The sequence below is a fragment of the Acinetobacter sp. DMC2 genome, assembly GCF_056314305.1.
Genome location: NZ_JBQUYP010000002.1, coordinates 322,770 through 380,440, shown reverse-complemented (window position 1 = coordinate 380,440; position 57,671 = coordinate 322,770). Strand labels below are relative to the sequence as shown.

Annotated in this window: 50 protein-coding genes and 1 other RNA gene (2 of these 51 cut by a window edge); 34 read left to right on the top strand and 17 right to left on the bottom strand. The window is 39.4% G+C overall.

What is annotated here, in order from left to right; genetic code table 11:
- From fusA to rimI, 5 genes are all read left to right on the top strand, one after another.
- Positions 1 to 1,981, top strand: partial view of an elongation factor G gene (gene fusA, locus ACT53H_RS06100; protein WP_005303124.1) — the 3' portion only. It extends 158 nt beyond the left edge of the window; the window shows 1,981 of its 2,139 coding nt (coding positions 159–2,139); its start codon lies off the left edge, out of view; the stop codon is at positions 1,979 to 1,981.
- Between the two features lie 94 nt (positions 1,982 to 2,075).
- A complete protein-coding gene (gene tuf / locus ACT53H_RS06095) occupies positions 2,076 to 3,266 on the top strand; it encodes an elongation factor Tu (RefSeq protein ID WP_004794160.1) in 1,191 nt (396 codons plus the stop codon).
- A 204-nt stretch (positions 3,267 to 3,470) separates the two neighbouring features.
- On the top strand, positions 3,471 to 4,352 hold the full coding sequence (locus ACT53H_RS06090) for a metal-dependent hydrolase (RefSeq protein WP_174741565.1): 882 nt from the start codon (positions 3,471 to 3,473) through the stop codon (positions 4,350 to 4,352).
- Between the two features lie 239 nt (positions 4,353 to 4,591).
- Positions 4,592 to 5,467 carry a metal-dependent hydrolase gene (locus ACT53H_RS06085; protein ID WP_004794157.1) on the top strand — a complete coding sequence of 292 codons (876 nt, stop codon included), beginning with the start codon at positions 4,592 to 4,594 and terminating at the stop codon, positions 5,465 to 5,467.
- A gap of 107 nt (positions 5,468 to 5,574) precedes the next feature.
- A complete protein-coding gene (gene rimI, locus ACT53H_RS06080; protein ID WP_004794154.1) occupies positions 5,575 to 6,036 on the top strand; it encodes a ribosomal protein S18-alanine N-acetyltransferase in 462 nt (153 codons plus the stop codon).
- On the opposite strand, the gene ACT53H_RS06075 is transcribed toward rimI, so the two are convergent.
- From ACT53H_RS06075 to trxB, 3 genes are all read right to left on the bottom strand, one after another.
- Positions 6,022 to 6,837, bottom strand: coding sequence for an arginyltransferase (locus ACT53H_RS06075; protein WP_004703325.1), 816 nt, complete (start codon positions 6,835 to 6,837; stop codon positions 6,022 to 6,024). The two genes, rimI and ACT53H_RS06075, sit on opposite strands and share 15 nt — an antisense overlap.
- 18 nt (positions 6,838 to 6,855) lie before the next feature.
- Entirely contained in the window at positions 6,856 to 7,587 is a 732-nt protein-coding gene (gene aat / locus ACT53H_RS06070; protein WP_476008862.1) for a leucyl/phenylalanyl-tRNA--protein transferase, read from the bottom strand.
- Positions 7,588 to 7,708: 121 nt separating this feature from the next.
- Complete coding sequence (gene trxB / locus ACT53H_RS06065; RefSeq protein WP_174759393.1) at positions 7,709 to 8,656, bottom strand: thioredoxin-disulfide reductase; 948 nt, start codon at positions 8,654 to 8,656, stop codon at positions 7,709 to 7,711.
- 269 nt (positions 8,657 to 8,925) lie between these two features.
- Here trxB and ACT53H_RS06060 point away from each other — a divergent pair, with 269 nt between their 5' ends.
- Both ACT53H_RS06060 and rhtC read left to right on the top strand, forming a co-directional pair.
- Positions 8,926 to 11,967: a DNA translocase FtsK gene (locus ACT53H_RS06060; protein WP_004794147.1), complete on the top strand. Its 3,042-nt coding sequence runs from the start codon at positions 8,926 to 8,928 to the stop codon at positions 11,965 to 11,967.
- A 156-nt stretch (positions 11,968 to 12,123) separates the two neighbouring features.
- A complete protein-coding gene (gene rhtC, locus ACT53H_RS06055; RefSeq protein WP_111856004.1) occupies positions 12,124 to 12,744 on the top strand; it encodes a threonine export protein RhtC in 621 nt (206 codons plus the stop codon).
- Positions 12,745 to 12,784: 40 nt separating this feature from the next.
- Here the strand turns inward: rhtC and ACT53H_RS06050 are convergent, their stop codons facing one another.
- The 6 genes from ACT53H_RS06050 to ACT53H_RS06025 form a co-directional block, all read right to left on the bottom strand.
- A complete protein-coding gene (locus tag ACT53H_RS06050; RefSeq protein ID WP_003653274.1) occupies positions 12,785 to 13,072 on the bottom strand; it encodes a PA4642 family protein in 288 nt (95 codons plus the stop codon).
- An 84-nt stretch (positions 13,073 to 13,156) separates the two neighbouring features.
- On the bottom strand, positions 13,157 to 13,429 hold the full coding sequence (minE, locus tag ACT53H_RS06045; RefSeq protein WP_000896934.1) for a cell division topological specificity factor MinE: 273 nt from the start codon (positions 13,427 to 13,429) through the stop codon (positions 13,157 to 13,159).
- A gap of 2 nt (positions 13,430 to 13,431) precedes the next feature.
- Entirely contained in the window at positions 13,432 to 14,244 is an 813-nt protein-coding gene (minD, locus tag ACT53H_RS06040) for a septum site-determining protein MinD (protein ID WP_004794144.1), read from the bottom strand.
- A gap of 66 nt (positions 14,245 to 14,310) precedes the next feature.
- The gene (gene minC, locus ACT53H_RS06035) at positions 14,311 to 15,039 is read right to left on the bottom strand and encodes a septum site-determining protein MinC (protein ID WP_004794142.1); all 729 of its coding nucleotides are present in this window, start codon (positions 15,037 to 15,039) and stop codon (positions 14,311 to 14,313) included.
- Positions 15,040 to 15,160: 121 nt separating this feature from the next.
- A complete protein-coding gene (locus ACT53H_RS06030) occupies positions 15,161 to 16,207 on the bottom strand; it encodes a hypothetical protein (RefSeq protein WP_004794140.1) in 1,047 nt (348 codons plus the stop codon).
- A gap of 16 nt (positions 16,208 to 16,223) precedes the next feature.
- Entirely contained in the window at positions 16,224 to 17,150 is a 927-nt protein-coding gene (locus tag ACT53H_RS06025; protein WP_174759417.1) for an acyltransferase, read from the bottom strand.
- Between the two features lie 245 nt (positions 17,151 to 17,395).
- Here ACT53H_RS06025 and ACT53H_RS06020 point away from each other — a divergent pair, with 245 nt between their 5' ends.
- The 10 genes from ACT53H_RS06020 (at position 17,396) to ACT53H_RS05975 (ending at position 27,401) form a co-directional block, all read left to right on the top strand.
- Complete coding sequence (locus ACT53H_RS06020) at positions 17,396 to 18,049, top strand: YiaD family glycine zipper/OmpA-like lipoprotein (protein ID WP_151767738.1); 654 nt, start codon at positions 17,396 to 17,398, stop codon at positions 18,047 to 18,049.
- Positions 18,050 to 18,242: 193 nt separating this feature from the next.
- Entirely contained in the window at positions 18,243 to 20,282 is a 2,040-nt protein-coding gene (locus ACT53H_RS06015; RefSeq protein WP_476008861.1) for a UvrD-helicase domain-containing protein, read from the top strand.
- Positions 20,283 to 20,306: 24 nt separating this feature from the next.
- A complete protein-coding gene (gene dut, locus ACT53H_RS06010) occupies positions 20,307 to 20,759 on the top strand; it encodes a dUTP diphosphatase (RefSeq protein ID WP_003653255.1) in 453 nt (150 codons plus the stop codon).
- A gap of 197 nt (positions 20,760 to 20,956) precedes the next feature.
- Positions 20,957 to 22,375 (top strand): phosphomannomutase/phosphoglucomutase, encoded by a 1,419-nt coding sequence (locus ACT53H_RS06005; RefSeq protein WP_474772113.1) that lies wholly within the window; start codon positions 20,957 to 20,959, stop codon positions 22,373 to 22,375.
- 19 nt (positions 22,376 to 22,394) lie between these two features.
- The gene (argB, locus tag ACT53H_RS06000) at positions 22,395 to 23,300 is read left to right on the top strand and encodes an acetylglutamate kinase (RefSeq protein ID WP_004794131.1); all 906 of its coding nucleotides are present in this window, start codon (positions 22,395 to 22,397) and stop codon (positions 23,298 to 23,300) included.
- Positions 23,301 to 23,422: 122 nt separating this feature from the next.
- Positions 23,423 to 24,205 (top strand): GNAT family N-acetyltransferase, encoded by a 783-nt coding sequence (locus tag ACT53H_RS05995; RefSeq protein WP_004794129.1) that lies wholly within the window; start codon positions 23,423 to 23,425, stop codon positions 24,203 to 24,205.
- A 107-nt stretch (positions 24,206 to 24,312) separates the two neighbouring features.
- Positions 24,313 to 25,161, top strand: a complete 849-nt coding sequence (locus tag ACT53H_RS05990; protein WP_476008860.1) for a class II glutamine amidotransferase — start codon at positions 24,313 to 24,315, stop codon at positions 25,159 to 25,161.
- A gap of 251 nt (positions 25,162 to 25,412) precedes the next feature.
- The gene (locus ACT53H_RS05985) at positions 25,413 to 25,868 is read left to right on the top strand and encodes a bacteriohemerythrin (RefSeq protein WP_034596359.1); all 456 of its coding nucleotides are present in this window, start codon (positions 25,413 to 25,415) and stop codon (positions 25,866 to 25,868) included.
- A gap of 151 nt (positions 25,869 to 26,019) precedes the next feature.
- Positions 26,020 to 27,087, top strand: coding sequence for a hypothetical protein (locus ACT53H_RS05980; RefSeq protein ID WP_476008859.1), 1,068 nt, complete (start codon positions 26,020 to 26,022; stop codon positions 27,085 to 27,087).
- Positions 27,087 to 27,401: an RnfH family protein gene (locus ACT53H_RS05975; protein WP_476008858.1), complete on the top strand. Its 315-nt coding sequence runs from the start codon at positions 27,087 to 27,089 to the stop codon at positions 27,399 to 27,401. Before ACT53H_RS05980 ends, ACT53H_RS05975 begins: the two co-directional genes overlap by 1 nt.
- 64 nt (positions 27,402 to 27,465) lie before the next feature.
- Here ACT53H_RS05975 and ACT53H_RS05970 read toward each other — a convergent pair whose 3' ends face one another.
- The gene (locus tag ACT53H_RS05970; RefSeq protein ID WP_003653245.1) at positions 27,466 to 27,864 is read right to left on the bottom strand and encodes an outer membrane protein assembly factor BamE; all 399 of its coding nucleotides are present in this window, start codon (positions 27,862 to 27,864) and stop codon (positions 27,466 to 27,468) included.
- Positions 27,865 to 27,975: 111 nt separating this feature from the next.
- Here ACT53H_RS05970 and fur point away from each other — a divergent pair, with 111 nt between their 5' ends.
- Complete coding sequence (fur, locus tag ACT53H_RS05965; RefSeq protein WP_004794120.1) at positions 27,976 to 28,413, top strand: ferric iron uptake transcriptional regulator; 438 nt, start codon at positions 27,976 to 27,978, stop codon at positions 28,411 to 28,413.
- 69 nt (positions 28,414 to 28,482) lie between these two features.
- Here the strand turns inward: fur and ACT53H_RS05960 are convergent, their stop codons facing one another.
- Together ACT53H_RS05960 and ACT53H_RS05955 are read right to left on the bottom strand one after the other, a co-directional pair.
- Positions 28,483 to 29,601 carry a PilT/PilU family type 4a pilus ATPase gene (locus ACT53H_RS05960; protein WP_476008857.1) on the bottom strand — a complete coding sequence of 373 codons (1,119 nt, stop codon included), beginning with the start codon at positions 29,599 to 29,601 and terminating at the stop codon, positions 28,483 to 28,485.
- A 19-nt stretch (positions 29,602 to 29,620) separates the two neighbouring features.
- Positions 29,621 to 30,658, bottom strand: coding sequence for a type IV pilus twitching motility protein PilT (locus ACT53H_RS05955; protein ID WP_003653239.1), 1,038 nt, complete (start codon positions 30,656 to 30,658; stop codon positions 29,621 to 29,623).
- A gap of 126 nt (positions 30,659 to 30,784) precedes the next feature.
- Between ACT53H_RS05955 and ACT53H_RS05950 the strand changes: the two genes are divergently transcribed.
- Entirely contained in the window at positions 30,785 to 31,477 is a 693-nt protein-coding gene (locus ACT53H_RS05950) for a YggS family pyridoxal phosphate-dependent enzyme (RefSeq protein WP_474772108.1), read from the top strand.
- A 107-nt stretch (positions 31,478 to 31,584) separates the two neighbouring features.
- Complete coding sequence (locus tag ACT53H_RS05945) at positions 31,585 to 32,427, top strand: undecaprenyl-diphosphate phosphatase (RefSeq protein ID WP_443271493.1); 843 nt, start codon at positions 31,585 to 31,587, stop codon at positions 32,425 to 32,427.
- Between the two features lie 120 nt (positions 32,428 to 32,547).
- Here the strand turns inward: ACT53H_RS05945 and ACT53H_RS05940 are convergent, their stop codons facing one another.
- Positions 32,548 to 36,144 carry an AAA family ATPase gene (locus ACT53H_RS05940; RefSeq protein WP_476008856.1) on the bottom strand — a complete coding sequence of 1,199 codons (3,597 nt, stop codon included), beginning with the start codon at positions 36,142 to 36,144 and terminating at the stop codon, positions 32,548 to 32,550.
- Positions 36,145 to 36,153: 9 nt separating this feature from the next.
- The gene (locus ACT53H_RS05935; protein ID WP_476008906.1) at positions 36,154 to 37,422 is read right to left on the bottom strand and encodes an exonuclease SbcCD subunit D; all 1,269 of its coding nucleotides are present in this window, start codon (positions 37,420 to 37,422) and stop codon (positions 36,154 to 36,156) included.
- 164 nt (positions 37,423 to 37,586) lie between these two features.
- Here ACT53H_RS05935 and ACT53H_RS05930 point away from each other — a divergent pair, with 164 nt between their 5' ends.
- Positions 37,587 to 38,060: an OsmC family protein gene (locus ACT53H_RS05930; RefSeq protein ID WP_216069870.1), complete on the top strand. Its 474-nt coding sequence runs from the start codon at positions 37,587 to 37,589 to the stop codon at positions 38,058 to 38,060.
- Positions 38,061 to 38,127: 67 nt separating this feature from the next.
- Here the strand turns inward: ACT53H_RS05930 and ACT53H_RS05925 are convergent, their stop codons facing one another.
- On the bottom strand, positions 38,128 to 38,505 hold the full coding sequence (locus ACT53H_RS05925) for a VOC family protein (RefSeq protein ID WP_476008855.1): 378 nt from the start codon (positions 38,503 to 38,505) through the stop codon (positions 38,128 to 38,130).
- 380 nt (positions 38,506 to 38,885) lie between these two features.
- On the opposite strand from ACT53H_RS05925, the gene ACT53H_RS05920 reads away from it, so the two are divergent.
- A complete protein-coding gene (locus ACT53H_RS05920) occupies positions 38,886 to 39,338 on the top strand; it encodes an ABZJ_00895 family protein (protein WP_039756915.1) in 453 nt (150 codons plus the stop codon).
- A gap of 83 nt (positions 39,339 to 39,421) precedes the next feature.
- Positions 39,422 to 40,327, top strand: a complete 906-nt coding sequence (locus tag ACT53H_RS05915) for a TIGR01777 family oxidoreductase (RefSeq protein ID WP_474772103.1) — start codon at positions 39,422 to 39,424, stop codon at positions 40,325 to 40,327.
- Here ACT53H_RS05915 and ACT53H_RS05910 read toward each other — a convergent pair.
- Entirely contained in the window at positions 40,319 to 41,434 is a 1,116-nt protein-coding gene (locus tag ACT53H_RS05910) for an NAD(P)/FAD-dependent oxidoreductase (protein WP_474772102.1), read from the bottom strand. The genes ACT53H_RS05915 and ACT53H_RS05910 overlap by 9 nt on opposite strands.
- A 25-nt stretch (positions 41,435 to 41,459) precedes the next feature.
- Positions 41,460 to 42,473: a porphobilinogen synthase gene (hemB, locus tag ACT53H_RS05905; RefSeq protein ID WP_474772122.1), complete on the bottom strand. Its 1,014-nt coding sequence runs from the start codon at positions 42,471 to 42,473 to the stop codon at positions 41,460 to 41,462.
- Between the two features lie 142 nt (positions 42,474 to 42,615).
- Between hemB and ACT53H_RS05900 the strand changes: the two genes are divergently transcribed.
- The 11 genes from ACT53H_RS05900 to ACT53H_RS05850 form a co-directional block, all read left to right on the top strand.
- The gene (locus tag ACT53H_RS05900) at positions 42,616 to 43,113 is read left to right on the top strand and encodes a thioesterase family protein (protein ID WP_004641674.1); all 498 of its coding nucleotides are present in this window, start codon (positions 42,616 to 42,618) and stop codon (positions 43,111 to 43,113) included.
- A 268-nt stretch (positions 43,114 to 43,381) separates the two neighbouring features.
- Positions 43,382 to 44,533, top strand: coding sequence for an EmrA/EmrK family multidrug efflux transporter periplasmic adaptor subunit (locus ACT53H_RS05895; protein WP_474772101.1), 1,152 nt, complete (start codon positions 43,382 to 43,384; stop codon positions 44,531 to 44,533).
- Positions 44,534 to 44,539: 6 nt separating this feature from the next.
- The gene (locus ACT53H_RS05890; protein WP_474772100.1) at positions 44,540 to 46,066 is read left to right on the top strand and encodes a DHA2 family efflux MFS transporter permease subunit; all 1,527 of its coding nucleotides are present in this window, start codon (positions 44,540 to 44,542) and stop codon (positions 46,064 to 46,066) included.
- 303 nt (positions 46,067 to 46,369) lie between these two features.
- Positions 46,370 to 48,352 (top strand): gamma-glutamyltransferase, encoded by a 1,983-nt coding sequence (gene ggt, locus ACT53H_RS05885; RefSeq protein WP_476008854.1) that lies wholly within the window; start codon positions 46,370 to 46,372, stop codon positions 48,350 to 48,352.
- Between the two features lie 160 nt (positions 48,353 to 48,512).
- Positions 48,513 to 48,871, top strand: a transfer-messenger RNA (tmRNA) gene (gene ssrA, locus ACT53H_RS05880).
- 96 nt (positions 48,872 to 48,967) lie between these two features.
- Positions 48,968 to 50,698, top strand: a complete 1,731-nt coding sequence (locus ACT53H_RS05875; protein WP_476008853.1) for a class I SAM-dependent DNA methyltransferase — start codon at positions 48,968 to 48,970, stop codon at positions 50,696 to 50,698.
- Positions 50,699 to 50,836: 138 nt separating this feature from the next.
- On the top strand, positions 50,837 to 52,138 hold the full coding sequence (locus ACT53H_RS05870; protein ID WP_476008852.1) for a restriction endonuclease subunit S: 1,302 nt from the start codon (positions 50,837 to 50,839) through the stop codon (positions 52,136 to 52,138).
- Complete coding sequence (locus ACT53H_RS05865) at positions 52,119 to 53,156, top strand: SIR2 family protein (RefSeq protein ID WP_476008851.1); 1,038 nt, start codon at positions 52,119 to 52,121, stop codon at positions 53,154 to 53,156. Before ACT53H_RS05870 ends, ACT53H_RS05865 begins: the two co-directional genes overlap by 20 nt.
- Before the next feature lie 4 nt (positions 53,157 to 53,160).
- A complete protein-coding gene (locus tag ACT53H_RS05860; RefSeq protein WP_476008850.1) occupies positions 53,161 to 56,262 on the top strand; it encodes a type I restriction endonuclease subunit R in 3,102 nt (1,033 codons plus the stop codon).
- Positions 56,263 to 56,689: 427 nt separating this feature from the next.
- Positions 56,690 to 57,121: a hypothetical protein gene (locus ACT53H_RS05855; RefSeq protein ID WP_476008849.1), complete on the top strand. Its 432-nt coding sequence runs from the start codon at positions 56,690 to 56,692 to the stop codon at positions 57,119 to 57,121.
- A gap of 252 nt (positions 57,122 to 57,373) precedes the next feature.
- Positions 57,374 to 57,671: the 5' portion of a hypothetical protein gene (locus ACT53H_RS05850; RefSeq protein WP_476008848.1), read on the top strand. It continues 290 nt past the right edge of the window; 298 of the gene's 588 nt are visible here — the first part of the coding sequence; the start codon lies at positions 57,374 to 57,376; the stop codon falls past the right edge of the window.

Here is a 57,671-nt window from a genome sequence, read left to right as displayed (position 1 = left end):
GGAACAAGAGCAAGAGCGTGGTATTACAATTACCTCTGCTGCTACAACTTGTTTCTGGTCTGGTATGGGTAACCAATTCGAACAACACCGTATCAACGTAATTGACACCCCGGGACATGTAGACTTCACAATCGAAGTTGAACGTTCTATGCGTGTTCTTGACGGTGCGTGCATGGTTTACTGTGCTGTAGGTGGTGTACAACCTCAGTCTGAAACTGTATGGCGTCAAGCGAACAAATATAAAGTGCCTCGTTTAGCATTCGTGAACAAGATGGACCGTACTGGTGCAAACTTCTTCCGTGCTGTTGAGCAAGTTAAAACTCGTTTAGGTGGTAATCCTGTTCCTATCGTTGTGCCAATTGGTGCTGAAGATACATTCCAGGGTGTTGTTGACCTTATCGAAATGAAAGCGATTATCTGGGATGAAGCATCTCAAGGTATGAAGTTTGAATATGCTGACATCCCAGCTGACCTAGTTGATACGTCTAACGAATGGCGTACAAAAATGGTTGAAGCTGCGGCTGAAGCTTCTGAAGAATTAATGGACAAGTACCTTGAAGAAGGTGATCTTTCTAAAGAAGAGATCATTGCAGGTTTACGTGCTCGTACATTAGCTTCTGAAATTCAAGTAATGCTTTGTGGTTCAGCGTTCAAAAACAAAGGTGTTCAACGTATGTTGGATGCTGTAATTGAATTCTTACCATCACCTACAGAAGTTAAAGCGATCGAAGGTATCCTTGACGACAAAGACGAAACTAAAGCGTCTCGTGAAGCATCTGACGAAGCTCCGTTCTCTGCGCTTGCGTTCAAAATCATGAACGACAAATTCGTAGGTAACTTAACATTCGTACGTGTTTACTCTGGTGTTCTTAAACAAGGTGATCCGGTTTATAACCCAGTTAAATCTAAGCGTGAACGTATCGGTCGTATCGTGCAAATGCATGCGAACGAACGTCAAGATCTTGATGAAATCCGTGCAGGTGATATCGCAGCGTGTGTAGGTCTTAAAGACGTTACTACTGGTGATACATTATGTGATGAGAAAAACATCATTACTCTTGAACGTATGGAATTCCCAGAGCCAGTAATTTCATTGGCTGTTGAACCAAAAACTAAAGCAGACCAAGAAAAAATGTCTATCGCTTTAGGTCGTTTGGCTAAAGAAGATCCATCGTTCCGCGTTCGTACAGACGAAGAATCTGGTCAAACAATTATTGCTGGTATGGGTGAGCTTCACCTTGACATCATCGTTGACCGTATGAAGCGTGAATTCGGTGTTGAAGCGAACATTGGTAAACCAATGGTTGCTTACCGTGAAACGATCAAAAAGTCTGTTGAACAAGAAGGTAAGTTCGTACGTCAAACTGGTGGTAAAGGTAAGTTTGGTCACGTATATGTACGTCTTGAACCGCTTGATGTTGAAGAAGCTGGTAAAGAATACCAATTCGTTGAAGAAGTTGTTGGTGGTGTAGTACCTAAAGAATTCTTTGGCGCGGTTGACAAAGGTATTCAAGAACGTATGAAGAATGGTGTATTGGCTGGTTACCCTGTTGTGGGTATCAAAGCGACATTATTCGATGGTTCTTACCATGATGTCGACTCTGATGAATTGTCGTTCAAAATGGCTGGTTCATACGCTTTCCGTGACGGTTTCATGAAAGCTGATCCTATCCTTCTTGAACCAATCATGAAAGTTGAAGTAGAAACTCCAGAAGACTACATGGGCGATATCATGGGTGACTTAAACCGTCGTCGTGGTATGGTTCAAGGTATGGATGATCTTCCTGGTGGAACTAAAGCAATTAAAGCAGAAGTTCCATTGGCTGAGATGTTTGGTTACGCGACTCAAATGCGTTCTATGTCTCAAGGTCGTGCGACTTATTCTATGGAATTCGCTAAATACGCTGAAACTCCACGTAACGTGGCTGAAGGCATCATCGCTAAGTTCCAGACTGGCGGTAAAAAAGGTGACGACGAGTAATCTTTCGATTACTATAAGCCCAAACTAATTCTTAGTTAAAAACCAAGCGCTCGTGCAGTGACCCTGCATGAGCAGTTTATAAAGGAAGATCATCATGGCTAAAGCCAAGTTTGAACGTAATAAGCCACACGTAAACGTGGGCACAATTGGTCACGTTGACCATGGTAAAACAACTTTAACTGCTGCGATTGCAACTATTTGTGCAAAAACTTACGGCGGTGAAGCGAAAGATTACTCACAAATCGACTCAGCACCTGAAGAAAAAGCACGTGGTATTACAATTAATACTTCACACGTAGAATACGATTCTCCAATCCGTCACTACGCTCACGTAGACTGCCCGGGCCACGCCGATTATGTTAAAAACATGATTACTGGTGCTGCTCAGATGGACGGCGCGATCCTTGTATGTGCTGCGACTGATGGTCCAATGCCACAAACTCGTGAACACATCCTTCTTTCTCGTCAGGTTGGTGTACCTTACATCATCGTATTCTTGAACAAGTGTGACCTTGTTGATGATGAAGAATTACTTGAATTAGTAGAAATGGAAGTTCGTGAACTTCTTTCTACTTATGACTTCCCAGGTGATGACACTCCTGTTATCCGTGGTTCAGCTCTTGCTGCTCTTAACGGTGATGCTGGTCAATATGGCGAGTCTTCAGTTCTTGCTCTTGTTGAAGCGCTTGACTCTTACATTCCAGAACCAGAACGTGCTATCGACAAAGCATTCTTAATGCCAATCGAAGACGTATTCTCAATTTCTGGTCGTGGTACTGTAGTAACAGGCCGTGTAGAAGCTGGTATCGTTAAAGTTGGTGAAGAAGTAGAGATCGTTGGTATTAAAGATACAGTTAAAACAACTGTAACTGGCGTAGAAATGTTCCGTAAACTTCTTGACGAAGGTCGTGCGGGCGAGAACTGTGGTGTTCTTTTACGTGGTACTAAGCGTGAAGACGTACAACGTGGTCAAGTACTTGCTAAACCAGGTACAATCAAGCCGCACACTAAATTCGATGCAGAAGTATACGTACTTTCTAAAGAAGAAGGTGGTCGTCATACTCCATTCCTTAACGGTTACCGTCCACAGTTCTACTTCCGTACAACTGACGTAACTGGCGCAATCCAATTACAAGACGGCGTTGAAATGGTTATGCCAGGTGACAACGTTGAAATGTCAGTAGAATTAATCCACCCAATCGCAATGGACCCAGGTCTACGTTTTGCGATCCGTGAAGGTGGTCGTACTGTAGGTGCTGGTGTTGTTGCGAAAGTAACTGCATAATCACTTTCAGTGAAAAAAAGCGCTCTTTTTAGAGCGCTTTTTTTATATTTAATTGTCTAACAATCACTATTAAAGCTGGCCTTAACTGATATTTCAATGTCCTTATTTACCCTTAATCCTTTTTATGAAATTTGTATGATAAGAATCAAGAAAACGAACAATAAAGTTTGAGTAATTTGGATTACTTAATAAGGAGCTTTGGGTATGAATGCTAAAGTGAATATTACTAATCGTGCAGGGGCGAGCTTTCCTGTACGTCGTATGAACTTTGACTTTAATGATGTACCAGAATATTGGATGAATGGTTCTGCTGGACTAACACACTTTATGACAGCATTGTCGGCCTTGTTTCCGGCAGGTGAAAAATTCTTCATAGATAGTGTACGTGCTGTACGTTATCACCCATCAATTAAAGATGATGAAGCATTGCAAAAAGAGATTAGTGCCTTCATTGGGCAAGAAGCAATGCATACTCAAGAGCATGTAAATTTTAATGCTTCTGCTCAAAAGTTTGGTCACGATGTAGAAACACTAGAGAAGTTTACCGACACGGCGATTCAAACAGCAATTAAAACTTTTGTAAAAATTGTTAAACCTTTCGGTATGACCAAAGAAATGGTTGATCTGACAGCTACAACAGCACTTGAACATTTTACGGCTACTATAGCTTCACAGTTATTAGTTAATAAACACATTCAAGAGTTGATGACAGATGAGACAATGTCAACCATGTGGTATTGGCATGCTATCGAAGAAAATGAGCATAAAGCTGTAGCTTTTGACGTATACGAAGGTGTATTTGGTAAAGGTGTAAAAGCTTATGCTTTACGTACGAGTTCACTAGTATTTGCTATGACTTTAATCTTTTTGATTCAATCATCTTTTGTACTTCGTTTATTAAAGCAAGACAATAAGTTGAATTTAACTGAACTATCAGTAATTTATAAATACGGATATAGCCCATCTAAAGGCATTATTAGTGGTATGGCTAAAGAAATGTTAGCTTACTTTAAACCCGGTTTTCACCCAAATGACCTAGATACAGTTAGTCTATTGAAAACATGGAAAGCAAAATTAGGTTTGTAATTTAAATCTATGTTGATTTGAAAGGGCTCATGAGTAGCCCTTTTTCTTTTTAAGTATTATTTGCTAACCATAACTATCAGTAAGTCTATGCACCTTTATGGGGTTATTAATGACCTCATCTGATATTTCTCTGTCCTCATCTGCACTTAATTGGTACACCGAAAGACGTATGATTATAAATATTAAGAAAATAAATAAAGTTATATGTGAATTAGCTATTCACTTAAAAGGAGTCTGAGATGAATGCTAAGGTAAATATTTCCAATCGTGCTGGTGCTAGTTTCCCTGTGCGTCGTATGGACTTTGAATTTACTCAGGTCCCACGCTATTGGGCGAATTATGATGCGGCATTAACACATTTTATGACAGCATTATCGGCCCTTTTCCCAGAAGGTGAGCAGTTCTTTGTAAATAGTACTCGTGCTGTTCGAAATGATCCAAAGCTTGCTGATCCAGATCTTCAAAAAGAAATTAGCGCTTTTATTGGTCAAGAAGCGATGCATTCGAAAGAGCATTTAGCATTTAATGCTTCAGCGCAAGCTTATGGTTATGATGTTCGCCATATGGAAAAGCAAACAGGAAAAGTCATTAAGATGGGTACGGCTGTTGTAACCAAATTAATGAAACCTTTTGGCTACACTAAAGAAATGATTGATTTAACAGGGACATGTGCGCTAGAACATTTTACCTCTACCATTGCAGCTGAACTTTTACAGAACCCTGAAATTCAGGCGATGTTCCAAGATGACACAATGTATCATTTATGGATGTGGCATGCAGTTGAAGAAAATGAACATAAAGCTGTGGCATTTGATGTGTACACAAGCATGTATGGGCAAGGTCCGAAAGCTTATTTCATGCGTTCAACAGCTTTAATTATTGCAATGGCATTAATTTTTGCAACTCAGACACATTTTACCGCCAAGCTATTAAAAACCGATGGAAAGTTAACTTGGAAAGACACGAAGTACATGCTTAAGTTTATGTATGGTCGTAAAGGTTTTATGACACGTCAAATTCCAGAGTTACTTGATTTCTTAAGACCAAAATTTCATCCAAATGATTCTGATACTACAGCGCTGTTAGCAACTTGGCGTGAAAAACTAGGTCTCTAAAAAGGATAGTAAAAAAGGGCAATTTAATTGTCCTTTTTTTTACTCGTTTTTTCTTGTGAAGTTTTTATAATACGCATTACTTTAGAACTTTGATTGTGCTGAACCCCATGATTCGTATTATGCAAAACACTGATGTTGATATTGTTGTACAAATCGAAAAATCAGTGCAAACACACCCATGGTCAAAACAGCAATTTATTGAATCTTTGAATTCTTATCAATGTACAGTGATTGAGTCACAAAACAGAGTGGTGGGTTTTTGTATTTTACAGCCTGTTTTAGATGAAGCGAATTTATTGCTCATGGCAATTGATCCTAAAATGCAAGGGCAGGGCTTAGGATATGAATTATTAAATGCATCAATTGATCAATTAAAAAATCACCCAGTGCAAATCTTTTTAGAAGTTCGTGAAAGTAATAAAGCTGCTATCGGTTTATACGAAAAAACAGGCTTTCACCAAATTGACCTGCGCCGCAATTATTATCCTACTCAAGAAGGCGGGCGGGAACACGCAGTCATTATGGTAAAAACCTGCACAGATGATTTCGCATCTTTATTTAATGATTAAATTGTTCCATTCAGAAGGTAACGTTGTCATAAGCGACGTACCTAACTGTTGAATTTCTTCTGGTGACAATGATCGGTTTAAACGGCGCCATTGTCCATCGAGTAGAAGTTCTAAAGGAGTGTATTGCGACTTATAATTCATTTTGGCTGAGTGCGGCACCCAATATCCTAAATAAAGGTACTCTAAACCGAGCGATTTCACATATTCGATTTGGTTCAAAATAGAGTACACACCAAGTGATCTACGATGTTCATCTGGATCAAAGAAAGTATAGACTGCAGACAGTCCATCATCCATTAGATCGCAGGTAGACACACTGATTAAACGGTTATCTTTCCAAAGCTCTAAAAAGAAACTATCTGTACAACTATGGACTAAAAATTTTTCAAACTGATCTAAGCTAGGTGGAAACATATCGCCATCTGCATGGCGTTCATTAATATAGCGTTCGTATAAATCATAATGGATTTGTGCTGCCTGCCGCGTAGGCAGAACAGTCATGGTGAGATCTTGATTTCGTTTCCATGCTTTTTTTTGCATGCTGTTCATTTGGAAATCGGCCACTGGAACACGACAAGACAAACATTGTCGACATAAGTGACATTCAGGGCGATAAACAAAGTCACCACTACGGCGAAAGCCTAAACGAGAAAGTTCTGAAAGCGTGACCACATCAATTCGATGGATGGGGTCTAAAAACACCATGCGTGCAGATTTATTTTCTAAGTAGCTGCAATCATGAGGTGGAGTAATATAATACTGCAGATCATTTAAAAGGGACTTCGGGTGATATGATTTCATGATTGGTCCCTCCTGTTATCATTCCATTAATTTTGCATCTAATGCTATTGTTTTACTTGAAAATACACGTTCTTGATACTTTTTCCAATTGATAGAGGGGTGAATAATTACATCTTGTAACGATTTTAAGTAGTCTTGACGAGAAAGTGTACTGGCTCCCAGACTAATTAAGTGACTGTTTACGAGTTGGCAGTCTATCCATGGTAGCTGATTTTCTTGTCCAATCAGCATTAATGTATAAAAAGCCATTTTTGAAACATCAGTTTCATTACTAAACATTGATTCGCCGAAGCATCCTTTGCCAATCGTAATGCCGTATAGACCTCCTACAAGATCCTCTTGTTGCCAGACTTCAATACTGTAACCGTAGCCCGCGTTAAACATCTCGCAGTAACCTTGGATAATATCTTCGCTAATCCATGTTTCATCTGCATAACTTCTTGGTAGAGAGCAAGAGCGAATAACTTGTTCAAAGGCATGATTTACCGTAATGGTGTAATCGTACTTTTTCATGTTCCGAATGAGTGATTTACTTGGTTTATAGTTTTGAGGGTAGATCACGCAACGAGGTTCTGGGCTCCACCAGCAAATTGGCTCATCTTCATTAAACCATGGGAAAAGACCATGCGTATAAGCTTCATATAGCGTAGAAGGGGAGAGATCGGCTCCAATACAAATTAAACCATGCCCATCTGGATCGGCTTCAATAGGGTCAGGAAAAATGAATTGGGAAAGTGGAAGTGTATTCATAAAAACAAAATAAGATCAGCTTTAAGGTTATGCTATAAAAATTAATATATGTCAGCTAGTCATTATTCTAAAAAACAGCCGTTATAGGAACGGCTGTTTTTAAATTCTAGAAATCTATTAATTAAAGATTATCTAGATATTTTTCAGCATCTAGAGCCGCCATACAGCCAGACCCAGCAGAAGTAATCGCTTGGCGATAAATGCTGTCAGCGACATCACCAGCAGCAAAAACACCAGCTACAGAAGTCGCTGTTGCATTACCAGAGGTACCGCTTTGCACTTGGATGTAGCCATCACGTAGGTTTAATTGACCATCAAACATTCCAGTATTTGGTTTGTGGCCAATTGCAACGAATAGACCATGAACCTCTACGTCTTGCTTAGAGTCATCTTGAGTTGATTTAAGGCGAACACTTGTTACGCCAGTATTGTCACCCAATACTTCTTCAACTTCGTGATTCCAGATGATGCTGATTTTGCCTTCTTTTTCTTTGGCAAATAAGTGATCTTGCAAAATCTTTTCAGAACGTAAGCTATCACGGCGGTGTACTAGCGTTACATGTGAAGCAATATTTGATAAATAAAGCGCTTCTTCAACAGCAGTGTTACCACCACCTACAACCATTACTTTTTGGTTTTTGTAGAAGAAACCATCACATGTTGCACATGCGCTTACGCCTTGTCCCATAAAGTTTTGTTCAGACTCTAGGCCAAGATATTGAGCTGTAGCACCAGTTGCAATAATCAAAGCATCACATGTGTACTCTTCCATATCACCTTTTAGAAGAAAAGGACGTACGTTTAAATCCACTTCGTTAATATGGTCATAGACGAGTTCTGTACCAAAGCGTTCAGCATGTGCTTGCATACGATCCATTAATGCAGGACCTGTTAAACCTTCAGGATCGCCCGGCCAGTTGTCAACTTCGGTTGTTGTTGTAAGTTGCCCACCTAGTTGTAAACCTGCAATCAAAGTAGGTTTAAGGTTTGCACGTGCTGCATAGACAGCTGCACTATAGCCCGCAGGGCCAGAACCGAGAATAATTAACCGAGAATGACGAGCACTCATTGAGGGTATCCTTCTTTATTTCGAGAATTTTGAAAATTATACGTGAATTTGCCGATCAATAGCGTTAAATCAATGTGGATAATATTGATCAGGTCAATCGAATTAAGTTATATAACAATATAGAAGTGCCTCATGTTAACAACAACTGTAAAGAATCATGCACCTTTTTTGTAAGAACAGGTGCATAATATAAAGTTCATTCGTTGAAGATCTAGAATGTAGTTCTTCACATCTCTAAACCAATAATTAAATGGGTTACAGGACAGTATATGACTGCGGTGTCGAGTGTTTATGCACAGCGCTTATTGATGACATTATTCTTGGTTTCTTTTGGGATTTATATGTTTCTGGCAACAGTAACATATACACCATTTGATCCGGGCTGGATGCATATTTCCAGTGATACTCAGCAAGTATCCAATGCAAGTGGTATTGCTGGCGCATGGATTGCAGATTTGCTGTTTGGTTTTTTAGGATGGGCAAGTTTGCTTATTCCAATTTTCCTTTTTATTGAAGCAATACAAGTGTGGTGGCCACGTAGTTTTTTAAACCGCCCATTTCGTTATGCTGCACAATTTTTTTTAATTTTGGTTGTGTCTAGCCTGCTTTATTTACATTGGAATGTGCCGGCAGATACTTTAGATAATGCGGCTGGGGGAATTATTGGTTATGAGTTAGGTCAAAGCCTATCTCAATTGCTAACAATTTACGGTGCGACTTTATTCTTACTCGTTTTCGGAGTAGTTTTGTTTACTCTTGCATTTGGGGTGCAATGGAGCAAAACATGGGTTACGCTCAAAGCGACACCAAGCTATTTACAAGATTTATTTTATAAAAACGTATCACCAAACGAATCTGATTATGACTTAACAACTCAGCCTGCTAACAAAGCAGCGGCAGTTAAAGTTGCACAAAACACTGAAGCCAATGCTTCAGGTGAAAAAGAAGTGCCAGTTCAATCTGAAGCTACTCAGTCACAACTTACAGCAACACGACATGATGCGGTTGCTGAAAGATTATTTGCTGATGTATTAGCGAAAGAGCAGAGTCGTCCTGAACCTGTAGCAGTTGAGCCAGTTGCAAATACTCAAAACTTTGAACATACGCTTGAGCAAGCCCATAAGCTTGAAAAAGATAGCCAACGTTTAGTGGCTACGGGTGAAGTATGGCGTGCTTTACAACGTGATGATGCGAGCCATAAGCAAGAAATTGATGCACTTTTAAGAGCAGCTGATGATTCAACAGACCAAGCTCCTGCTCATGATCAATTCCAGCAAACTATTTCACAAGTTCATCAAACTCAACCTACAGTTAAACAAGACCTACATGGTCTTGACTGGAATGATGATGAAATTTTTGATGAGTTGCTTGCTGCGGTTCCAAACAGTAAAACTGCAACAGATGTGCATACACCATTTGTTCAAGATCAACATGTAGAAGTAGAACCAACTTCGCAATCTGTGAATATTGCGAATGAAACATCTTCACCTTTATCAAATTTAAATCAGTCACCTAAAAATTTAGCAAATGAACAAGTTTTTGAAGACTTTGATGATTTATTAATAGATGAAGATATTGCACCTGCTGAACCTGTCAGAGCAAGTAGTTATGCGCAATCTTCAGCATTTGTAAAAGCTCCAATTCAAACCACTATTCAAGCCGATAAACTTTCAAAAGAAGAGTTTATTGAGGCATGGCAGGAAACTGCTGGGAAACCTCAAGAAAATCTTGATATTGATGAAGATGATTTCGATTTAGATGCGCCATTAACAGATGCAGCTGGTCGACCAATGTCTCGTGCAATGCAGGTTGCTAAGAAGCGTTTGGATTTGCCAACTTTGCCAGGTCTGGATCTACTTGATAAGGTTGATCCAAATAAGAAAGTTAACTTCACTGAAGAGCAGCTTTCGCGCTTATCTGAATTACTTGAAATTAAGTTACAAGAATTTAATGTTAAGGCTCAAGTGGTTGAAGCTCAACCAGGACCGGTAGTTACCCGTTTTGAGTTAGATTTGGCACCAGGTGTTAAAGCATCTAAGGTAACCAATATTTCGCGTGACTTAGCCCGTTCAATGTCGATGGCATCTGTTCGTGTAGTGGAAGTCATTCCTGGTAAACCATATATTGGTATTGAAGTACCAAACAGTGCCCGTGAAATGGTGCGTTTGATTGAGCTATTGGAAACGCCAACATATCGCGATCCAAGTGCATTAATCAGTATGGCGATGGGTAAAGATATTTCAGGTAATCCAGTATTAACTGATTTAGCCAAAGCTCCACACATGCTAGTTGCTGGTACAACGGGTTCTGGTAAATCGGTTGCGGTAAACTCGATGATTTTATCGATGTTGCTTAAATATACACCTGACCAGTTGCGATTGATTTTAATCGATCCAAAACAACTTGAACTTGCCAACTATAATGATATTCCGCATTTATTAACTCCAGTTGTTACTGACATGAAAGATGCAGTAAGCGCATTGAACTGGTGTGTGAATGAAATGGAACGTCGTTATAAGCTGATGTCATTTCTTAAAATTCGTAAATTAAGTGACTACAACCGTAAAGTTGAAGAAGCAATTGCGAATGGGGAAGATCTAATTGACCCAACTTGGAAACCAAGTGATTCGGCGACACAAGAACGTGCACCTCGTTTAACACCATTACCATCTATTGTGATTGTGGCGGATGAGTTTGCCGACATGATTATGCAGGTGGGTAAAAAAGCAGAAGAAATGATTACGCGTTTAGCGCAAAAATCTCGTGCTGCGGGTATTCACCTATTGCTTGCAACTCAACGTCCATCTGTTGATGTCATTACCGGTTTGATTAAAGCCAATATTCCAACGCGTGTCGCATTACGTGTAAACAGTAAAATTGACTCGCGTACTATTTTGGATGCAGGTGGGGCAGAAGATTTGCTCGGTCATGGTGATATGCTGTTCTTGGGGCCGGGTAAAATTGAGCCTGAGCGTGTGCATGGTGCATTCATTAGTGATGATGAAGTCAACCGTATTTGTGATGCTTGGCGTGAACGTGGTGAGCCAGATTATGTCGACGAAATCTTGACTCCATTTGATGAAGAACCAACTTCACGTGGTTTTGAAGAGGGTGAGGGAGGTTCTGACCGTGATGCACTTTATGATCAATGTGTGTCATTTGTTTTAGAAACTCGTAAAGCTTCTACATCGTCACTACAGCGTAAATTTAGCCTTGGTTATAACCGTGCTGCCCGTATCATTGATCAAATGGAAGAGAACGGCATTGTGAGCGCAATGGGGCCTAATGGTAAGCGAGATATTTTAGTTTAAGAACTTATCCCTAAAAAAAGCCTCTCTGGAGGCTTTTTTTATAATTTGAATAAACTGAATCTATTTATAAAATGACTTAAAGATTTTAACGTATAGTAAAAAATGCTAATGTATTTTTCCTAAATAAATAACAACGAATTAAATCTGGAGGAAAACATGTTACTTGCTCTAATTACTTTAGCTTTTATCCATTTTTGTGCACTTATTACTCCAGGACCTGATTTTTTTCTTGTATCTCAAACAGCGATTAGTCGATCACGTAAAGACGCTATGTTAGTGGTGGGTGGTATCACAGCAGGGGTTATGTTTTGGGCTTGTTTGGCACTGATGGGATTAAATCTTATTTTTGAAAAAATGGCTTGGTTAAAGCAAGGTTTACTCATCGCCGGTGGCTTATATTTATGTTGGTTAGGCTATCAGATGTTGCGTTCGGCATTTTCAAAAAATCAGCAAGAAGATAATGTTGCTGTAGAGCTACCAAAAGCACCTTACCTATTTTTTATTAAAGGCTTGATAACCAATCTATCAAATCCTAAAGCTGTTATTTATTTTGGTAGTGTTTTCTCATTATTTTTAGCTAACCCCCAACTTGATCAGGTTCACTGGCTGCTCTTTATTATTGTCACAGTCGAAACAATTTTATGGTTCTGCTTTGTGACTTTTATTTTTTCATTACCAAGTTTTAGATCAGCTTATCGTAATTTTTCAAAATGGATTGATGGTATTTCAGGTGGTATTTTTACCGTATTTGGTATTTTCCTCATTGGTAATCGGTAAATTTAGATAAGAAAAAAGCCTCTTGAAGAGGCTTTTTATTTTAAGCAAACTTTGCTAGAACTTCTAAAAATGGTGCCGATTGACGCGGAAATTTGGCAATCACATCATGGATGCGTTGGCCTTCAGGGTCTTTGGCATTAATATCGCGTCCGTCCGCAATAAATTGAGTCAAAAGACGTTCATAGTCTGTTGGACGCATATGTTTGAATGCATGGTAGAGCACATGAAAATCTGCGTTCACACCCGCTGGCGGAAGTTGGTTGAGGTAGGCAAAAACACGCTCATCGGACCATTCTTCATTGAAAGTTGCTGGCTGTGATAATGCCATGACAATCTCCTCAGTTTTAAAAAAGGCAAAATAACTTGCGTTATTTTGCCTTGATTCTGTTTTATTGAATAGTCAGAAATAGAATTATCGTTCTTCAGGTAAATTGATATTCATTTCTAACATTTCGATATTAGCTTCAGAGCGAACCTGCATTTGGATATGCTGTTCACCTACACCGCTGACATAACGACTAACCACTTGCATGATTTCTTTCTTCATCTGATCAATCTTGTCTTGGCTTAAACGGCGGCCTAAACCTTGTTCAGAAGCAACAATAACTTTCAAACGATCTTTGGCAGTTTGAGCACTTGATGGTTTTTCTTCACTGCTAAATAATTTACTCCAGAATCCTGCCATATCTACGCTCCAAATAGTCGTGCTAACCAGCCTTTAGGTTGAGCTGTGATGTGTCTATAAGGACGGTCTTCACCAAGAAAGCGAGCAACCAAATCATCATAACCCTGACCAGCTTTAGTTTCTGAATACAGAATTACTGGCTTACCTTCGTTTGATGCTTGTAATACACTTGGACATTCAGGAATAACGCCTAATGTCGGTACGCGTAAAATATCTTTAGAAATATCATCAATGGTCAGCATTTCCTGACGGTCTGCGCGTTCAGGGTTGAAGCGTGTAATACATAAATGTTTACGTATACGTCCTTCGTTTTGTTCAACTTTTTTGGTTTTGCTATCTAACATACCAATAATACGGTCAGAGTCACGTACTGAAGAGATTTCAGGGTTTGTTACAATGATTGCTTCATCTGCATGATACATGGCTAAAATCGCACCACGTTCAATACCAGCAGGTGAGTCACAAATGATGTAATCAAATTCTTGAGATAGCTCATCAATAACACGAGCAACACCATCGTCGCTCAACGCATCTTTATCACGTGTTTGTGAAGCCGGTAAAATATAAAGGTTTTCGATATCTTTATCGCGAATAAGGGCTTGCTGCAGACGTGCTTCGTTGTTAATAACATTGACAAAATCATAAACAACACGACGCTCACAACCCATAATTAAATCAAGGTTACGTAAGCCTACATCAAAATCAATCACAACAGTTTTATGACCACGAAGGGCTAAACCTGTTGCAAAAGATGCGCTCGTTGTAGTTTTACCTACACCACCTTTGCCTGATGTTACGACAACAATTTTGGCCACCGAATCCACTCCTATTATGGTCATTCACCCTTAAAAGGGCTGTTTTTTGGTGATTTGCTTAATAAACTAAAGTTCAATCGCTTCGAATTCAAGCTCTTGCTTTTCATTTAAATAAATATGTACTGGCTTTTTTACCACATGTTTAGGGATATCATCTGCGACACAATACGTTCCGGCAATGGAAACGAGCTCAGCCTCTAAAGATTGGCAAAAAATGCGTGCAGCTGCGTGCCCGCCCGCACCAGCAATGACTCTACCACGAACTGTGCCATAAATATGTATATTTCCTGAAGCGATCACCTCGGAACCACTATTCATGCCAGCCTTTAAAATAATATCGCCGTTATCTTGTACAAGGGATTGGCCTGTACGCAAAATTTCATCATGATAAGAGGTAATATGAGCAACCGCTATCTTGTTTAGTGGTTTTTTTGTTTCTGCTGAAGACGATACAGGAGCGGTAGCAGGTTTTTCTACAATTGCGACTTGTTCTGTTGTGGCTTTAATACGCTGTAATGGTTGATCTGCTGGTAAAACAGGGAATTGAATAGCGCGAGCTTCATCTCCTAAAATGCCATCGATTACCGCCATAGGTTGTAGACCCAAGCTCACCAGAAGTTGAATTAATGCAATTAACTCTTGCTCAACCGTACTATCAATAATCACTAAAGTTCCTTGATAGGAACCTTCATTTAATATATTTGATAATTGCTGGCGGATCACATCATGATCATTGGTATCGAAGGTTATCCTGCTAAAGTTAACCATTCTGCCGGTAATCCGGATATCAGCCATAAGTCTTCCTTCAAGGCGTTAAAACGAGCTGTAATATCGTTAAGTTTATTGTAAATAGAGCAAATGCTAGAACAAATCGTGCCAATTCTCTAGCGTGTTTAATAAAAAATTAAGTAAATGCTTATTCTTTGATTCGATCATACTCCGCAAGCGTTTGTTGCCATTGTTTGACCTTGACCTGTTTTCGTACAGACTCCAGTGTCTCGAACACGACAGATTCAACCAATTGCTCAAGCTGGCGATTATTAATATTTATTTCACTCACTTTTTGAGAAATTAATTGATAAGTAGGACTCGGAGTGTTTGGTGAACCCTCAATTAAAGGTTCAATTAAACCTGCACTAATATTTTCACCTAATCTTTGGCCAATACTCTGAATTTGCTGTTCAATACGACCACCGACTAAAGGAATTAAGCGTAATAATTGGGTCAGCTCAGGTGTATCTACTATGGCCTGATCTACAATTTTCCCAACACCTTTTGTTATTGCCGGTTTTTGTTCTTTTAAAGCAGTCGCTAAAGACTCTTGTAATAATGCTGTTAGGGTAGCAGTAAATTGCTCACGATGATGATTAACTAAGTCGTGAATAATCTGTTTATGGCTAGAACTGGTTTGAAGTTCATATCTAATGCCATCAATCACGGTAATAACAACACGATCGGAAAGTTCTTCCATGACAACACGATAGTAAAATAATCCAGTCTTTCTCCAGCTTTCTGGAATAACTCGATAGCCCATTTCGTGTAAACGATAAGCAATAATTCCAGCTCGGAACAAACGTAGAAAACGAAGCTGAGGAATAATGGCTAAAATTTCATACCAGTGAATAAAAGGGAAAAAGAACCAGCGTTTATGGTGTTTATTGATGATCGCAATGCTCCAGCGCACGAGCAGCTCAACAATTAAAAAACCAATAAACCAAGCTTCCGATGTGATTACCCATGGATGCAGTGAATTACGGTAAAAGCTCAGTATCTGGGGCAAATGAATGTGTTCAAAGAACCATGCCCCAATACTGCTCATTAAAAAGAAATTTGTAGCAAGACAGAACAGGTTAAAAATAATAATAAACACCATAAAGATGTCATAGATCAAAAACAGCTTAAACGAAAGGCTGTTTGGATCTACATGATGATATTTCGTTTTTTTCCCAGCGCTGTTTTGCATGATAACGGATGCTTTCTTAAATATTTGTAGAGGTATATTGAGATTTCATTTGCTCAATAAGTTGATCTTTTTCGGTCCAGATTTCATCCACCCATTGTTGGAAACGTTCACGGTAAACCGCATCGTCTTCATAGTTTCCACCAAGAACCCAATCTGGAATTTCAATTTTACGCAAATTTACTGCAATTCTTGAAACATCACCGAGCCAGAAATCGCTATATCCTGGAACGCCATTCGGATAGACAATTGTCATATCAACTAAAGCATCAATTTTGTCACCCAAAATATTCAAGGCAAGTGCCAAGCCACCTGCTTTGGGTTTAAGCAAATGCTTATATGGCGATTTTTGCTGGTCATGTTTTTCTTGAGTAAAACGAGTACCTTCTAAATAATTCAATAATGTGAAGGGCTGACTTAAAAGCTGCTCGCAGGCTTTACGTGCTTCCATCATGTCACGGTCTTTGAGCTCAGGATTCTTTGCAACCTGTTCTTTGGTGTGACGTTTCATCATCGGGAAGCCAAGAATTTTAAAAGCTTGTCCAACGAAAGGAATAAAGATGAGTTCCCATTTGGTAAAAAAGCGGGTGAGTGGCATACGGGTTAAACCAAAATATTGATTTACCGTCGTATCAACCCAACTTTGATGGTTACACGTCATGAGATAACGACCTTGCATATTTAGGTCAAGTCCCTCATCAATCGTGATATCCCATTTTAGATTTGGTAAAACATGGTCAATTAACCAATTGTTTACCCCTAACCAGCTGTTTGTAATTTGAATATTGGTTTCATCTATTTTAGATGATTTTTTTAAAAGCTTGGTCAGACCTAATGCAAGAACAGGTGGACCATGAAAAAACGTACTTCCTGTAATGACTGTACCTACAGTGAGTCCACGTGTAATTTTTTTTAGCGCAGATTGCTTATTGGGTGCAGTTGACATATGAATGACCCCGAATGTCTAAAATCCATAGAAAAGTTGTTCAACTATAACTGTCATAATATGAAATACAACGATATCTTAGACAACAATGAAGAAATTGTGATGAGCTAGCATCTTAAAGTGCATCAAAATATTACAAAAACATAACTAAACTGTTTATTATTAACAAAATATCAATGTTTTATACTTCCTTTTTGTTTCATTATTCACTCAACAACAAAACACTCAAAGTGAGGAGGCATGCAATGCGTGCATTAGTTATTTCAACAGTGGTAGGGGCAGCAGTAGTACTTTCTGGTTGTCAAACAACAGGTAACAACCTTGGTGGCGTTGAATACGATAAAGCCGCATTAGGTACATTAATCGGCGCAGCAGCTGGTTACGGTATTTCTAAATCAAGTGCAAACTCTAGCCGTCAAAACAACCGTGCTGCAGCAATTGGTGCAGTTTTAGGTGGTGCTAGTGGTTTATACCTTGACCAAAAAGAGAAAAAATTACGTCAACAAATGGCGGGTACTGGTGTAGACGTTGGCCGTAATCCAGATGGTTCTGTTCAATTAATTATGCCTGGTAGCATTACTTTTGATACAAACAAATCAAACATCAAGCCAAACTTCTACTCAACTTTAAACAAAGTTGCTCAAACTTTGGCTGAAGATAACAAGAGTGCAATTCTTGTAACAGGTTATACTGATAACACTGGTAATGATTCAATTAACATTCCATTATCACAAGCACGTGCTCAATCAGTACGTAGCTATTTAGCTAGCCAAGGCGTATCTGCTAGCCGTATCGACGCGCAAGGTTTTGGTTCATCTAACCCAATCGCAGATAACTCAACTGCATCTGGCCGTGAACAAAACCGTCGTGTAGAAATCAGCATTTATGCTAAACAATAAGATTTAGTTTATTGTTTCAAAAACCACCTTCGGGTGGTTTTTTTATGGGGGTAGTACAAGAAATAATCACGACATTCTGCGGCGCATAAATTGCATTATTAGACATCATTTATACATATCCATAGATTTACTATTGGGATTCTAAAACAGAGATGACTATAATCATGCTCGAAAAATTAAGAGGTAATACACGATGTCATCTGCCAGTCAATTGAACAACAAGCAAGAAGAAGCCATGAAATATACTCAGGGCCCTTTATTGGTGCTTGCTGGTGCTGGTTCAGGTAAAACATCGGTAATTACACGTAAAATTGCCTATTTGGTGCAGCATTGCCGTATTCCAGCGCATCGTATAACCGCGATGACCTTCACAAACAAAGCTGCCCGTGAAATGAAAGAGCGTGTGACCAAGCTTTTGTCACGTGAAGAATCAAAAGGTTTATCTGTTTCGACTTTCCATACTTTTGGTTTAAACCTTTTACGTTTAGAACTTAAAAATTTACCTTTAAAAGCTAATTTTTCGATTTTAGATGCAGACGACTGTAAGCGTATTTTGATGGATTTGATGCATCGCGACAATTTGTCAGGTGCAGAAAGCAAAGAATTAATTGCTAAGGCAATGAAGAAAATTTCGGATTGGAAAAATGATCTGATCTTGCCAGAGCAAGCACATTCAACTTGTGAAACACCTGAAGATGTACAGTTTGCCCATCTTTACCAGCTTTATGAACGTAATTTACGTGCTTACAATGCAGTCGATTTTGATGACTTGATTGTTATGCCAACACGTTTACTGCAAGAAAATGCAGAAGTACGTGATAAATGGCAAAACCGTGTTCGCTATTTATTGGTCGATGAATATCAAGATACCAACACCGCTCAGTATATTTTGGTGAAACTTTTAGTTGGGGTAATGGGTCAGTTCACCGCGGTAGGTGATGATGACCAGTCGATTTACGCATGGCGTGGAGCCAAGCCTGAAAATATGGCTTTGCTTAAGCAGGATTTCCCAAATTTACAAATTATTAAACTTGAACAAAACTATCGTTCAACCAGCCGTATTTTAAAAGCAGCGAACTGTGTGATTCAAAATAACCCGCATATTTTTGATAAGAAATTGTGGAGTGATAAAGGACATGGTGAAGTCATCAGAATTATTACCTGTCGTAATGATGACGATGAAGCAGAGCGCGTAGTCAAAGACTTACTTACTCATAAGCTCATGAACGGTAAAAACTGGAAAGATTATGCTGTTTTATATCGTGGGAACTTTCAGGCGCGTGTATTAGAAACACAGCTTCGCCAAATGCAAATCCCGTATAAACTCTCTGGTGGTACTTCGTTCTTTGCTCGTGCAGAAATTAAAGACGTGATGAGTTATTTACGTCTTATTATTAACCCAGAAGATGACAGTGCTTTCTTGCGTATTATTAATACACCTAAACGTGCGATTGGCCCAGTTACTCTTGAGAAGTTAGGTTTATTCTCACAAGAAAATAATTTGTCTTTACTTGGTGCTTCTGCTGATCAACGTTTAAGCATGGTGCTTCCTAAAAAGGCAGAAACTCAGCTTCATGAATTTGCTGACTTTATCGCGACATTTACGCGTGAATTGTTGGAAGACGATGAACCTGTGCCTAAAGTTCGTCAAATGATGAACGAAGCGGGTTATATGGATTACGTTCGTGAACAGTCTGCAACACCTGCACAAGAGAAAAGTAAGCTCGATAACATTGAGAATTTATTTACCAGTATTCAAAATCTCATTAACCGTGCTGAAGACGTTGATGAAAAGAATATTGAAAGTGTCATTCGAAAACTGGTTCTACTTGATCTGTTAGAACAGCAACAGGAAGAAGAAGATACGGACAAAGTTAACTTACTTACTCTACATGCTGCAAAAGGTTTGGAATTCCCATATGTGTACATTATGGGGCTCGAAGAAGAACTATTACCGCATAAAAACTCGATTGCAGCAGAAACCATTGAGGAAGAACGCCGTCTCATGTACGTGGGAATTACCCGTGCACGCCAAGGTTTAACGTTAACACTGGCAGAACAGCGTAAAAATGGCGGACAGATGAAACAGATGACACCTAGCCGTTTCCTTGATGAACTTCCGCAAGATGAGCTGGAGTGGTTAGGGCGTAAAAAGAAAATTGCGGCTAATGTTGATCCTAAAGAACAGGCTCAACAATATCTGGCAAATTTAAAAGCTTTATTAAAGCGTTAATTTTTTTAATTTTTAGGAAATCCCATGAAAGTTCAAGTGAAATTGCTCGATCCGCGTTTAGGTAAAGAATGGCCTTTACCTTCATATGCAACAGCAGGTTCAGCGGGTTTAGATTTACGTGCCTGCGTCGATGAAGCAATTGATATTGAACCAGGACAAACTGTTTTAGTTAAAACAGGTATGGCAATTTATATTCATGATGTAAATTTTGCTGGTTTAATTTTACCGCGTTCAGGTTTAGGTCATAAACACGGTATTGTGCTTGGCAACTTAGTTGGTTTGATCGATTCAGATTACCAAGGTGAATTGATGGTTTCGGTTTGGAACCGTGGTCAAACAACATTCCGTTTAGAACCAGGTGAGCGCTTGGCACAATATGTTTTAGTGCCAGTCGTACAAGCTGAGTTTGAGCAAGTAGAAGAATTTGAAGAAACTTTACGTGGCGCTGGTGGCTTTGGTCACACAGGTAAACAATAAGTTTTTTAAAATATTAACGAAAAAGAAACGCCTGTTGAACAGGCGTTTCTTTTTATATCTTGAATGTTACAATGGATTATATTACAACACGCTTTACTCATATTCTTTTAACTTTTTTAGCAAACAAACCTTTCAAAATTTTGAATAATCTATGTTTTTGCGATAGATCGGATTGATCTTTAAATAGAAGATACGCTATGAATGTAAGACACTCATTTCCAAAAAGTATTTTTCGTGCTTACGATATTAGAGGCAAACTTTCTTACTTAACCGCGGACGTTGTTCGTTCGATTGCCTACGGATTGGCACAACAATACAAACAAGCAGAACAAACTCAATTAGTGATTGGCTATGATGCCCGTCTCACAAGTCCAGCCTATGCACAATTAATTGAAGAGATTTTAGTAGAACAAGGTTTAAGCGTTACCAACATTGGCTGTTGTTCATCACCAATGATGTATTACATTGCTAGAGATTTTGGTGGCAATGGCATTATGGTGACAGCAAGCCATAATCCAAAATCGGATAATGGTATTAAGTGGATTTTAAAAGGTGAACCGCCGTCTCCTGAAATGATTCAGCAGGTGGGGGAAAAAGCCCAAACGTATGTACCAACTCATTCCATTTCTGTACTTGAGCTAACCCTACCTCAATTTAAAGCTGAGTTTTGTCAAAAATATCAGCAAGCCATTTTTAAAGATATTCAATTAAAACGTCCTTTAAAAGTTATTTTAGATGGTTTACATGGCTCTGCTGGACACTGCTCAAAATTAATCTTGGAAAAAATGGGCTGTGAAGTCATTGCTTTACGAACTCATCCGAATGGGGAGTTTCCAGATCATGCACCAGACCCTTCGCATGCAGCTCATTTAACGAATTTGCGTAAAGCAGTGGTTGAGCAGCAAGCAGATATCGGCATTGCTCTGGATGGTGATGGAGACCGTGTCGTTTTAGTCGATGAAAAAGCCCAGATATTGACAGCAGACCGTTTGTTATCACTTTTTGCGCAAATGTGCTTAGAACAACACCCCGAGCAAGAAATTGTTTTTGACGTGAAATGTTCACGCATGGTTCAAAAAACGGTTGAACAACTCGGCGGAAAAGCAAAAATGATCCGCACGGGAAGTAGCTTCTTAAGAGCTTATCTATCTCAGTCAAATGGACGCGCCATTTTTGGTGGAGAATATGCAGGCCACTACGTTTTTAATGATGGGCGTGGTTTCGGCTACGACGACGGTCTATATGCTGCATTACGTGTAATGGAATATTTTACTCAATCGAGTGCGACAACAATTTCTGAATTATTTGCTCCTTATCCAGAAAGATGTTGTACAGAAGATACTTATATTGGTACATATCAGTCTGATCCAAAGTATGTATTACAAGATATTGAAATTTTAAGTCATCGTTTAGGTGCCCGTATCAGTAAAATCGATGGCGTACGTCTTGATTTTGATGATGGTTTTGGCATTATTCGAGCATCAAATACTGGTGAATATTTTACTGTAAGATTTGATGCGGATAATCCTTTACGATTAAAGGAAATCCAGCAAAAATTTGTAGATATGTTGCAAGAACATTATCCGCAAATTGCACAAGAACTTTCAGAGGCCTAACTAACTAAGGAGAGGCGTAATGCCACAACATCAGCATATCGGTGTCGACAAAGCAAAAATCTTGATTGAAGCTTTGCCGTATATTCAACGTTTTACTGGTAAAACGCTGGTGGTGAAATACGGTGGCAACGCGATGACTGATCCGGAGCTCGAAAGTTCATTTGCCCGAGACATCGTTTTACTTAAAACTGTCGGGTTAAATCCGATTGTTGTTCACGGTGGTGGGCCACAAGTAGACTCATTTTTAAAGCAGTTAGGCCGCGAGTCTGACCGTATTGACGGTATGCGTGTAACTGATGCTGCAACCATGGAAGTGGTTGAAATGGTATTAGGTGGTAGCGTAAATAAATCAATTGTTAACCTGATTAATAAACATGGTGGCCGCGCAATTGGTTTAACAGGTAAAGATGGTAATTTACTTCGTGCCCGTAAATTACTTATGGAAAAGCAAGAAGAAGACGGTTCAATCAAACATATCGACTTGGGTATGGTTGGGGAAGTCACTGGCGTTAAAACCGATGTATTGGAGATGTTCACTCAAAGTGACTTTATTCCAGTGATTGCGCCATTAGGCGTAGATGAAGAAGGCAATACTTATAATATTAATGCTGATTTAGTTGCAGGTAAGGTTGCAGAAGCACTAGGCGCTGAAAAGTTAATTTTGCTTACCAATATTACGGGTGTGCTTGATGAAAATAAAAATCTATTAACTGGCCTTACTACGCAAGAAGTTGATCGCCTCATTGAAACAGGCGTGATCTATGGCGGTATGATTCCTAAAGTAGGCTGTGCACTTGACGCTGTTAAAGGTGGTGTTGTGAGCGCACATATTGTTGATGGTCGCGTACCACATGCAACATTGCTTGAAATCTTCACTGATCATGGGGTTGGAACACTCATTTCTAATCGCACTAAAACAGCTTAAGAAATTCGTTATTCTCAATAAAAAGATCACTCTAGGTGGTCTTTTTTTATACCACTTTAGTTTGGTCATTTTTTTGTCATGAGCTTTGACTAGTGTAAGGGGTGTCACTAGGAGCGTTCATTATGCTGGAAAAATTTAATCAATATCGCCAAACCTGGACTTTACCTTTAAATCGTCATAAAGCAATAAATCAGACACAATTTCGTTTTGAATGGGTTGATAATTTAAAAGAATTACAAGATGTACAGCGGTTTCGTGCACAACAATTTAGCCAACAATTTGGAATTCATTTTGAAGATAACTTAGACCAAGATATTTACGATTTTGGTTGTGAACATGCGGTCTTGCGTGAAAAGTGGACTGGAGAGATTGTCGCATATACGCGTCTAAAACTATTTCAAGGTCATGAGATTGCACAAAGCTACAGCGCACATGAGTTTGATATTGTTCCTCAGTTATCACATCTTCCTAATGTGTTAGAAATAGGGCGTACCTGTGTTCATCCACGCTTTCGTAATGGTAAAGCATTATCGACACTGTGGTTGAACCTTGCACCGAAAGTGTTATGGTCAATGCGCGCTAAATATTTAATGGGATGTGTCAGTATTCATTTGCAAGATAATTTGGCTAGAGCGTACTACACGCATCGCCAGATTCAGCAATTATCTGAAAGTAAAACCATTGATATTCGTTCGAAAAAAATCTACGAACCTGAATATCCTGAGTTTAGCTTTCCACAAGATGAACGTATGCCGAAACTTTTCCAAATGTATTTGAGCATGCAATCAAAACTATCGAAACAGGCGTTTTTTGATGAAGAATTTAACTGTCTAGATTATTTTGTATTTCTGGAAGTGAATAAAGTGGCAACTTCATTTGTCATGAATAAAATGGGTCAGCGTTAATCATATGTTCTATTTTCTAATAGCCAGCACATATTGAGATTTGCAAGCCATTTTACTCTCATGCACAATAGAGCAGATGGGGTAATTAGAAGTAGTTTAAAAGCGATATGTGCCAACTATTAGGAATGAATTGTGCAACACCAACGGATATTACTTTTTCTTTCCGTGGTTTTTCGCAGCGTGCAGGAATTACCTCAGATCATAGTGATGGATTTGGTATCGCATTTTTTGAAGACAAGGCTTGCCGTTTATTTGTCGATAACCAGTCGGCAGTTGAATCTCCAATTGCCGATCTCGTTCGTAATTATCCTATTAAATCACGTAATGTGATCGCGCATATTCGTAAAGCGACTCAAGGTAAAATCACTTTAGAAAACTCTCATCCCTTTATTCGAGAGTTGTGGGGGCGTCATTGGATTTTTGCCCATAATGGTGATTTACATGACTTTGATCCACCACTGAGTGGACGTTTTTCGCCGGTGGGGAATACAGACAGTGAACGCGCATTCTGTTATTTGCTCGATCAACTCGTTGAAGCTTTTGGCTATGAAGAACCCAGCCTTGAGCAAATCTTTGAAGTATTAGAAAAAATTTCGCCACAAATTGCTGAGTACGGCACATTTAATTATTGCTTATCGAATGGCAAGGCATTATTTAGTTATGCGATTACTAAATTACATTGGTTGGTTCGAGAATATCCATTTAATCAGGCTCATTTAATTGATCTAGATATTGAAGTCGATTTTAGTCAGGTAACAACCCCTGAAGATCGTGTAGCGGTAATAACAACTGAACCTTTAACACATAATGAAAACTGGACAGCTTATCAACCCGGTGAAATGATTTTATTTCAACATGGTGAACCAATTAAAAAAGCAATTACTCATGTAGAAAGATTAAAGCGTGAGCTGGAAAATCCTGAACTTAAGCGTATTACTCGCGCAGATCAATATTAATATAAAGTATATTTTAAATGTATAAGTAGAGATATTTATATATATTAGACATTTAATAATAAAGTATTTTGTTTAAAAAATACTTTATTATTTTAGTTGGTTAAATTTATAAAAAATAAATAAAAACAGTAATTTATGTTGATTGTGATTTTTATAAGATAAACCCGACAAAATAGCTTTGTTTTTATTTATATTCTTTAAATATATCATGAGGTTTATGCAACAGTCATTGAACATCATTGGGGAGATGTATGAAAATGAAATGGGCTTCAGTATATAATACGGGTATTGATGTTATTGATGAGCAACATAAACGAATACTTGATTATATTAATGAAATTGATGATGTAAAGGATGATGAAGATAGACGTCGAATTAAAGATGTTTTAGATAATATTATTGATTATACGCAATCACATTTTACTTTTGAAGAAAGTTTACAAGAGGAAGCCGATTATAAATATCGTGTACCACATAAACGTGTACATGACTTGTTTATTAAAAAAATAGAGTTATATCGTGAGCGTTTTGAAATGGGACATACTGTTGAAAAAGAGCTACAAGAAATTTTAGCAAAATGGTTAATTAACCATATTCAACATGATGATGCTGATTATGTCGGGGCAGTAAAAGAAAATATGATGGGGATTATTAGAGAAAAAGAAAAGAAGAAAGGGAAAAACTGGTTTGCTCGGTTTTTCGCATAACTTGAATAACAAAACTTATAATTTTAGTTAGCGCAGCAAACTATCGTTTCGGTAGTTTGCTTTTTTTATTGAGCAAGCTTTGATTTTCAGGCATGAGACGGGCAAAATATCTATAGTCTTTTTCAAGGAATGCATAATGCAGGACATACCTATGTCACGATGGTTATCGCCCCTGATGGCGTTTTGCTTGTCTTTCATCATTATGGCGACATTGGCACCCGCTATGGGGATCCAGATTGATCGTCAAATCGATTTCTGGTTATTGTGGTTGGGCACAATGCTGTTATTGGCTCTGCCAGTTTGTTATTTGGAAATTGCCTTAGCAAAACGGTCGAAGACTACTGCTTTAAATGCTTTATCGAGTTTAACTCGTGAAGCAGATAGTTCACCAAAATGGCGTTTGGCTGGTTGGCTTGCAGTTATTTTTATTCCATTTTTAGCCGGGAATGTACTGAGTACTGCTGGCAATTTACTGACAGTACAGCTCAATAACAGTATTTCTGGGCAAATTATTTTTGCTGGTCTTGCAGTTGCGGCTTTAATTTTATCTTTTATTCCACGTCAGATTTTAATTGTGTTAATGACAGTCGGTGTAATTGCTTCTCTTGTTTTAGCTAATACGATGGGAACGACTTTACAGCCTTGGCATTGGACAAACGTTGAGTTTAAAGAGTGGGGTAATGCAACTGTGCTTGCTCTTGTTGCGAGTGGTTTAGGCTTAGGACTTTACTGGCAAAATAGCTTGTCTGTAATTCACTCTCAAGAAGGCGCTACCCGAACTGTACTTCCAATCTGGTTAGCTCAGTTAATTGCTGTCGTTGCGTTTGGTTTCTTTTCTCTTCAAGCACAGCTTCCTGTTTTTACCTGGATTTTTACGGCGGTAATGACAACAGCTCTGTTTATTCAACTTGCTAAAGAACAGCTTGCTCAACGTCAACTGATGTACGTTTTACAATGGGTGATTATTGTTGTAGCAATTGCAGTTTGGGCTGTGCCTGAACTTCACGGCATCTTTACGCTGATTTTGATGCTTTGGGGATTACTCATTTGCCTGATCTATGCAATTTTTGCTGGCTGGATTATGAAAATTAGCCACTTGCGTAAATCAATGAATTTTAGCAATGAGTTGTTCTATAACTTGTGGCGTATTGCGGTACGTATTGTTTTACCGCTTTCAATTGTAATTGCCATGATTGCGGTAGTTGGACAAATTCTCTGATGGAAAAAGCTCAGCAAGTGTGGGTTGCTTTTGCAACCCCAGAGCAACAGTTTTTAGTTGCTATTCCATTTGAAGCTGGAATGACAGCATTACAAGCAGTTGAAGCGAGTGGATTACAGACGCAAGTAAGTTTGCCTGAGCCATTACAACTTGGCATATTTGGTGCAAAAGTAGAAGCTGATGCAGTACTACAAGCAGGTGATCGGGTAGAGGTCTATCGGCCTTTAACGATTAATCCTAAGGATATACGCCGTAACCGCGCCGAGAAAAATCCTGTGGGGCGATATATTAAAAGTAATCGCTTAAAGCAATAAGCCCCATAAATAAAACCCCTCGAAGTATTTCACTTGAGGGGTTTATTTTTATTAGAAAAAACGATTATAGTGGTGGGGCAGTTAAAATCGCTTCTTTAGAAGCAGGTAAACCTGGTTGCGATTCTGGAATAGTTTCTAAACCTTCAATTTTAGTTACTGTGCCAGTGCCATCAAAGTAAATTTTTAAATGCTGACCATGTGCTGCGGGGATTTTTGCCTTTTTAGCGTAAGTTCCCGGGATATAGTTGTAAATGTAGTCCCAACGCTGAGGATTGAGGGGATCAGTCACAGTTGGACTACCAAGCAAAAAACGCACTTGCTGGAAATTCATGCCGACTTGTACTTGAGAGGCCTGAGCTTTGGTCAAAGGAGTCCCTTGAGGAATATCAACCTTATATACACCAAAGATTGAACAACCAGCAAGGAGTGAAGTGACTAATAACGTCAGCACGAGTTTTTGCATTTTGCTACACTATCCCAATAAATTATGATGCATTTGATCAAAGGATAGATCATACTTCATCTAAATTCTATTGCCTATTCCAACTTGAGATTTGTTGAGAGACCTTTTTTCATGCCTATTTCCAATCAAGATTTGCGCAAAGCTGGACTTAAAGTTACCCTTCCACGAATTAAGATTTTGGAATTATTAGAAAATTCAAAGCAACATCATCTTAGTGCTGAAGATATTTACAAGACTTTGTTAGAACAAGGGGAAGATGTCGGTCTTGCGACAGTTTACCGTGTGTTAACACAATTTGAAGCTGCAGGTATCATTCAGCGTCATCATTTCGAAAATAATCATTCTGTTTTCGAAATTATGCAAGAAGATCATCACGATCATTTGGTTTGCCATAATTGCAACAAAGTTATTGAATTTACTAATGATGTTATCGAGAAGGAACAGCATGCTGTAGCAGACCAACATGGGTTTACCTTAACGGGTCACTCATTAAACCTCTACGGTTACTGTAACGAACCTGAATGTCAGGAAGTTCTGCGCAAGAAATAATCGTTTTCACACAAAGAAAACAAATAAAAAAGGAAGGTTACGTTTAACCTTCCTTTTTTTATGAGGAAATTACTGTCGGTCGAAAGTTAAATGCTGATTTGTGCCTGCAATTTGATCAGGTCCTTCTTCAGTAAGCTTAATCGTCAAACGTAAATCATTTGGTGAGTCGGCATGTTTTAATGCATCTTTATAGGTAATTTGGCCTGCTTTATAGAGATCAAACAATGCTTGGTCAAAGGTTTGCATACCAAGTTCACGTGAGCGTTTCATTAAATCTTTAATTTCATGAATTTCACCTTTACGAATGTAATCTGAAATTAATGGTGAGTTAATTAAAATTTCAATTGCGGCGCGGCGAGATTTGCCATCAGGCGTTGGAATAAGTTGCTGAGCAATCATGGCCTTTAAGTTAAGAGATAAGTCCATGTAGAGCTGACTGTGGCGGTCACTTTCAAAAAAGTGAATGATACGGTCGAGTGCTTGGTTAGCGTTGTTGGCGTGCATTGTGGCCAATACAAGGTGGCCTGTTTCAGCAAAGCCAATCGCGTAGTCCATAACTTCACGAGATCGAATCTCACCAATCAAGATGACATCTGGTGCTTGTCGCAAAGTATTTTTTAAGGCAATTTCAAATGAGTCCGTATCGATTCCGACTTCACGTTGGGTAATGATGCAGCCTGCATGTTCGTGAATAAACTCGATTGGGTCTTCAATGGTAATGATATGACCTTTAGTGTTGTGGTTACGATAGCTAATCATTGAAGCCAAAGACGTCGATTTACCCGTACCTGTCGCACCAACAAAAATAATGATGCCGCGTTTGGTCATTGATAAATCTTTAAGAACAGGTGGTAACTGCAAGTCATCAATTGAAGGAATTTTAGTTTCAATTCGACGTAGTACCATGCCGGGCATGTCACGCTGCTGAAAAGCACTCACACGAAAGCGGGCAGTTTTATCACGGTTCATAATGGCAAAGTTACATTCACGAGTGTCCGCAAATTCTTTGCGTTGCTTTTCGCTCATGATGGAATGTAAGAGTTGACCAATAACATCGCCTGAAAGACTATTTTTTGAAATTGGAACAATTTGTCCGTTAATCTTCATCGATGGCGCAACGCCATCGGTAATAAAAAGATCGGATGATTTTTTTTCAACCATGAGGTTGAGTAAGTCATTAAAATCCATATTTATTCTCTAATTATTTTTATAGGAATGATTCAGGCTGTTTTGCAGCAGTACGAGCCGTTTGTGGACTAATCACTCCACGAGAAACTAAACCTTTTAAGCTTTGGTCGAGTGTCGTCATGCCATGATTTGCCCCAGTCTGAATTGATGAATACATTTGGGCGACTTTGTTTTCACGAATTAAGTTACGAATGGCAGGAATACCAATCATAATTTCATGTGCTGCGACACGCCCTCCGCCGTTCTTTTTAAGCAGGGTTTGCGAAATAACAGCCTGTAAAGATTCTGACAACATGGCACGAACCATGTCTTTTTCTTCGGCAGGGAATACGTCAATCACACGGTCAATGGTTTTTGCAGCAGAAGTCGTATGGAGTGTACCAAACACCAAGTGACCCGTTTCGGCAGCAGTAAGTGCTAAACGGATGGTTTCAAGGTCACGCATCTCACCGACCAAAATAATATCAGGGTCTTCACGCAGTGCCGAGCGTAGTGCTTCGTTAAAGCCATGTGTATCACGATGTACTTCACGCTGGTTAATCAAACATTTCTTCGACTGATGTACAAATTCGATAGGGTCTTCAACCGTTAAAATATGGTCATAACGATTTTCGTTGATATAGTCCATCATCGCTGCAAGCGTCGTAGATTTACCCGAACCTGTTGGGCCAGTGACTAATACAATCCCACGTGGATAGTCGCAAATATCTTTAAAGATTTGACCTAAGCCTAAATCTTCCATAGTAAGTACTTTAGATGGAATGGTACGAAATACTGCACCAGCACCGCGGTTTTGGTTAAATGCGTTAACACGGAAACGAGCAACATTTGGCACTTCAAAAGAAAAGTCGGTTTCAAGCTTTTCTTCGTAGTCTCGGCGTTGTTTATCATTCATGATGTCATAGACCAGACGGTGAACATCTTTATGATCTAGAGCCGGTAAGTTAATGCGACGGACTTCACCATCAACGCGAATCATTGGTGGCATGCCAGCAGATAAATGTAAATCGGACGCGCCATTTTTCACAGAGAAGGCGAGTAGCTCTGTAATATCCATAATTTCCCCAAGTAAATCAAAATATGTCATTATTTTGTAGAATAATATACGGCTTTCACCGAGGCTTACCAACACCTCGCTTTAGGTGAAAAGCAAAAAAGTTTTTTGAAAATGAGAACCTTGTCAATGAATTACCTGCAAGATGCGCGGCAGCACGTATTACAGCAAATCAGAGTTGCTTGTGAACATGCTCAGCGTGCGCCTGAAACTGTGCAACTTTTAGCCGTATCAAAAACACATCCGAGTGAAAGTTTGCGTGAAATGTATGCAGCAGGGCAAAGAGCATTTGGTGAAAACTATTTACAGGAAGCTTTAGAAAAAATCGAAGCTTTACAAGATTTAGAAATTGAATGGCATTTTATTGGTCATGTTCAGCGCAACAAGACTAAACATTTGGCAGAAAAGTTTGATTGGGTGCATGGTGTAGATCGTTTGATTATTGCTGAGCGATTATCTAATCAAAGACTTCAAGATCAATCTGACTTGAATATTTGTTTGCAAGTGAATATTGATGGGCAAGACAGTAAAGATGGCTGTACACCAGATGAGGTTGCCGAGTTGGTTGCTCAAATTAGCCAGTTAGCAAAAATTAAATTACGCGGCTTGATGGTGATTCCAGCACCAGAAAATACTGCTGCTTTTGCAGATGCTAAAGCCTTGTTTAATGCTGTGAAAGCAAAACATGCCCACCCAGAACAATGGGACACATTAAGCATGGGAATGTCAGGTGATTTAGACGCTGCAATTGCTGCAGGTTCAACCATGGTACGTGTAGGAACGGCTTTATTTGGAAAGCGCGATACAGTTGAGAAAAAATGACTTTTACAATTTAGCTCAACGTTTTGTCGGGTAACTGTAATTTGTTAATTTAAATTTAATTTTCCTAGCTTATAACCCAAATATTTTAATATTTGAGTGTGTAATGTATGGATTTATTGCATGTTTTTATTCTGGCGATCATTCAGGGTTTTGCTGAATTATTGCCAGTTTCTAGTTCCGCACACGTTATCTTAGCTGAAAAGTTAATGGGGTATGATCCATCTGCACCTGATATGACTTTCTTACTTGTGATGTTACATACGGGTACGATGTTTGCAGTGATTGTCTACTTTTGGAAATCTTGGAAAAAAACCTATTTTTCTTCTTGGGAAAGTTTTAAAAAACAAGCCTTCTATATTATTTTGGCAACCCTAATTACAGGTGTGCTTGGCTTAGCGCTTCAATCTCTGATTAAACATGTGTTCTTTGGTGGAGCGAGCAGTTTCGAAATTGAGCATTTGTTTAGTAACTCAAAACTTATGGCAGCTGCGTTAATTTCGGCAGGTGTTCTGATTATTTTATCTTCGCGCTTAGACCGCGGACAACAAGGTGAAATCAGTTTGCGTAGTGCTTCTATTATTGGGGCGGTGCAGGCTTTATGTTTACCTTTCCGTGGCTTTTCACGTTCTGGTGCAACGATCTCTACAGGTTTATTTTTAGGTGTATCGCGCCAAAAGGCTGAAGAGTTCAGTTTTGCACTGGCTGTGGTACTAACACCAGCAGTAATTTTAAAAGAGTTATATCGTTTAATTCACGCTCAAGGTTTACAAACCGTGGCGCATGGACAAGTGTTCCATTCGATGGTTCCAAGCTTATTGGGCATGTGCTTTAGCTTTGGTGCTGGTCTTTTAGCGCTAAAATGGTTGTCTTCATGGTTAGAACATGGGCGCTGGCATTTGTTCGGTATGTACTGTATTGGCTTCGCAATCGTCGTACTCTGCGTGAATTAATTTTTTGATGTTTTAAAAATAAAAAATTAGTACAAGACCATACAAGAAAAAGGGGCGTAGAACATACGCCCCTTTGTTATATAAGATTCAATCAAGTCTAAGATATGAAATCCTAATAAATTAGCCTACAACTTCAATCGTACTTGCACCCGCACCAAGAGGTTTCACCTGAATTTGTACAGGAATACGCTCGTGCATTTCTTGAATGTGTGAAATGAGAATGACCTGACGACCCTGATTTTGCAATTGATCTAAAGCATTCATAACCATATGCAAAGATGAGGCATCTAAAGTGCCAAAACCTTCATCAATAAACAGCGATTCAATTTTCATTGAACCCGAGGCCATATTGGCAATGGCTAAAGACAAGGCAAGGGCAGTTAAGAACGACTCACCGCCAGATAAAGATGCAACGGAGCGGGTTTCCCCATCCATATCGTGGTCAATAATCGCAAGGCTTAAAGACTGATCTAGGCGTTTTAGCGTATAGCGTTGAGAAAGCATCGCCAGTTGCTGATTGGCATGTTCAACTAAAATATCTAGGTGATATTGCTGGGCATAGTCACGAAACTCTTTACCTTTAGCATCCCCAATCAGACCTGAAATTTTGCTCCAACGATGCTCTTCTTGCTGAATATTTTGAATTTGCTCAGCGTATTGTTGCTGCTTCGCAAGGTTTTGCTGATGTACTTCAAGCTTAAGCTTCAGTCGATCACGTACTTCAAGCTGTGCTTTGAGCTCTGCAATATTGTCTTGAATGAGACTAACAAGCTTTTCATATTCAATATCTGGCTGAGTTTGTAAGTGCTCGCTTAATTGCTCTTGCATGGTCTTAAGTGCAGAAGAAGCTTCACTTAATAAACGTTCGGCATGATTAAGACGATTACGAATATCTTGCTCTTGAGTTGAATTAATTTGCATGAGCGTCGTAAGATCAGAGGCTTGAAAATCAGCATGCACTTTTAACCAGTTTTGAATTTGCTCATCAACCTGCTGTTGATGTTGCGAGGTGTGTTGATGTTGATGCTTGAGCTGATCGAGCGATTGTTTCTGCTGCTCAAAGTGCTGTCTGGTTTGCTCGAAACGCTGTTTAGCCTCGTGATACGCCGTTTGTTGTTGTTGACGTTTAACGTCATGCTCAATTAGCCATTCGTGCGGTTTAATATCAGAAAGGCCCGTCATTTGCTGAATGAGCGACACCGCTTTTTCATTATTTTGCTGACCTTTAAGCGTAATCTCTTTGAGATTTTGATCGATCTCATCAATTTGCTTGGCCATTTGTTCAAAGTTAGCAGTCAACATTTTAAGTTCTTGTTGCTGCTGCTCGAAACGTTGTGAAAGTTGTTCTTGTTGTTCAAGCTGCTTGGCGCGTGTATCAAGAATAGTCCAAGTCTGCTTAGCCGTTTGGCTACTCGACTGCTGCCATGCATGCTGTTCTGTTTCAGACAAGCACTCAACAATATGTTGAACTTGTTGTTGCCATTGTTGTGCTGTATTAAGCAAACTTTCATTACGTTGAATAGACTGAACGAGCTGATTGTGCTGTTTAATCGCTTGGACTAAACGCAAGTTTTCTGAGTCAAATGAACTTATGGCAGTTTGTGCGGTTTGTCTGAGTTCGTTCAGCGTTTGCAAGATTTGTTCAGGAGTTTGATTAAGCTCAATGTGTAACTGATTGAGGCTAAATTGCTGCTCAAGCTCTTGCTGCAAGCTTGATTGTTTGGTTTTAAGTTGAGTTAAGTACTTCTGAACTTGCTCAAGCTCGGCACTACACTGGGTGAGCGAATGTTGTTGGTTTTGCCATGCGTTAAATTTAGTTTGCTCGAGTGCAATAGCTTGTTGCTCTTGCTGTTGCTGCAAGTCGAATAAAGCTTTAGAGACTGCACTGTTGTCAACACGATAGGGATGGTGTGTGCTTCCACAGACTAAACACGCTTCGCCATCTTTAAGATTGGCTCGTAACTGCTCAATATTTTCAGTATGTAATAAACGCTGCTGTTGCAGGATGTGCTGTAACTTTTCACGCTCAGTTTTTGCTGTTTGGTATTCTTGTTCAGCTAACTGGCAAACGGTTTTAAGTTGCTGTTCTTGGGCTGAGACTTGAGTTTGTTTTTCAGTGAATTGCTGAAGCTCAGCATATAACTCATGATAAATTTTAACTTTCTGTTGAGTCAGATCTAGCTGAGTGATTTGAGCAAGCTTTTGTTCTTTGTCTTTACGTTGCTGTTCAAGCTTTAACTCAATTTGTTCAACTGTGCCGAGTGAAGCTGTCAGTTGTTCAAGTTCACTTTTAGCTTCCGTTACCTTTTGGCGGGCAAGGGTAGGATTGCCAAGCTGTTGTTCAATCGCTTCATAGTTTTGAATAAACTGCCCGAGCTGATGTAGATGTGCTGAGAGGCCTTTGTCTAATACAGCGTATTGCTGAGTCTGGGTAAGCTGCTGTTGTAGATGAACTTGGTCTTGTTGAAGCTGTGCAATATGCTGTTGCACAGTGTTTTGCTGCTGTTGCAATGGACCGAGTTTTTGCTCAAATACATTTTTCTTTTCTTTGCACTTTTTATATTCATCGGCAATAAAGGCACGTTCTTGAATGGACTGTCGAACTTGATTTAAAGCTTGTTGATGCTGTTGCTCAAAATCGAGCGTCTGTTTGAGCTGCTGTTCTGCAAGTTGATATTGTTTTTGACCCGTTTCGAACACTTGCACCAACTCATTAAACTTGGTTTGTGCTTGCTGAATTTGCGGCTCAAGTTGTTGTAGCGTTTGTAAATTTTGAGATTGTTGAAAAACCTGCTGGCGTATTTCAGAGAAAACTTCGAGCCGTTGTAATTGCTCACGTTCAGGAGCAAGTTGCTGATGGTGATTTTGCTGGGTTTGAAACTGTTGCTGTTTAGCTTGAACTTCTTGGGCAAGTTTCGCTTTGCGCTCAAACCATTGTTGCTGTTTGTCTAAGACATTCTTTTGTTGTTCTAACTTTTGATGGTTTTGTTCAGCCTGCTGATATTGTTCAGTAAATGCAGCAATCTCTTCATCAGACAAAATTTCAATATGGCCTAAGAACTCTTCAAGCTGTTTACGCTGCTTTGCAATATCGGCAGTTTTACGAAAAGCGAGTTCACCGATTTTGGCGAAAATGCTGGAGTTGGTCAGGTACTCAAGTAATTCACCGCGTTCGCTGTCGCGTGCTTTTAAAAATGCGGTCACTTCTGACTGAGCAAGTAATACGGCACGAGTAAATTGTTCAAAAGAAAGCTGGGTAATTTGTTTAACTTTTTCATCAACCGCTTTGGCTTTGTCTGCAAGCACGACACCATCAGTCAGGCATTTTAAATGCCGTTGCACGCTTTGTAATTTGCCATTTGGGTTTTCACGCGCACGTTTAATTTCCCAGCGCGCCAAATAGCGTTTTTGATCTTGTGCGATAAAGCAAAGCTCAGCAAAACCATGGCCTGTACCACGGCGTAAGACAGTGAGTGGTGAATTGGTCAGTAACTCTGAACCATCAACATCTTTTAATTTACCATCGCTGTCTTTCAGGCGTGGAACCCGATTAAACAAAGCTAGGCACATGGCATCCAAAATAGTTGATTTACCTGCACCCGTTTTTCCCACAATTGCAATCAGACCTGCATGGGCTAGGGGTGCGCTTTCAAAATCAATAAAGTGTTCATCAGAAAGAGATGCCAGATTTTTTATTCGGATGGATAAAATTTTCATGACATATCCTTAAGGGGTTGCATCATTTTCAAGATTTTTTTGTGCTTCTTGTACCAGACTCAGAAAATCTTTTAAGACCGCATCATCGGCGCTGTAACCTTGTTTTTCCCAAATATTCTGAAATAACTTTTCTGGTGTTGGTGGTTCAAGAGCGATTTGCTGAGTGGTATTTGAGTCGGTAGCGTCTTTATTCACATATTGACGTGAAATACGTACTAAACGATAGCGGTCAGGTGGTAGGGCCGCTTCAAACTGCTGACGTAGATTAGGCTGTGGCGGTGTTAAGCTATAATATTCAATATCGACATATTCACGGTGGTCAATATTTTTAATCACACCATGAGGCAAGGCTTTAAGTTGTTGTAGCACTTCATTTAACTCACCACGAATGCGGTGCAATTGTATGCAACGTGGAATTTCGACAGCTTCAAATTGCAAACGGCTGTCTGCCTCTTGAGTGTGGTCAATTTTGACCTCAACCACTTGGTGCTTATAGTTAATTTCACTAAAAGACAGCGGAATGGGTGAGCCACTATAACGAATGTGCGGCTGGCCTACTTTTTGTGGTTTATGTAAGTGCCCTAAAGCGACATAGTCGACAGCATCTTCAAATAAAGTTGTTGAAAGTGCCTCTTCATTACCAATAATAATTGGGCGTTCAGAGTCAGATGTTTCTCCACCTTGCATGTGTGCATGCGACATCAAAATCAGGGCTTGGTCTGGTGTTTTACGACGTTTTGCTTCAGCAATCAGTTGCTGGTGCAAATAGGCAATCGCATTTTTGCTGTTGGTGGTATGTTCATTAAAGCCCGTAATTTCGACTGAGCGTAAAAAGGGCAGGGCAAGACACCACGCCACAATATCCTGATTTTGATTATAAATAGGTAAAAGTAGTCGATCGAGATCTAGAGTTTTATCTTCATTCCAGCGAACCACGCCCACGGTTTTTGCATTATATTTTTCTAAGAGTGGTTCGACCTGTTCAATACGGTAACCTGAGTCATGGTTACCCGCAATCATGAGCGTTTGCATGTGCGGTGCAAGACGATGTGCATCTGCTAAAAATTGGTAGAGTTGTTTTTGTGCTTGAGAACCTGGGTTAATGACATCAAAAATATCACCAGCAATAAGCAGGGCATGCGGTTGTTTTTCTTGGATTTGAGTCAGTAACCAGCTTAAAAATTGTTGGTGTTCGTAATGTCGTGAATGATTATAAAAAAACTGCCCCAAATGCCAGTCAGAAGTATGTAAAAAATGTACGGACATAGAAACAGATATCAAGCCAAAATAAACATAGATACGTTAGCATAAATTGGCAGGAGATTTTATCAAGACATTTTAAAGTGCTCGTTATTTAAGCCCAAAGTAAAACTTAAATTAAATTTTTTACTTTAAACGCTGCTTTGTTACTATCAGGTCAAATCATAAACTCTGAGAAAAAAATGACCATTCATAAATACGAAGTAAAAATACAGTGGGAAGGCAATACGGGCACAGGCACTTCATCTTATCGTTCATATAAACGAGACTTTAGTATTCAGCATCCTCAAAAAGTCACTATTCAAGGTTCATCAGACCCTGCCTATTTGGGCGATGTGACCAGATGGAACCCAGAAGATTTATTGGTCGCATCTGCTTCAGCTTGCCATAAGCTTTGGTATTTGCACCTTTGTGCAGTCAACCATATTCATGTGCTGAGTTATGTCGATCACGCACTTGGATTTATGGAAGATACAGATCCAGTCAAACGTGGTCACTTTACTCAAATTATTTTAAAGCCTGAGGTTGTTTTAGAAAAAGGTGCAGACCAAGAGCTTGCGGCAAAATTACATGAAGAGGCTCATCATGAATGCATGATTGCCAATTCGGTGAATTTCCCAATTACATGTGAAGCCACTTTTAGTTTTGCCGAATAATAAATATGAAATAGCCATCATTTAAAAGAAGGTGGCTATAAATTAATAAAATTGTTAAATAAGCTATTTAAGCTGCATTTTCATCGACTTGAAAAATACCAAAAACGTTGTGATCTAAATCGACAAAATAACCATGCCAAGCGCGGCCGGGAATGGCGAATTTATCCATCGCGACAATACCACCTTGCGCTAAAATTTTTGTAGCTATTTCATCAAAGTTTTCTACTTGAATCGAACAGGTAAATGCATTGGTACCATATTCCATGGGTGGGGTTTGAGCCGGACGTTTTAAAAGTCCACCCATGAGTGACGGCGTTTCGATACAGTAATATTCAATCGGTAAATTTTCATCAAGTTTAAATTGCCAACCGAACACAGCTTGATAAAACTGCGCATCGCGGGCAGGGTTTGAAGACTGGATTTCAAAATAGGCAATATTGTTCATATTATTTAAAACATATTTTTATGGTGCAAAAAGTATACGCATAGCCTTTATAGCCACGAAAGGACTATTGTGTATGCTGAGCGTAAAATAAATGAAAGTGCTAGAAAATAAAAACCGACGATTCGAGTGATGAGAGAATCGTCGGTCAAAAACTTCATCAAGGGTTTCGGCTGCTAACAAAACCTAATCTGAAGGAAGAAAAGCGTCGTAATGAAAGGTCACCGAAACAATTTTGCGGATGCCGTGCAAAGGAAGTATTCGGTTGCTGCGACCTTATTACCCTATATAACGTCAAGAGATTCGGATTGGTTGACAGAAAAATGAAAAAAAATCGAAAAAAATTTATAATTATTTTTTGAACCCATAAATTAGGCAAAAATATGACCAAATTACGTTCTTACTTTCTCTGGTTTTTTGGTTTATGCATCGTGCTTACCTTAATTGTAGGTGTGGTTGCAGCACTATTACCAGCGAGTGTAGGCGGTATTTTAACAGCCGTTCCATATTTAGGCGCAATGATTTTTGTCTTATTTAAATTTTTAAAGAAAGAACGCCGTGCACCGACTGTACAAGAAAAAAAGAAATTTACTTTAGGTTTTACCCTGATTTTTTGGGGCTATAACTTATGTGGTGTTTTATTTGGCCTGTTTTTATTTGCTAGAAAAGACCCTGAGATTTTGCAGAACTTTATGCTTTACCTCAAACAGCCTCAGTTCTTGAGCATTATGGTGATTATGCTTTTAATGTTAGCTATCCCGCTTTATTTAATTACCTACTGGTTTTACGGCAAACAGGCACAGCGAATGGCTGACAAAATGTTTAACGTGCAATAGATCACTACGAAAACTCATACGATTAAATATAAATGAGTCTTATATAATTAAATAAAACTTGTGTCCTCGGTTTTGGAGGAAATATGAATAAGAATGTATTAATCACGGGTGCCAGTGGTTTTATCGGAACACATTTAATTAAGTTCCTGCTGCAAAAAAATTATAACGTGATTGCTGTGACACGGCAGGCTGGGAAGAAATCTGACCATCCTGCCTTACAGTGGGTGCAAAAGTTTGAAGATATTACGACCCGTCAAATTGACTATGTGGTGAATTTGGCAGGTGCAAATATTGGCGAAAAACGCTGGACCGAGTCACGTAAAAAACAACTCATTGAAAGCCGAGTAAACACGACCCGAAAACTGTATGCATGGCTCAAGCAGTCTGAAATTTTTCCAGAAGTGATTGTCTCTGGTTCTGCGATTGGTTATTACGGGATTGATGATCAAGAAAAGTGGGCAGAGGTGTGCACCGAACAAAGCTCGCCACAGCCTATTTTTATGTCTCAGCTTTGCCAAGAGTGGGAGCATGCAGCTTTAGCAGATCCTCAGCAAAATACTAAAATTATTCGTTTAGGTGTGGTGTTTGGGCAAGGTGGTGGCATCTTGCCTAAAATGTTACTTCCGATTCGACTCAATTTGGTCGGTCAAATTGGTCACGGGCGTCAGCCTGTGGTTTGGGTACACATTGAAGATGTATTAAGCGCCATCGAGTTTATATTTAAGTACCCTCAATCTGCTCAAATCCATAATGTGGTCGCACCAGAAAATGTGACTCAACAAACTTTTGTTGAGCAAGCTGCTGCGGTACTCAATAAGAAACCAATATTGTCAGCGCCTAGCACTGTTTTTCGCTGTTTGTTAGGGGAACAGTCGCAATTGATCTTAAATGGCCAATACGTTAAACCCGCAGCCTTACAAGCTGAAGGATTTGAGTTTGCTTATCCTCAGTTAAAAATGGCTTTAGAGAATATAGTGGCGTCAGGCTAAGATTTTATTTTGCAAACGCTCTGGAGAATATGCTTTGGCATCAACTAATGTCGGTTGACCCAGCATAAGCTGACGGAGCAATTGTGCAGAGCCTGCACCCATACATAACCCATTTCTAAAATGACCAAAGTTTGCCCAGAGGTTATCCATTTCAGGCATTTTGCCAATGTATGGAACACCATTTGGTGAGCTTGGTCTGAGCCCTGCCCAGCGATGTACAATCGGGAAATCGGCCAGTTCAGGCACCATTTCTAAACATGCTTCTAAAATATTGTGCTGCGTAGTTTCGTCGGTAGAAGTATCAAAACCACGATGCGCCATGCTTGACCCACACACAATATGACCGTCCATACGTGGAATCAAATACATCACTCGATTCATGCACATGGTCGGTAGCCAGTGAGCAGGGGTTTTAAATAACAACATTTGGCCTTGAACAGGTTCGACTGGAATTTCGAGTTGTAATTGTGAGTTCCAGTAATGGCTCCAAGCACCCGAAGTTATTACAAAATGGTCTGCTGTATGTTTGCGACCATCTTCGGTTTGTAAGGCTTGTATCACATCACCTTGTTGAATCAGTTTTTTAACAGCAGCGTGTTCGAAAAACTCAACATTTGGATGTTGTTTTAAATAGCTAATCAGGGACTGTAATACACGCGGGTTGCGGATATTAGACAGTTCAGGGAAATAAATCGCTTCTTGAAACTGATCGGAGATATGCGGGTTTACTTGTTCTAGCGCATCTCGCTGTAAATATTCACAGCGCTGCATCGGTTCTTGATGTTGCTCGGCGTAGGACATTCCAACGTCAAAATCTTCTTCATCAAAAATGAGCATGCCTGTGTCATGAATTTCAAAATCAATGCCTGTAACAGGGGAGAGTTTTTGGTTCCATGCTTGATAAGAGGCTTTACCAAATTGAGTAAGTTGGTTCACTGCATGCACATAGCGCCACGGATACATCGGAGAGAGAATACCTCCGCCAGCCCAAGAGGCTGCTTGACCCGCTTGTTGTTGATCAAAAATGCTGACTGTGCAGCCTTGTTCAACCAACTCCAGCGCAGACATTAATCCACTTATGCCCGCGCCAATGATTGCAATATGCATGCAGTGTTATCCTTTCTCTGCGAACTTAGTTCATTTCCTTGAGTTTTTCGGCAGCGGTTTCTGCAAAGTAAGTCCAGATCCCGTCTGCACCTGCGCGGCGGCAGCACATGAGTGATTCTAAAATGACTGAGTCTGATAACCAGCCATTTTGAATTGCGCCAGCTAACATCGCATATTCACCACTCACTTGATAAATGAATGTTGGAACACCAAAGGTATCTTTCACTTCACGTACCACATCCAGATATGGCATGCCTGGTTTTACAATCACCATGTCGGCGCCTTCTTGAATATCAAGCGCGATTTCATGTAACGCTTCGGCACGGTTGGCAAAGTCCATCTGGTAGTTACATTTATTACCACCTTTTAGGTTGGATGCAGAGCCAACAGCATCACGGAACGGGCCATAGAAGCTAGATGCATATTTTGCAGAGTAAGCCATGATGTTGGTATAGATGTGACCATTGGCTTCTAAAGCCTGACGAATCGCGCCAATACGGCCATCCATCATGTCACTTGGTGCAATTACTTCGGCACCTGCTTCTGCGTGACTTAAGGCTTGTTTAATCAAGCATTCTACAGTCTCGTCATTCAGCACATAGCCAGTTTCATCAATAATGCCATCTTGACCATGAGTCGTGTATGGGTCGAGGGCACCATCAGTAATTAACACCATTTCTGGTAATTCTTTTTTAAGCAAACGGCAAGTGGTTTGTACTAAACCATCTTCACGCCATGCAGCTTCTGCGGTGAGGCTTTTATCTTCTTGAGGAGTAACTGGAAAAAGAGCCAGTTTTGATACACCCAATTCCAGAAGTCTTTCAGCTTTTTTCAGTAACAAATCTGCCGACAAACGCTGAATGTTTGGCATACTTGGAATATCTTGGGTCTGATTTTGTCCCGGTAATACAAATACTGGATAAATCAAGTGATTGGTAGTGAGCTGTGTTTCGCTGACCATCGCACGCAACTGGTCATTTTTACGAATACGGCGCATGCGAGTGGCTGGAAATGCAGGACGATTGAACGTATAAGTCATAACAATCTCGATGTTCGGTATTACACTAGGATAGGTTGGCGGATATTCCATTACTGTCAACCGACTGCTGTATTGTAGCCCCATAATGCTGGATTTGTACAAAATTATGGGTGTTTATCATGCTTTTAAATTTAGGCAACGTATGAGTGATGAAAAGAAAAATTGGACTGGGAGCATTCATTTAGGTGCAAAAACTGACCTGAATGTAGTTCTTAAGCAATTATGTAAGGCGTTTAATAGCTCTCCTTTTTTTAAGCATAGTGGAATGATTATGCGTGTGGTGGACGGGCAGATTGAAGGCTATATCGAGATGCAACCCGACCTGATTGGTAATCTGGCATTTCAGATTTTGCATGGTGGCGTTGCTGCAACCTTGCTCGATAGCATTGGTGGTATTGTGGCAATGGAACACTTATATCGCCGTTCAACGCCGGAAACTTTAACCGAGACCATTAAGCAAGTATCGCGTTTGGCAACTGTCGACATGCGTGTAGATTATTTGGCGCCGGGGCGTGGTAAATACTTTATTGCACGTGCCGAAGTTCTGCGTTTAGGTCGCAAGGGCTGTACCATGCGCATGACCATGGTCAATGATGAAGGCAAAGCAATTGCTGCGGGTATTGCTTCATACGCCTATTAAATTGCTCATTTAAGTAGTTAAAAAGCGCCAAGTGCGCTTTTTTTAGTGTTTGAAAAGCAGGAATTTTCACAAAAACTTTGAGATAAACATTAATTTAATTAGAACGAACGCATTAGTTATCATTTTTTATTCTCATATCATGAGGTTTTAGCGTTAAAATTAGCTCCTTTGACAATGCGGTATGTCTTGTTTATAGAAAAATAAAAACTCTATAACAAGGTGTAGTGCGAGATTGATGGCAAAGCCAACCCATCTTTAGGAACATACCATGACTGATGCACAAAGCAATGTACAAGAAACAGTGCCAACAACATCTGCCTCGGATGACAACAATCAAAACAAGCGCAAAAAATTTCTTGGTTTTTTTGCGCTGATTTTATTGATCGCCGCTATTTTATATGCAATCTGGGCATTATTTTTAAATCATTCCGTGAGTACGGATAATGCCTATGTCGGTGCAGAAACGGCTCAAATCACTTCAATGGTAAGCGGGCAGGTCGCTCAGGTTGTGGTAAAAGATACCCAAACAGTACATCGTGGTGACGTGCTGGTTCGTATTGATGATCGTGATGCCAAAATTGCACTGGCTCAAGCTGAGGCAGAACTCGCCAAAGCAAAACGCCAATACAAACAAACTGCGGCAAACAGTAGCTCTTTAAACTCTCAAGTTGTGGTTCGTGCCGACGAAATTAACAGCGCTAAAGCACAGGTTGCTCAAGCGCAAGCCGACTACGACAGAGCTGCTTTAGAGCTGAATCGCCGTGCGCAACTTGCCGCTTCTGGTGCAGTGTCTAAAGAAGAACTCACTAAGGCACAAAGTGCTGTAGAAACGGCCAAAGCAGGGCTAGAGCTTGCTAAAGCAGGTTTAGCGCAAGCATCTTCAAGCCGTAAAGCTGCTGAAAGTACTTTAGCTGCGAACGAGGCTTTAATTCAGGGTGTAAATGAAGTTTCAACACCTGATGTACAAGTTGCCCAAGCACATGTTGAACAAGCTCAGCTTGATTTAGAACGTACTGTGATTCGTGCGCCAGTTGATGGTGTGGTCACACGTCGTAATATTCAAGTCGGACAACGTGTTGCACCGGGCACCAGCATGATGATGATTGTGCCGCTCAACGATTTATATGTAGATGCGAACTTTAAAGAAAGTCAGTTGAAAAAAGTCCGTCCGGGTCAAATCGTCACACTTACTTCAGATTTATATGGCGACGACGTTGAATATCACGGCAAAGTGATGGGCTTTTCTGGTGGTACAGGCTCTGCCTTTGCCTTAATTCCGGCTCAAAATGCAACAGGTAACTGGATTAAAGTGGTTCAACGCTTACCGGTTCGTATTGCACTTGACCCGAAAGAACTTGCTGAACACCCACTGCGTGTTGGCTTGTCGATGGAAGCAAAAGTCGACTTATCTGCGAAGTAAACGCTTATGAAAACGCAAACACCTTTTGCCGAACTAAGCGGTGGCCGTTTAATACTGGCAGCGTTTGTTATTGCCTTGTCGAACTTTATGGTCGTGCTCGATACGACCATTGCCAACGTATCTGTACCGCACATTACTGGTAACCTTGCTGTTTCAAGTACACAAGGCACATGGGTTGTTACGTCCTATGCAGTTGCAGAAGCGATTTGTGTACCTTTAACAGGTTGGCTGGCGGGCCGCTTTGGTACCGTTCGGGTTTTTATTTTCGGCCTGATTGGTTTTACCATTTTTTCGTTTTTGTGCGGGCTAGCAAACTCGTTAGGCATGTTGGTGTTTTTCCGTATTGGACAAGGTCTATGCGGTGGCCCACTCATGCCACTCAGCCAAACATTGCTGATGCGTATTTTCCCTAAAGAAAAGCATGCACAGGCCATGGGCCTATGGGCAATGACGACCGTCGTTGGGCCAATTTTAGGACCAATTTTGGGTGGTCTGATTAGTGACAACCTGTCTTGGCACTGGATTTTCTTTATTAACATACCGGTCGGCATTGTTTGTGTTTTAGCGGCAATCCGTTTGCTTAAACCAGCCGAAACAGAAACGATTTCTTTAAGAATCGATACCGTCGGTTTAGGTTTGTTAATTTTGTGGATTGGTGCGCTACAGCTCATGCTCGATTTAGGGCACGAACGAGACTGGTTTAATAGCACCAGCATTGTGGTGTTAGGCTTAACTGCCGCCATTGGTTTTGTGGTGTTCCTCATATGGGAGCTGACCGACAAGCATCCCGTCGTAGATGTCAAAGTCTTTAGGCATAGGGGCTTTGCAATTTCGGTACTGGCCTTATCACTCGGCTTTGGTGCGTTCTTTGGTAGCATTGTACTGATTCCGCAGTGGCTGCAAATGAACCTTTCCTACACTGCTACATGGGCCGGCTATTTAACCGCAACCATGGGCTTTGGTAGTTTGACCATGTCACCAATTGTGGCAAAGCTTTCGACCAAACATGACCCACGAGCACTAGCGAGTTTCGGTTTGATTTTGCTGGGTGGTGTGACCTTAATGCGGGCATTCTGGACCACAGATGCCGACTTTATGGCACTGGCTTGGCCACAAATCCTACAAGGTTTTGCTGTACCGTTCTTCTTTATTCCACTGTCGAATATTGCACTTGGTTCGGTACTCCAGCAAGAGATTGCATCTGCTGCGGGCCTCATGAACTTTTTAAGAACCATGGCAGGGGCGATTGGTGCTTCAATTGCAGTGACTGTGTGGGACGACCACGCCAAAGTTGCACGCAGTGAAATGGTATCAAACCTAAATACTGCCGAAGTTCAAAATAACCTTGCACAAAATGGTTTTTCGGCTGACTCAACCTTAGGGATTATTTCAAACCTTGTCGATAAAGAAGCGATTACCATGTCGGCAAACCATGTATTTTTGCTATTTGCGATGGTGTTTGTTTTTGCGGGGCTGGTCATTTGGCTGTGTCCAAAACCCAAAGGAGATGTCAGCGGAATGCCATCACACTAAACACAAAAAGCATCTCTTCGGAGGTGCTTTTTTTAGATCTATTAAAAAATAAAGCGAGTCTATAAATGGTAGATTTTGCCTGTATTTGACTAAATAAAGCATGCCAGAATCGGGCAGATCAGATATAAAAGCGTGTGATATCAAGCAAGGAGGCTTAAGACAGGGCACAGGAAAAACGCCCTCAAACATTCAATATTATAAAACCTTATTTTTATCAAAGATTAAAAAAACTTAATACCTGAAAACAAACAAGCTTGCATGGCAATTGCATGGATAGGCAAGCGTATATATTGGAGTTATCACGTGAATATAAAATATTCATTTTTGTTTAGTAGTTTATTAGCAGTCGGTTTATTACAAGGATGTGGAGACGATTCTTCAGATCAACCCAAGGATGATTCAAATACGACTCCGCCCAATTTAATTGTTGATAATGACCCCACCAGTTGTAGCAAATTGGCACAAGACGGTTCAAACGTGGTGGTCGGTTCAAACCAAAATGGTGACCCAGCAGCGCCTGAGGGTGCGTCGGGTTATCGACTCGGTAATACGGTTAAATACGCAGATAAATATATGGTGGTGGCAAATACACCACTTGCGGTAAAAGCGGGTTGTGATGTTTTAAGAGCAGGCGGTAGTGCCGTCGATGCGGCGGTTGCGGTACAAGCAGTGCTAGGTTTAGTCGAGCCACAATCGAGCACCATTGCGGGTAGTGGCTTTATGATGTACTACGATGCCCAAACCAAAAAAGTTACTGCTTATGATGGCCGTGAAACAGCACCAGCCGCAGCCAACGAATATTATTTAATTCGCCAAGATATATATGACCCAAATTCACCAGCACCTGTCCCAAGTGCCCGCCGTAGTGGTCGCTCGATTGGTGTGCCGGGCGTGATGCGTTTGCTTGAACAAGCACAACAAGAACATGGCAAACTTGAATGGAAACAGCTTTTTGGTGAGGCCATTGGTTTAGCTGACAACGGTTTCCGCATTCCGGGCCGTTTGGCAGATGCAATTGCAAGTAATGCAAACAGCTTAGCGCTCGATGCAAATGCAATGGCGACCTATTTCTACACAGATGGTTCACCACGTAAAGTGGGCGAGACCATGACCAATAAAGCCTATGCAAAAACCCTAGAAGCACTTGCTTCACAAGGGGCAAATGCACTGCACACGGGCCCAATTGCTCAAGCGATTGTAGAAAAAGCTGCACAACCATTTGGGGATGACCCAGCAAAAACTCCAATTACTCCAAGCTTAATGACCTTGCAGGATTTATCGAACTATCAGGTAAAAAAACGTGACCCGATTTGTACGACGTATCGTGATCGTTACTATGTTTGTACCATGCCGCCTCCATCTTCGGGCGGGATTGCAGTTGCGCAAACGCTGGGTATTTTAGAAAACTTTGATATGTCTCTTTACACACCTAAGAACCCTGAAAATGAGGGTGGTGTACCCGATGTGATGGGCGTGCATTTAGTGTCTGAGGCAGAACGTTTGGCCTACGCCGACCGCGATAAATATGTGGCAGATACTGACTTTGTCGCTTTACCAGCGCAGGGTATTGCAAGCTTTATTGATAAAAACTACTTAAAACAACGTGCAGCACTAATTAACCCGAACCAAAGTATGGGCGTTGCGCCAGCAGGCAATTTCAACCCAGCTTCGGGTGTCGATACAACTGTTGAACATGGTACAACTCAGTTCACGATTGTAGATGCCTATGGCAATGTGGTTTCAATGACATCGACTGTTGAATCGAGCATGGGGTCATTCCACATGGTGGATGGTTTCTTGCTGTCTAACCAGTTGACTGACTTTAGCGCCAACCCGCTAGACAGCACGGGAGCACTGGTTGCCAACCGTGTGGAAGGTGGCAAACGCCCACGGAGTACCATGGCGCCAACTTTAGTGTTTAAAGGCACCACGCCAGATGAGTTTTATATGGCAACAGGTTCACCAGGTGGCGGTACGATCATTCAATATGTGGTTAAAACTTTGGTGGGTGCGCTGGACTGGAACTTAAACGCACAGCAGGCGACTTCGCTTGTTAACTTTGGTGCGACCAATAGCAAAAATACCAATGTGGATAGCTCGAATGTACAGCTTTCTTTGCTTGATTTGATTGAAGGCTTAAAAGCAAAAGGGCATGGCGTTGCCAACACTGCGCAAACCAGTGGTATTTCTACGATTATGAAAGTAAATATTAATAATCAAAGTAAATACGCAGGTGGGGTAGACCCACGCCGTGAAGGTATTGTGTTAGGCAATGGTGCTTTATAGACCAAACTTTAAAAAAAGCTGTCATTTTTGGCAGCTTTTTTATGTGGCCCTTGAAAAAAACAAAAGGGACTCAATTATGTAAATATGTTCATCAGTAGCAGACTGTTGATAAAATGCACAGTATTTTATTTTAGTTATGCTATGATGTTCAGACATTCATGGGGATGTTATTGGCTTCGACGCTGGTGATGAAACTCATAGATGCATGCCGAGAGCGCATTTTCTCTCGTAAATCAAATTTGCATATTTTAGTCGCAAACGACGAAACTTACGCTCTAGCTGCCTAAGGGCAGTTTGTCCGCTTCCTAGAATACTTGTGGTTTAGGAACCCGACCGTAGCGCACGCACACAAGTCCGTATAGAGTCAAGCCTCGGGGCTTTATACCAAACTTAGAGGATCGCACCTTGTACCCTGTTCGTCGGGTCATTTGGTGTTAAAACAATAGACGATATCTAAGCATGTAGTATTCTCGAGCGTAATGCTGGCGGACGCGGGTTCAACTCCCGCCATCTCCACCAAAATTCGTGAAAAGCCCCAAGTATTTAATATTTGGGGCTTTTTTTGTTATATTTTTATAAATGAAATTATGAGCTTTCTAGCTTAAGGAGAACTAAATGAACCAGCTTGAGCAGAAATTCTTAAATGAACTGGATGAAAAACTTTGGAAATCAGCTGATAAGTTACGTAGCAGTCTGGATGCAGCTAATTATAAACATATTGTTCTCGGGCTGATTTTTTTAAAATATGTGTCGGATGCTTTCGATGAACGTCAGTCTGAACTCAAGAATTTGTTTGCTCTGGAAGATGACAATAATATTTATTATATGCCTCGTGACCAATATGACAGTGAAGAAGAATATCGGCAGGCAATAGCAGATGAATTAGAAATATTGGATTACTACCAAGAAAAAAATGTGTTTTGGTTACCAAAAGCTGCACGCTGGGAAAATATTAAAAATGCAGCAGCACAGGCGAGTGGTTCAGTGATTTGGCAAGATGAGAATGGCAGTGATGTCAAATTACGCTCAGTATCATGGTTGATTGACAATGCTTTTGATGAAATAGAGAAAGCTAATCCAAAGTTAAATGGTATTTTGGATCGAATAACACGTCATAATGTTGATAATGATAAATTATTAGAACTTATCATTTTATTTTCCAATACCAGTTTTATCCAACCTGAATATAATGGACAAAAACTCAGTTTACACAGCAAAGATATTCTTGGACATGTCTACGAATACTTTTTGGGACAGTTTGCTTTGGCTGAAGGTAAACAAGGTGGACAGTATTACACCCCCAAAAGTATCGTCACCTTGGTAGTTGAAATGTTACAGCCTTATAAAGGGCGTGTTTATGACCCTGCAATGGGATCAGGTGGATTCTTCGTATCAAGCGAAAAATTTATTGAGCAACATGCACAGGAAAAACATTACAAAGCCTCAGAGCAGAAAAAACATATTTCGATCTATGGTCAGGAAAGTAATCCAACCACTTGGAAACTTGCAGCCATGAATATGGCTATTCGCGGTATTGATTTTAATTTTGGTAAGAGAAACGCTGACAGTTTTTTAGATGATCAGCATCCAGATTTACGTGCTGACTTTGTGATGGCTAATCCGCCTTTTAATATCAAGGATTGGTGGCATGCTTCTTTAGAAAATGATGTGCGTTGGAAATATGGCACTCCACCTCAAGGCAATGCTAACTTTGCATGGATGCAGCATATGCTCCATCATCTATCCCCAACAGGGAGTATGGCATTACTACTTGCCAATGGTTCGATGAGTTCTAATACTAATAATGAAGGTGAAATCCGTAAAAACTTGATTGAGGCGGATTTAGTCGAATGTATTGTGGCTTTACCTGGGCAATTATTTACTAATACACAAATCCCTGCTTGTGTCTGGTTTTTAACTAAAGATAAAAAGAATGGTTTATCTTTAAATAAAAAGAAAATAAATCGTGAAGGTAAAACTTTATTTATAGATGCTCGAAATTTGGGCTATATGAAAGATCGAGTATTGCGTGATTTTACCGATATTGATATCGGTAAAATTACCAATGCTTTACATGCTTGGCAACAAGGTGAAAATTTCGAGGGCGAGAAATATCATGATGAAAAAGGTTTCTGTTTTTCTGCTGAACTGAAAGATATTCAAAAACATGACTATGTTCTCACACCTGGCCGTTATGTCGGTACTGCTGATAAGGAAGAGGATGGAGAACTATTTAGCGATAAAATGGTGCGATTAACTTCTCAACTTAAAGAGCAATTTTCTCAAAATGCAATTTTAGAAACAGAAATTAAAAAGAATTTAAAAGGACTAGGTTATGATTTTTAATCAGTCATTATTATTAGTTCCAAGATGTATATCTTTAGAATTTAATGAATCTTTATTGAAAGGGATTAATATTTTTCAAAAAGTAATAACATTTTTAAGTAATAACGAGTTGAACTTAATTTATAAAGGTGTACCTCAATGAACTTATGTCGAATGTATACATGGGGAGAGGTAATTTCCTTAGAATATGGGAAAAGCTTAAAAGGTTATCAAAACTCTAATGGAAAATATCAAGTCTTTGGCAGTAATGGATCAATAGGGTGGACAGATAAACCTTTATCTAAAGGGCCTGGAATTATTCTTGGTAGAAAAGGGGCTTATCGAGGAGTAAATTTCTCAGAAAAAGATTTTTATGTAATTGATACAGCTTATTATGTAGTACCTAAAATAGATCTAGATTTAAATTGGCTTTACTACGCTATAAAATACCATAAACTTGGTGAAATTGATGATGGTTCTCCAATACCTTCAACAACTCGAGCAGCAGTATATGTTCGAGAAGTAGAGATACCTGCTAAAGAAGTTCAAATTAAGATTGGTAATATTTTAAGAAAGCTAGACTTAAAAATAAATCTAAATCACCAAATCAATCAAACTTTAGAATCTATTGTCCAGTCAATATTTAAAAGTTGGTTTATAGACTTTGAGCCTGTTAAAGCTAAAATTCAAGCCAAGCTGGAAGGTAAAGACTCTGAAATTGCTGCGATGTGTGCCATTAGCGGTAAAAGTGAAGTTGAACTTCAGCAAATGAATCAAGCAGATTTTGACGAACTCCAAGCGGCTGCAGCATTGTTTCCTGATGAATTAGTGGGCAGTGAGTTGGATGAAGTACCGAAGGGATGGGAGGTCTCAACTATTGGAGAAAAATTAAAAACTGTTGGTGGTGGAACGCCTTCAACAAAGGTTAATGAATACTGGGATATGGGGGATGTGCATTGGAGTACTCCAAAAGATTTATCAAATTTGAAGTCTAAAATACTTCTTTCGACTGAGAGAAAAATTACTAAACTTGGGCTATTAAAAATAACATCAGGTCTTTTACCAATAAATACTGTTTTGATGTCTTCTAGAGCCCCAGTAGGATATTTAGCATTATCAAAAATTCCGCTTGCTATTAATCAAGGATATATTGCGATGGTTTGTAATGAGTATCTATCACCAATATATATGATTAATTGGTGTCAATTTAATATGGAAAAAATAAAATCATTGGCAAGTGGAACAACTTTTGCTGAAATTAGTAAAAGTAGTTTTAGGACAATTCCATTATTAGTACCTGATCGAAAAATAATTAATTATTTTGATAAGATTTGTAACCCCTTTTACGATGCTGTTACTAATAATGAGCAGCAGAATCTCACACTATCTAATTTACGTGATATTGTCTTACCAAAATTAATGGTTGGAGAATTTCAGTTTAATGAACTTCAAAGAAATTGAGGTGAAAATGGAGTTCTTAAAGCGTGATTTTTTAGATCAGTTAATGGCTGAAGTGGATCCAGATACAGGGATGATTCTTATAGAAGCTGTTGAGTTTACACCTCAAGAGGTCTTGGAAACAGATAAAGAACGTTTTGATACGGCATTTGAAGAGTGGTGTGAAAATAAGCGTCGTGATAGATTAGATTTAGCAAATGAAATTTTAGATTTATATGATAATAAGTCTAGGTTTAGAGCACTGAAGAACGCATATAAAAATGGTGGAATCATTCCTTTTGTTGGTGCAGGCCTTTCTATTCCAAGTGGTTATAAAGGATGGAATAAATTCTTAGAATATAGTTGTGAACAAAGTTCGTTAGATTGGGAGAAATTAGAGGCTAGATTAAATCTAGGGGAATATGAAGAGGTTGCACAAGAGCTTTCTGATAATTTAGGTGCTAGATTCAATGAATTATTAGAAAATGAATTTGGGGAATGTGAGAACATAAAAGGAGCTATTAGATTTTTACCAAAATTTTTTAAAAAAAGTGTGATTACCACAAATTTTGATAATTTATTAAAAAGAGTTTATGACGAAAGTAGCGTTTTCTTTAGCGAGATATTAATTGGAAGTGATGCACTAGAATTACCTAGACATCTTGGGAGCGAAAAGAATATTTTGCTGAAATTGCATGGTAGGTCATCATCTCCACGGGGTAGAATTTTGACTTTATCCGAATATGATCAACACTATAATAATAGTAACTCATTAGTTGACTGTATTGATGCACTATCTAAGAAGACATTATTGTTTGTTGGATGTAGTTTACAAACTGATAGGACTCTCAAGGCTTTAGAACAAGCAGTAGCTCGATTAGGAAATGATAATGCTGTTAAACATTATGCTTTTTTAGCAAATTGTCCTAATCGTATAGATAGGCAGAATCAGTTAGTTAGGTCTAATATTTTTCCTATTTGGTATGATGGTGAACATGATGAATGTCTAATCGCCTTATTTGAAAAGTTGGCAACGGATTGATGATATGAATGAAACTCAGTTAGAAAACCTATGCTTAGATTGGTTCGCTGAAAATGGCTGGGAAGTTGTTCATGGCATGGGTATAGCTCCTGATAGCAGTCATCTTCTACGCACAGATTTTAAACAGGTTTTATTAGAAGGTGATTTAAAAATAGCCTTTGAACAATTGAATCCGCACTTACCAAAGAGCTGTTTTGAACAGGTTTTTATTAAACTATCCAAACCTGAAAGTTTGGATTTAGTAAGTAATAATCGTGTATTTCATCGTATGCTAATTGATGGCGTACCTGTCAGTTATAAAAAAGAAGATGAATGGATTAATGATCATGCCTTTTTAATTGATTTTAACCAAGTTGTGAATAATCGTTTTATGGCAGTTAATCAGTTTACAATTTTAGGTACAAAACAACCTCGTCGACCTGATGTGATCTGTTTTATTAATGGCTTACCAATGGCAGTTATTGAGCTAAAAAGTCCAACTGATGAACAATGCGATATTTGGGATGCTTTTAACCAAATCCAAACTTATAAAGATGAGATTTCCAACTTATTTTTGTTCAATGAAGCAATAGTGGTAAGTAATGGGATTACTGCCCGTGTAGGTTCACTTACAGCAAATCAAGAGCGTTTTTTACCTTGGCGTACCATTAAAAATGAAAATGATAAACCCGAGTTAGAATGGGAACTTGAGAATGTCATTCGAGGATTCTTTGATCGGAAATTATTCCTTGATTACATTCGATACTTTGTGTTGTTTGAAAGTGATGCGGACAAAATTATTAAAAAAATCGCAGGCTATCATCAATTTCACGCGGTACGTGAAGCAGTAAAAGCAACAATTCAGGCATCTAATTTAATTGGTGATAAAAAAGCTGGAGTAGTTTGGCATACCCAAGGTTCGGGTAAAAGTATTTCTATGTGTTGTTATGCTGCCAAACTACTACAACAGCCTGAGATGCATAATCCCACTTTATTGGTCGTCACAGACCGTAATGATTTAGATGGACAGCTTTTTGCAACGTTCAGTCAAGCACAAGAGTTATTAAAGCAAACACCAGTACAAGCTCATGATCGTGATGAATTAAGACAACTTCTAGCTGAACGTGAGGCTGGAGGAATTATTTTTACCACAGTACAAAAGTTTGCATTACTAGATGGTGAAACTGAACATCCATTACTTAATGGTCGGCATAATATTGTAGTCATGTCTGATGAAGCACATCGTAGCCAATATGGTTTGAAAGCTGACCTACAACGTGATGGTACATATAAGTTTGGCTATGCTAAGCATATGCGTGATGCCCTAAAAAATGCTGCTTTTATTGGTTTTACGGGCACTCCGATTTCCCGTGAAGATCGAGATACTCGTGCTGTCTTTGGTGATTATGTTTCGATATATGATATTCAAGATGCCGTAAAAGATGGTGCAACTGTACCGATTTATTATGAATCTCGTTTGGCAAAACTAGATTTGAATTATCCAGAGATCCAACAGCTCTCTGAACAAGTCGATGAAGTTGTAGAAGATGAAGAAGATATTAGCAGTCGTGAAAAGACTAAAAGTGAATGGAGCCGACTAGAAAAACTAGTTGGAGCAACACCACGATTAAAACAAGTAGCTGCTGATCTGATAGCACACTTTGAAGCTCGTACTGAAGTAGTCACTGGTAAAGGCATGATCGTGGCGATGAGCCGTGAAATCTGTGTACATCTGTATGATGAGATTGTTGCCTTACGTCCAGATTGGCATAATGACGACCCTGAAAAGGGCGTAATTAAAGTAATTATGACTGGTTCAGCATCAGATAAGCCTTTATTACAACCACATATCTATAATAAGCAAACTAAAAAGCAAATTGAAAAACGTTTTAAGGATGTTAATGACCCTCTAAAACTGGTGATTGTTCGGGATATGTGGCTAACAGGTTTTGATGCGCCTTGTTGTCATACTATGTACATAGATAAGCCGATGAAAGGTCATAACTTGATGCAAGCGATTGCACGGGTCAATCGTGTCTTTAAAGATAAACAAGGGGGCTTGGTGGTTGATTATATTGGGATTGCCAATGAGCTTAAACATGCACTCAAGATCTATAGTGATGCAAAAGGTAAGGGTGAACCAACGCTACGGGCTGAGGAAGCCTATGCAATTCTTATTGAAAAAATGGATGCGATTCGAGGATTGTTTGCCAAAACCTATGAACAAAAAGGATTGGATATAAGTCAGCATGAAACGAAGGCTCAGCATTTACTGGTTCCAGCAGCCAATTATATACTGAGTTTAAAAGATGGTAAGAATCGATTCCTTGATTTGGTTTTAGCCATGAACAAATCATTTTCGCTGTGTGGTACTTTAGATGAGGTGAAGGGACTACATAAAGAGATTGCCTTTTATTCAGCTATTAAAGCCGTTATTAGTAAACATACCTCAGTCGATCGTAAATTATCACAAGCTGAAAAAGACAGTACTTTAAAGCAAATTTTAGATAATGCAGTCATTGCAGATGGTGTTAGTGATGTATTTGCATTATGCGGCTTAGATAAGCCGAATATTGGTTTGCTTTCAGATGAGTTTTTGGAAGATGTGCGGCAGATGCCATATCGCAATCTAGCCGTTGAATTGCTAGAAAAACTGCTGAATGATGGTATTAAGGCGAGGACTAGAACTAACGTTGTACAAGAAAAACGATTTTCAGATCGTTTGCAAGAAACTTTGAGGAAATATAATAATCGTGCCATTGAAACCTCTCAAGTCATTGAAGAATTAATTCAAATGGCAAAAGATTTTCAGACCGAAATGGAACGTGAAGCTAATCTGGGACTTAACCCCGATGAAATAGCTTTTTATGATGCATTAGCAAATAATGAGAGTGCAGTGCGAGAGCTTGGAGATGATACACTTAAGCAGATCGCTCGTGAAATCACTGAAAAGTTGCGTAAATCAACGACAGTTGATTGGCAGGTTCGAGATAGTGTGCGTGCTCAACTTAAAATCTTGGTGCGCCGTACTTTGCAACGTTGGAAATATCCACCTGATAAAGCGGCTGAGGCAATTGAATTAGTGATGATACAAGCTGAAAAATTAGCTAGTTCATGGAGTCTCTAATTGGTATGTTAGTCCCGGTATCACAACTTGTATCCTAGTATTTATGTGACTTGTTACTAAAATACTAAACGATATCTAAGCATGTAGTATTCTCGAGCGTAATGCTGGCGGACGCGGGTTCAACTCCCACCATCTCCACCAAAATTCGTAAAAAGCCCTGAAACGTAAGTTTCGGGGTTTTTTCTTTTTAAGATTTAAATTATTCAAGTTATAAACAATATAAGAAAATAATTTTTAACTTCTCCTAAAACTAGGAAAAGGTTTTGTGTAAAAAATAGAGCAAAATCAAAAACTATTATTTTTAGAAAAGATCTATAGAAGTTAGAATAGTGCAGTACTTTAAAAAGCTAACGAAATAAAGATTATATAAACATCTTGTAATATCTCAAATTCCTAGGCAAAAATGATTAAATCAGGTCATATCAATATGAAATTAACTTTATTAAAAAAATCCCTTACTTCAATTCTTTTATTCAGCATGTCAATGTTTAGTGCTAATAGCTTTGGCTACACTCCCAAAGATTTACAAGGTATATGGGCAATGCATCCGCTTAATAATGGAATTGCCAACTTAGTTGAGTTTTCAGGAAATACAGCTACTTTACATCCTGTACAATGTGATTTTGAAACGGGTCTTTATACTGTAGATAGCATTGAAAAATCGAACTTTAAAGTTAACAAGCAAAATCAAATTGAGTTGTATAATGAACACGGGGAATTCGAGCAAGCATTAAGAATTATAAGTATCACCGATAATCAACTAGTTTTAGAAGAAGCTGCTAGTGACACGATAATGCTGAAATTTCACTACAACAAAATTAACAAGCTAACTCCAAATTGTATTAAATATAAAAAATAATATTTTCAAAAGCTTAGTTTTAATATAGCTGAAATTAAATATCATTTCAGCTATATAACCAACTTGAATCTAATGGGTAAAGAAGTATTTAAATTTTCATTTTATTTAGCCCGAATGAGTCAGAAAGAAGAAGCAATTAATAGATAACAAACACAGCAGAAGTAGAATTTTATTTATTCTTTATAAAGTCTTACTTGCGTAAAGTTTTGTAATCTCGTTATAGTCTAGCTTCTAATATAGAGGGGTTAAACTGTGAAAAAAATAATAGGAATATTTTTATTTTCCTTGATATTAGTTGGTTGTGGTAAATCGGCAGAAGATATTGCTAAAGAAAAGCAAGCTCAAGAACAGGCACTTAAAATTAAACAAGAACAAGAGAGAAAATTAAAAGAACAAGCTGAACTTAAAAAAGTTGAGGATGCTGTTCGCTATTATCTTAAAGATGGTGATTCTGCGAAATTTAGAAATGTTATTAAAAATTGTGGTGAGGTAAATGCCAAAAACTCATGGGGTGCTTATGCCGGTTTTACTAGATTTATAGTTCAGTCCG

Excerpts from the sequence above, each read along its gene's own strand:
- ACT53H_RS05955 (WP_003653239.1), bottom strand. The coding sequence starts at position 30,658 with ATGGATATTACAGAGCTACTCGCCTTCTCTGTGAAAAATGGCGCGTCC.
- ACT53H_RS05985 (WP_034596359.1), top strand. The coding sequence starts at position 25,413 with ATGAAAATGAAATGGGCTTCAGTATATAATACGGGTATTGATGTTATT.
- ACT53H_RS05975 (WP_476008858.1), top strand. The coding sequence starts at position 27,087 with ATGGAAAAAGCTCAGCAAGTGTGGGTTGCTTTTGCAACCCCAGAGCAA.
- ACT53H_RS05870 (WP_476008852.1), top strand. The coding sequence starts at position 50,837 with ATGAACTTATGTCGAATGTATACATGGGGAGAGGTAATTTCCTTAGAA.
- ACT53H_RS05875 (WP_476008853.1), top strand. The coding sequence starts at position 48,968 with ATGAACCAGCTTGAGCAGAAATTCTTAAATGAACTGGATGAAAAACTT.
- ACT53H_RS05925 (WP_476008855.1), bottom strand. The coding sequence starts at position 38,505 with ATGAACAATATTGCCTATTTTGAAATCCAGTCTTCAAACCCTGCCCGC.
- ACT53H_RS06050 (WP_003653274.1), bottom strand. The coding sequence starts at position 13,072 with ATGGCATTATCACAGCCAGCAACTTTCAATGAAGAATGGTCCGATGAG.
- argB (WP_004794131.1), top strand. The coding sequence starts at position 22,395 with ATGCCACAACATCAGCATATCGGTGTCGACAAAGCAAAAATCTTGATT.
- trxB (WP_174759393.1), bottom strand. The coding sequence starts at position 8,656 with ATGAGTGCTCGTCATTCTCGGTTAATTATTCTCGGTTCTGGCCCTGCG.
- ACT53H_RS06030 (WP_004794140.1), bottom strand. The coding sequence starts at position 16,207 with ATGCAAAACAGCGCTGGGAAAAAAACGAAATATCATCATGTAGATCCA.
- ACT53H_RS05855 (WP_476008849.1), top strand. The coding sequence starts at position 56,690 with ATGAAATTAACTTTATTAAAAAAATCCCTTACTTCAATTCTTTTATTC.
- ACT53H_RS05910 (WP_474772102.1), bottom strand. The coding sequence starts at position 41,434 with ATGCATATTGCAATCATTGGCGCGGGCATAAGTGGATTAATGTCTGCG.
- ACT53H_RS06020 (WP_151767738.1), top strand. The coding sequence starts at position 17,396 with ATGCGTGCATTAGTTATTTCAACAGTGGTAGGGGCAGCAGTAGTACTT.
- minC (WP_004794142.1), bottom strand. The coding sequence starts at position 15,039 with ATGGCTGATATCCGGATTACCGGCAGAATGGTTAACTTTAGCAGGATA.
- hemB (WP_474772122.1), bottom strand. The coding sequence starts at position 42,473 with ATGACTTATACGTTCAATCGTCCTGCATTTCCAGCCACTCGCATGCGC.
- ACT53H_RS05900 (WP_004641674.1), top strand. The coding sequence starts at position 42,616 with ATGAGTGATGAAAAGAAAAATTGGACTGGGAGCATTCATTTAGGTGCA.
- ACT53H_RS05945 (WP_443271493.1), top strand. The coding sequence starts at position 31,585 with ATGGATTTATTGCATGTTTTTATTCTGGCGATCATTCAGGGTTTTGCT.
- ACT53H_RS05970 (WP_003653245.1), bottom strand. The coding sequence starts at position 27,864 with ATGCAAAAACTCGTGCTGACGTTATTAGTCACTTCACTCCTTGCTGGT.
- ACT53H_RS05950 (WP_474772108.1), top strand. The coding sequence starts at position 30,785 with ATGAATTACCTGCAAGATGCGCGGCAGCACGTATTACAGCAAATCAGA.
- ACT53H_RS05890 (WP_474772100.1), top strand. The coding sequence starts at position 44,540 with ATGAAAACGCAAACACCTTTTGCCGAACTAAGCGGTGGCCGTTTAATA.
- ACT53H_RS06075 (WP_004703325.1), bottom strand. The coding sequence starts at position 6,837 with ATGAAATCATATCACCCGAAGTCCCTTTTAAATGATCTGCAGTATTAT.
- aat (WP_476008862.1), bottom strand. The coding sequence starts at position 7,587 with ATGAATACACTTCCACTTTCCCAATTCATTTTTCCTGACCCTATTGAA.
- ACT53H_RS05940 (WP_476008856.1), bottom strand. The coding sequence starts at position 36,144 with ATGAAAATTTTATCCATCCGAATAAAAAATCTGGCATCTCTTTCTGAT.
- ACT53H_RS05865 (WP_476008851.1), top strand. The coding sequence starts at position 52,119 with ATGAACTTCAAAGAAATTGAGGTGAAAATGGAGTTCTTAAAGCGTGAT.
- ACT53H_RS05915 (WP_474772103.1), top strand. The coding sequence starts at position 39,422 with ATGAATAAGAATGTATTAATCACGGGTGCCAGTGGTTTTATCGGAACA.
- fur (WP_004794120.1), top strand. The coding sequence starts at position 27,976 with ATGCCTATTTCCAATCAAGATTTGCGCAAAGCTGGACTTAAAGTTACC.
- ACT53H_RS05895 (WP_474772101.1), top strand. The coding sequence starts at position 43,382 with ATGACTGATGCACAAAGCAATGTACAAGAAACAGTGCCAACAACATCT.
- ACT53H_RS06085 (WP_004794157.1), top strand. The coding sequence starts at position 4,592 with ATGAATGCTAAGGTAAATATTTCCAATCGTGCTGGTGCTAGTTTCCCT.
- ACT53H_RS05995 (WP_004794129.1), top strand. The coding sequence starts at position 23,423 with ATGCTGGAAAAATTTAATCAATATCGCCAAACCTGGACTTTACCTTTA.
- rimI (WP_004794154.1), top strand. The coding sequence starts at position 5,575 with ATGATTCGTATTATGCAAAACACTGATGTTGATATTGTTGTACAAATC.
- ACT53H_RS06025 (WP_174759417.1), bottom strand. The coding sequence starts at position 17,150 with ATGTCAACTGCACCCAATAAGCAATCTGCGCTAAAAAAAATTACACGT.
- ACT53H_RS06005 (WP_474772113.1), top strand. The coding sequence starts at position 20,957 with ATGAATGTAAGACACTCATTTCCAAAAAGTATTTTTCGTGCTTACGAT.
- ACT53H_RS05960 (WP_476008857.1), bottom strand. The coding sequence starts at position 29,601 with ATGGATTTTAATGACTTACTCAACCTCATGGTTGAAAAAAAATCATCC.
- tuf (WP_004794160.1), top strand. The coding sequence starts at position 2,076 with ATGGCTAAAGCCAAGTTTGAACGTAATAAGCCACACGTAAACGTGGGC.
- rhtC (WP_111856004.1), top strand. The coding sequence starts at position 12,124 with ATGTTACTTGCTCTAATTACTTTAGCTTTTATCCATTTTTGTGCACTT.
- dut (WP_003653255.1), top strand. The coding sequence starts at position 20,307 with ATGAAAGTTCAAGTGAAATTGCTCGATCCGCGTTTAGGTAAAGAATGG.
- ACT53H_RS05930 (WP_216069870.1), top strand. The coding sequence starts at position 37,587 with ATGACCATTCATAAATACGAAGTAAAAATACAGTGGGAAGGCAATACG.
- ACT53H_RS06060 (WP_004794147.1), top strand. The coding sequence starts at position 8,926 with ATGACTGCGGTGTCGAGTGTTTATGCACAGCGCTTATTGATGACATTA.
- ACT53H_RS05860 (WP_476008850.1), top strand. The coding sequence starts at position 53,161 with ATGAATGAAACTCAGTTAGAAAACCTATGCTTAGATTGGTTCGCTGAA.
- ACT53H_RS05920 (WP_039756915.1), top strand. The coding sequence starts at position 38,886 with ATGACCAAATTACGTTCTTACTTTCTCTGGTTTTTTGGTTTATGCATC.
- ACT53H_RS05990 (WP_476008860.1), top strand. The coding sequence starts at position 24,313 with ATGTGCCAACTATTAGGAATGAATTGTGCAACACCAACGGATATTACT.
- minE (WP_000896934.1), bottom strand. The coding sequence starts at position 13,429 with ATGGCAGGATTCTGGAGTAAATTATTTAGCAGTGAAGAAAAACCATCA.
- ACT53H_RS05980 (WP_476008859.1), top strand. The coding sequence starts at position 26,020 with ATGTCACGATGGTTATCGCCCCTGATGGCGTTTTGCTTGTCTTTCATC.
- ACT53H_RS06015 (WP_476008861.1), top strand. The coding sequence starts at position 18,243 with ATGTCATCTGCCAGTCAATTGAACAACAAGCAAGAAGAAGCCATGAAA.
- ACT53H_RS06090 (WP_174741565.1), top strand. The coding sequence starts at position 3,471 with ATGAATGCTAAAGTGAATATTACTAATCGTGCAGGGGCGAGCTTTCCT.